The following is a 55,146-nucleotide window of genomic DNA, read 5'->3' as shown; positions in this document are numbered from 1 at the left end:
CAGGCCGGCGGACAGTTCGCGTTCAGGCAAGGTGGCCAGGGTGCCGGTGTCGGCAAACACGGCGCGCGGCTGGTAGAACGCGCCGATCATGTTTTTGCCGAGCGGGTGGTTGATGCCGGTCTTGCCGCCGACCGAGGAGTCGACCTGCGACAGCAAGGTGGTGGGCACCTGCACAAACGGCACGCCGCGCATGTAGCTCGATGCGGCGTAGCCGGTCAGGTCGCCGATGACGCCGCCGCCCAGCGCCACCAGCGTGACCTTGCGGTCGCACTTGTTGGCCAGCAGCGCGTCGAACACTTGCATCAGCGAGGCCCAGTTTTTGTGTTCTTCGCCGTCGGGCAGGATGATGTCGATGACCTGGCGGCCGGCCGCGCGCAGCGGCCCCGCAATGCGTTCGAGGTACAGCGGCGCGACGGTGGTGTTGCTGACGATGGCCACCTGGCGGCCTTCGATGTGGCGCGCCAGCAGGGCGGGATCGTCCAGCAGCCCGGAACCGATAGCGATCGGGTAGCTGCGCTCGCCCAGGTTGACGTTCAGGGTGGTGTTGGATGCTTCGTTCATCGCGCCTCGCAAATCGGGTTTGGTCCCGGACCGGTCGTTCGGCGCGCTGAGCGCGTCGAGCTGGGCCAGGATCGTGTGGACCATCGATTGTACGTTAGGGCGGCCGGTATCGATCACGAGGTCCGCAACCTCGCGATACAGCGGCTCGCGCTGCGCGGTCAGTTCTTCGAGTCGGCTGCGCGGGTCGGCAGTCTGCAGCAACGGGCGGTTCTTGTCGTGCGCGGTGCGCGCCATGATGCTGTTGACGTTGGCGCGCAGGTAGATGACCGTGCCGCGCGCCTTGAGCAAGGCGCGGGTTTCGGGATTGAGTACTGCGCCGCCGCCGGTTGCCAGCACGATGCCCTGGCGCGCTGTGAGGTCGCGGATGACGTCAGCCTCGCGCCGCCGGAAACTTGGCTCGCCCTCAATTTCGAAGATCCATGGAATCGATGCGCCAGTGCGCGCTTCGATCTCGTGGTCGGAGTCGATGAACTGCTTGCCAAGCTTGCGTGCAAGGATGCGGCCGATGGTGGTCTTGCCGGCCCCCATCAGGCCAATCAGGAAGATGTTGTTTTTAAGATCCAGCACGTGAGCGAGTAGTTGGTTCTAAATAGAAAACGGCCAGTGTACTACCTGGCCGTCTTTGTCCCGAAACAACTTATTACGGACAGGTCAGCGTCATTTTAAACGGATAGCTCGTAATCAGCTTGGCAACCGGGCTGGTAATCGACACACTGAAGGTCGCGACAGTACCAGCCACGCATGGCGTTGGCGCGTTACCGATGACCGTTACCTGGTGGAACGAGCCCTGGTTGCCGCTCACCGTCGTGCCGGTAATGTCATCAGCCGTTGCGTTGTGCGGGAACACGTTTTGTACCGTCGACGGAACGACATCGACCACGCTGGCATTGGTCAGGCTGGTGACTGCCACGGTTGTGCCAGCTGGCATTGGGTTGTTGTTGATGTCGTTGATCTGCAGCGTGAACACTTTGCCGTCGCCGGAGCGGGAGGAACCGAGGTCCGTCGCCGTGCTGGTCAGTGGGGCGGTGCGGCCGATCAGGTACACATTCGACGCCGCGCTGCCGCTAAGGAAGATGGCGGTACGCGCGAACACCGTGTTGGCGCCGTCGGTGGTGCTGGCGCAGACGCTGGCCAGGCCCGGACGGGTGCTGTCTGGCGTTACGCCATTGCACGGCGTGGACGGGCTTCCAGGGGTAGCGACGCGCGGGTTCTGGCTGCGGAAATCGACGAAGCAGCCACCGTTGACGAGGTTGCACGCGCCTTTGTCGGACGAGCCGACCGCGCCGATGTTGGTCTGGAAAGCGACCGGGGTGCCGTCGGCGACCGGATTACCAAACTGGTCGGCCAGGAGGACGTTGACGGTGGTCTTGATGTTATCGATGCTCCAGCCTTCGATGTTCGGCGAGCCGACGCTGAGCGAGAACGCGCGCTGCACCGGCAGGCCGGTGGTGACGACGATCGAATCGGACATCGTCGAGATGCCGTTGCCTAGCGACGCGGTGACGCGGAAGGTGGTGGCCTTGGTGCCCGAATTGACGGTGGTGATAACTTCGCCGTTCTGGTCGGTGGTGTCGCTCGCCTTGTTCAGCTTGACGTCGGTGGTATTGACCGAGAAGTTCACGAGCTGGCCCTGCAGCGGACGGTTGAAGATGTCGAAGACCTTGAACTTGAGCGTTGCCGTTTCGGTACGCAGGTTGCCGCCCTGGCCGGCGATCACGATCGACTGCTCGACCGGGAAGGCAGACGCGAACTGGACCGACGCAGCGGCCGGCGATGCGATCGGCAAGGTGGCCGTCACTGGACGGTCGGCGCCGTCGGCCGAAATCGAAATCGCGTCGGTGGTGCCGCAACCCAGGTCGCGGTAGACCGCCTGCGCGGTACCGTTGTTGGTGGTGGCGGTCGCCGCCAGTGTGGCCTTGCCGGCGTTGACGCAGGCCGAGCTGAAGTTCACGGTGAGCTGCTGCGCCGTGTAGCGCGCGCCGTTGGCCAGCACATCGACACTGATCGTGGTCGAGCCGTAGGCCGGAATGCTTGCCGGGGACAGCGTAATCGGACTCAAGGTGAGCGCGGTCGCGCCCACCGAGTAGTTACGTTCGCCAGTCACGGTTGCGCCGGCGACGGTGGTGGTAACCGAAACCTTGGCGGCGCCGCCCGCGCCCAGGCTGGCCGGGCGCATCGTCACCGTCGCCACGCCGTTCGCATCGGTCAGCGCGGTGCCTGCCGATGGCGAAAACAGCGCCAGCTTGTTGTCAGTGCTGAAGGTAACCAGCGCTTCCGGAATCACCCGGCCCGCGCTGTCGCGCAAGGTGGCCTTGGCGATCAGTGGCGTGCCTGCGGTCAGCGAATTGGTCGACTGGCCGCTGGCGTTGACGAAGCTGACCTCCAGCGACGGCGCCGCCGGTGCGGTTGTGCCGCCGCCGGTGCCCGGCGTGGCGCCGCTGCCGCCGCCGCTGACCGCGCCCGGATTGCCGCCGCCGCCGCCGCAGGCGGCCAGCGCCAGCGCCAGCGATGCGCACATGAGCAGTTTAAGTGGCGGGAGACCCGGGCTGGCGACGGCTTTATGCGGCATGTTAAGTCCTGATTTTTATTTGTTAATTGGTGCGGTTTACCGGCCAGTCACGCGGTCGGCGACGATTTTCGGGGTGATGAACACCAGCAGTTCGGTCTTGCTGGTGGTGCGTCCGGTGGTCTTGAACAGGTAGCCCAGCACCGGCACGTCGCCGAGCAGGGGCACCTTGCTTTCGGTGTTCGACTCGGTCTGCTGGTAAATGCCGCCGAGGACCACGGTGCCGCCGTTTTCGACCATGACCTTGGTCTTGACGTGCTGGGTGTTGATCGCAAAGCCGGCGCGGGTTTCTTCGCCCTTCGAATCCTTGTTCACGTCGACGTCCAGCACCACGTTGCCGTCCGGGGTAATTTGCGGCGTGACTTCCAGGCGCAGGTTGGCTTTCTTGAACATGATCGAGGTGGCGCCGCTGCTGGTGGCAACCTCGTACGGCAGTTCGATACCCTGTTCGATCACGGCCAGGATTTTGTCTTCGGTGACCACGCGCGGGCTCGAGATGATCTTGCCCTTGCCGTCGGCTTCCAGCGCCGACAGCTCCAGGTTCAGGAAGCGGTTGGCGGCCGACGAGAACAGGCTGAACGCCACCGTGGCTGGCGACTGGCCGCCGATGCCTGCCGCAGGCAGGTTGATGAACTGGGTGTTGTTATAAGCGTCGCCGGTGTCGGGGGTCTGGCCGGTGACCTGGCCTACGCCGACGATATTGCCGCCGATGGCGACGCGCTCGTTGCCCTTGACCTGGTAGCCAGGATCGCCGCCGCGGAAGCCGCGCATGTCGGCAAAGCCGAGCTTGGCGCCGAGGTTGCGCGAGAAGCCGTCGTTCGCTTCAACCAGGCGCGCTTCGATCACCACCTGGCGCGAGGCCACGTCGGTTTTCAAAATCAGCTTGCGGATGTCTTCGATCTTCGACGGAATGTCGGTGACGAACAGCTGGTTGGTGCGCGGATCAATGATCGCGCTGCCGCGCTTGGACAGCACGCGGTTCGGGCTGCTCTCGCCGCCCGCCGCCGCGCCGCCGTTGGCGTCGAGGCCGAACACGGTGCGGAAGGATTCAGCCTTCTGGTAATTGAGCTGGAAGATCTCGGAGCGCAGCGGCTCGAGGTCGGCGATCTGGGCGCGCTGCTCCAGTTCGAGCTTTTCCTTGGTCAGCAGTTCATCCTTCGGCGCGATCCACAGCACATTGCCGTTCTTGCGCATGTCCAGGCCCTTGGCCTGCAGGACCACGTCGAGCGCCTGGTCCCACGGCACTTCGCGCAGGCGCAGGGTCAGGTTGCCGGTGACCGAGTCGCTGGTGATGATGTTCAGGCCCGAGATGTCGGCAATCGCCTGCAGGGCGGCGCGCACTTCCACGTTCTGGAAGTTGAACGACAGCTTCTCGCCGCGGTAGCCCTGGGTGCCCTGGGTCAGGCGGTTCGGGTCTTCCTTGATCGGCTTGACGTCGACCACCAGCTGGGTCTCGCTCTGGTAGACGCTCTGTTCCCACAGGCCGTTCGCTTCAATCGTCATGCGCACGTTGTCGCCCTGCGGGGCAGTGGTGACCAGCTTGACCGGGGTGCCGAAATCGGTGACATCGAGGCGTCGGCGCAGCGTTTCAGGCAGGCCGGTCTTGAGGAAATCGACAATCACCTTGTTGCCGACCTGGCGCACATCGACGGCAACCTGGTTGTTCGGCAGGTCGACCACGACGCGGCCTTCGCCGTTGGCGCCGCGGCGGAAGTCGAGGTCGCGCAGCAGTGGGCGCGCGGCCGGCGCTGCGGCCACGGGGGCGGCAACCGCGACGCCGGTGCGGTCGACCGCCTGGGCCACGCCGCCGGTGCCCTCCACCGTCAGGATCACGGACTTGCCGTCGATCGCGGTGGCGTAGTTCAGCGGGCGCTTCAGGTTCAGCACCAGGCGGGTACGTTCGCCAGCCTGCACCACGTTGATGTTACGGACATCGCCCAGGTTCACGTCCTGGCTGCTCTTGCCGGTCGCGTTGGCGGTGGCGCCGAAGTCGAGGGCGATGCGGCTTGGGTTGGTGATCGAGAAGCCGATCGGCGCGCGCGTGGGCGTGTTCTTCATCGCGATGTTGACGATGACATTGGCGCCCTGCTGGTTGGCCGTGATCGACTCGATCGCATTTTCCTGCGCCAGCGCGGCGCTGCTGCCTGCAACGAGAGCGAGCCATGCGCCGATGCGTACTGCAATCCCCGTCAGCGAGGCGGCGCCATTCATTCGTAATGCGGTCATTTCGTGCTCTCCTTACTATCCTGCAGCTCCAACTTCGACATGCGCTCGACCCAATCGCCGGTGGCGTCCTGAACCACTTCTCTTATATTCACAGCCTGCTCCGTCACGCTGGTGATGACGCCGAAATTCTGGCCGATGCGCTGCCCGGCGCGAACCTGGTGCACCGCGCGGTCGATCTGCACCAGCGCGTGGTTGTCGCCGCCCTTTTGCAGCAGTCCGACCATCCGCATGGTATCGAGCGGGAAGGTCTCCAGCAGCTCGCGGCGGCGCTCGGTGTCGGGCTTGAGCGGGTTGGTTGAACCGGCGTCGGTGCGGGCCAGCTCGGCCAGCAGCTTGTTCTGGCTGAACGGGTCGACCGCATCGCCAGCCTGGTAGGCAAACGCGGTGAAGGTTTTCGGCTCAGCCAGCGGCTTGACCGTGACCTTGGTGTTCTTTTCGGTGTTCGCCATCCATTGCTGGACTTCGCGCACATCGCTGTCGCTGCAAGCTGCCAGCAGCACGGCCAGCGCCAGCACCGCGGCTTTGTTCAGGTGCGTCATTTTGCCGCTCCCTTCTTCTTGGCCTTCTTGTTCTTCTTTTCGTTCTTCTCGCGCTCGATCCTGGCGTCGCGCGCGGCGGCTGCTTCTTCTTCGTCGAGGTAGCGGAAGGTCTTGGCGACGGCGTCCAGCACCAGGCTGCCATCCTTTGCGGTCGACAGCGACATGTTGTTCAGCGTGACGATACGCGGCAGGTTGGCCATGTCGCCGGCGAACGAGCCGATGTCATGGTAATTACCGGTGATCTTGATGTCGATCGGGAGTTCGGCGTAGTAGTCGCGCACCACGACCTGGCCCGGCTTGAACAGCTCGAACTGCAGGCCGCGGCCGACGCCAGCCTGGTTAATGTCCGACAGCAGCGCCGCCATTTCGGCCTTGCTCGGCAGCTGCTTCTGCAGGCGCGACACGTACTGGTCGACCTGCAGCTTCTGGGCTTCCAGCGCTTCAAGGTTGATCGCCTGGGCGATTTTGGTGGTGTATTCGGCGCGCAGCTTGGCTTCCTTTGCGGCGCCGGCTTCCTGCTCGTCGAACTGCGAACTCCAGTAGGCAAAGTAGCCGAGCACGATCACCAGTGCCATCACGCCCACTGCCAGCAGCAGTCGCGGCGCCAGCGGCCACTGGCCGGGATGGCGTCCCTGCAGGCCCTGGAACTGGGAGCGCAGAGAGTGCGACAGGTCTTTCAGGTCGATATTCTTGTTCATGTCCGGTCTCCGCCAGCTGCCGCCGCCGTGGTGGCGCCAGCCTTGCGTTCGCCGGCCGCCGGTGCGCCTTGCGCCGCTTCGGCCGCCGCATCGATGTCGCGCGGGCGCTTGATGTTGACGCCCAGCGTGAACTCGACCACCTTGCGGCCGGTCTTGTTCTTGTCCAGGCTGACGGCGCGCACTTCGGTCAGGTCGGGTCGTTCCAGCCACTGCGAACTGCCGGCCAGGTTGCGCAGCAGTTCGGCCACGCGTTCCTGCGACTGGGCGTAACCCGAGACCGCCACGCGCTGGCCTTCCTGCTTGAACGACTTCAGGTACACGCCTTCCGGCGTCTGCCGCACCAGTTCATCGAGCAGGTAGACCGGCTGGTTGCGGTCGCCCTGCAGGTCCTCAACGGCCTGCTGGCGCGCCTTCAGCGCTTCGATTTCCTGTTTCAGGCCTGCGATCTTCTCGATCTTGATGTCCAGCTCCGCGTTGGCGCTGGCGATGACGCGGTTGCGCTCTTCCTGGATCGAGATGCGGCTGGCGTTGTAAGCGCCGACCATCAGCACCACGACAACGCCGAGGACGGCGCCAAGCGCCATCAGCGCGATGAACGCGGCCTGCTTCTGCTTACGTTTGGCTTCCCGGTGGGGGAGCAGGTTAATCTTGATCATGCTGCCGCCTTTCGCATGGCCAGGCCGCAGGCCACCAGGTAAGCCGGGGCTTCGGTGCGCAGCTGCGACTCGCGCACGCCGGACGCCAGCTGCATGCCTTTGAACGGCGACACCACGGCGCTGGAGATGCGGGTGCGGCTGGCGATGATGTCGAGCAGGCCTGGCATCAGCGCGCAGCCGCCGGCCAGGAACAGCTGGTCGATGCGGGTGTACGGCGTGGAGGTGTAAAAGAACTGGATCGCGCGCGTGACTTCCAGCGCGGCGTTTTCCAGGAATGGCGTCAGCAATTCAGCCTGGTAGTTCTCCGGCAGGTCGCCGGCGCGCTTGCGCGCTTCGGCTTCCTCGAACGACAAGCCATAAGCGCGCACGATGTCCTGGGTCAGCTGGTTGCCGCCGAAGGGCTGCTCGCGCTCGTAAATGGTGTCGCCGTCGAGCATGACCGAGATGTGGGTCACCTGGGCGCCCACCTGGAACAGCGCGACGATCTGGCCGACGCCCGCTTGCGGCATCATGGCCGTCACGCGGTCCAGCGCGGTACGGGCGGCGTAGGATTCGATATCCATCACGACGGCGGTCAGGCCGGCCGCTTCGGCAAGCGCCACGCGGTCCTCGACCTTTTCCTTGCGCGATGCGGCCAGCATCACTTCGATGTCGTCGGGCGAATTGGCGGCCGGGCCGATCACGTCGAAGTCGAGGCTGACCTCGTCGAGCGCGAACGGGATGTACTGGCTGGCTTCGGACTCGACCTGCACTTCCAGCTGGTCTTCCGACAGGCCGGCCGGCAGGATGATCTTTTTGGTGATGACGGACGCCGGCGGCATGCCGAGGGCGGCCAGCTTGATGCGGGTGCCGCTCTTTTTCCAGACCCGGCGCACCGCTTCCGACACCTGCTCGAGGTTTTCGATATTGCCGTCGACGACAGCGCCGCGCGGCAGGGGCTCGGAGGCATAACGCTCCAGCCGCAGCTCGCCTTTGCCAAGCTGTGACAGCTCAACCAGGCGGACGCTGGACGTACTGACGTCCAACCCGATCAAGGGGGGACTGGATTGCCCGAACAAGGAACCTAGATTAACCATTTACGAGCCCACTCCTCCCCATTCATCAAATTCAATTAATTTCTGAATAACTTGCTTCTCAGAAAGATAATATTATTTGCCTTTGCGGGGTTATTTGATATAAAACCGCTATTTAGGCGGCATACATAAGACAGTACATTAAATCGTAGCAACAACGCTGAGCCGGTGTAAAGGTATTTCTGCATTGGAACTTTATGGGTACGGGCGGATTCACCACACTCTGTGAACGCCGTGACATCTTAGTTGTCGGCACGTTCACACCCATCCTGAAGGCGGCTTTAGCGAATAGGGCTGGCGGCGACGGTGCTTTATAATGAAGCACATCAATATGTGAGAGATCCACCTGCATGACTTCCAAAACGGATACACCCGCCTCGTCGAAAAAAGGCGCAGGCAAGCGCAGCCCCAAAAGGATGCTGCTCATTGCGCTCGGAATCATTACGGGCACCGGCCTGGCCGCGCTGCTGATTGTCGTGTTCGCGCTGGCGATGGCCTACCCCAACCTGCCCGCGCTCGACACGCTGACCGACTACCGCCCAAAGATGCCGCTGCGGATCTTTTCCGCTGACAACGTCCTGATCGGCGAATTCGGCGAAGAGCGCCGCACCCTGGTCCATATCAAGGACATCCCGACCGTCATGAAGAAGGCGGTGCTGGCGATCGAGGACGACAATTTCTACGAGCACAGCGGGGTGTACTACAAGGGCATCCTGCGCGCGGCGTTGCACAATGCCAGCGGCGGCGCGCGCCAGGGCGCCTCGACCATTACCCAGCAGGTAGCGCGCAACTTCTTCCTGTCGTCGGAACAGACCCTCAAGCGCAAGGCCTATGAAATCCTGCTGGCCTGGAAGATCGAGAAAAGCCTGACCAAGGACCAGATCCTCGAGGTCTATATGAACCAGATCTACCTGGGCCAGCGCGCCTACGGCTTCTCGTCGGCCGCCCAGATCTATTTCGGCAAGGACCTGAAAGACATCAGCGTGGCCGAAGCGGCTATGCTGGCCGGCCTGCCGAAGGCGCCGTCGGCCTACAACCCGGTGGTCAACCCGAAGCGCGCGCGCACCCGCCAGCAGTACATCCTGCAGCGCATGCACGAGCTTGGCTACATCACCACGGCGCAATACCAGACCGCCAAGGACGAACAGCTGAAGATCAAGACCGACAGCAACGAGTTCGGCGTGCACGCCGAGTACGTGGCCGAAATGGCGCGCCAGCTGGTGTACGAACAGTTCAAGGAAGAGACCTACACGCGCGGCCTGAACGTGTTCACCACCATTACCAAGGCCGACCAGGACGCCGCCTACCTCGCGCTGCGCCGCGGCGTGATGGACTATGAGCGGCGCCAGGCCTACCGCGGACCGAAGTCGTACATCGACATCCCGAGCAAGAAGGAAGAAGCCGAAGAAGCGATCGAAACCGAGCTGGCCGAGCACCCGGACAGCGACGACATCATCGCCGCCATCGTGCTGCAGGCCTCGCCGCAGCAGGTAACCGCGGTGACCGCGTCGGGCGAAGAGATCAAGATCAGCGGCGCCGGGCTGGCGTTCGCCAAGGCCGGGCTGGCGGAAAAGGCGCCGGCGAACCGCCGCATCAAGCGCGGCGCGGTGATCCGCGTAACGCAAGGCGGCGGCACCACCTGGAGCATCACCCAGATGCCGGAAATCGAATCGGCCTTCATTGCCGCCGACACGCGCGACGGCGCGATCCGCGCGCTGGTGGGCGGCTTCGACTACAACCGCAACAAGTTCAACCACGTGACGCAGGCATGGCGCCAGCCGGGATCGGCATTCAAGCCCTTCATCTACTCGGCGTCGCTGGAACGCGGGCTGTCGCCATCGACCCTGATCAACGACGCGCCGATCTCGTTCGACGCGGGCCAGACCGGTGGCCAGGCATGGGAACCGAAGAACTACGACGCCAAGTATGAAGGCCCGATGAGCATGCGGCGCGGCCTGACCAAGTCGAAGAACATGGTCTCGATCCGCATCTTGCACCGCATCGGCGCCAAGTACGGCCAGGAATACACCACCCGCTTCGGCTTCGACGCCGAAAAGAACCCGCCGTACCTGACCCTGGCGCTGGGCGCGGGCGCCACCACGCCGCTGCAGCTGGCCGGCGCCTATGCCGTGTTTGCCAACGGCGGCTACCGGGTCAGCCCTTACCTGATCACCAAGGTCACCGACAGCAACGGCACGATTTTGTCGCAAGCCTCGCCTGACCCGGCCGGCGAAGAAGGCAACCGCGTGATCGACGCGCGCAATGCCTACCTGGTCGACAGCATGCTCAAGGACGTGGTCCGCTACGGCACCGCCACCAAGGCGCTGTCGCTCAAGCGCACCGACATCTCGGGCAAGACCGGCACCACCAACGACTCGATCGACGCCTGGTTCGCCGGCTACAACCCGAACGTGGTGGGAATTGCCTGGATTGGCTACGACCAGCCCAAAAACCTCGGCAACAAGGAAACCGGCGGCGGCCTGGCCCTGCCGATCTGGATCGGCTACATGAGCAAGGCGCTCAAAGGCGAGCCGATCGAAGAGCGCCCTGTGCCGGGCGGTCTGATCAACGTAAACGGCGAGTACTACTACGCCGAAAACCCGCCTGGCACCGGCGTCCAGAGCATTGACGTCGGCGTGCGCAGCACGCCAGCCGAAGAAGCGGTAAAAGACGCGGTCAAAAACGAGCTGTTCTAAAGAGCGCCAGCAACAAGACAGTTGCAAACAAATTCGGGGTCAGACCACCGGTTTTTTGGAATATTCCAAAAAACCGTGGTCTGACCCCGAATTGGGAAACTGTTTCAAAAAAACGGTGGTCTGACCCCGAATTGGGTAATTTTTTTAGGGCTTGAGGAGGACGGTGGTGCCGCCTTGTTCGCTGGCCAGCGTCGAGAGGGCAGCGAAGAGCTCGGAGCCGTCGCGGGTGTTGATCCACCGCCCGTCGGCGCGCTTGTAGTGGAAGCCGCCGGATTTGGCGGCAACCCACATTTCTTGCAGCGGGGCCTGGCTGTTGACGATGATCTTGCTGCCGTTGTCGATGAACTCGATTTCCAGCACGTTGCCGCTGCGCTTGCATTCGACGTCGATCACGTCTTCGTCGTTGAGCCGGTCCATCGCCGCTTCGATCGTGCCCAGGGTGCTGTCGGCCAGGTCCAGGAATTCGGTTTCGCTCATCATGCTACACTCCAAGGTCTTCTAATTAAACCGTGATTCTAATCGTGAAGCCTTCCATTGCGCTGAATATCGGCGCCGCCGTTGTGGTCTTTGGCGCGCTTGCCGGCTGCGGCCAGACCGGCCCGCTCTACATGCCGACCCCACCGGCCAAGCCCCAGCCAACGCCCGCCGTGCCGCCTGCGATGCCTCCCGTTTCTTCTTCCGTAGCCCAGTAACTCATCTCTTATGTCGCAATTTTCTTATCAAGACGGCGCCCTGTTCGCTGAAAGCACTCCTTTGTCCAGCATCGCCGAGCAGTTCGGCACGCCGACCTATGTTTATTCCAAGGCCGCGCTGCTGAAAAACTTTGCGTCGTATTTCGATGCGTGCAAAGGCCGCGATGCCCTTGTTTGCTATGCGATGAAGGCAAATTCCAACCTGGCTATCCTCGACCTGCTGGCGCGCGAAGGCGCAGGCTTCGATATCGTGTCGGGCGGCGAATTGCTGCGCGTGCTGGCCGCCGGCGGCGATCCGCGCAAGGTGATTTTCTCCGGTGTCGGCAAGACCGTTGACGAAATCCGCCTGGCGCTGTCGCACGATATTTTGTGCTTTAACGTCGAGTCGATTCCTGAGCTGCACCGCATTAATGAAGTCGCCGGCGAGATGGGCAAGACCGCGCCGGTATCGCTGCGCGTGAACCCGAACGTGGATGCGAAAACCCATCCGTATATCGCCACCGGCCTGAAAGCGAATAAATTCGGCGTGGCGTTCGATGACGCCCTCGATACCTACCGTACCGCAGCCGCATTGCCGCACCTGCAAGTGGTCGGCATCGATTGCCATATCGGCTCGCAGTTGCTGGACGACGCGCCGCTGCTGGAGGCGCTCGATAAGCTGATCGAATTAATCGATACGCTGGCCGGTGAGGGCATCGTGATTCATCACCTGGATATGGGTGGCGGTATCGGCATCAACTACGGCGAGGCTGGCGAGGCGGAGCCGGTGCCGGTTGGCGATTACCTGGGCCGCGTGTTTGCGCATATCGATGCATGGCGCGCGCGCAAGTATGACGGTAGGCCGATCAAGGTGGCGTTCGAGCCGGGCCGGTCGATTGTCGGCGATACCGGCGTGCTGCTGACCCGGGTCGAATTCCTGAAGCCGGGCGCGGAGAAGAATTTCTGCATCGTCGATGCGGCCATGAATGACCTGATGCGCCCTGCCCTTTACCACGCGTGGATGGATGTGCAGCCGGTGGCGCCGCACGCGGGCGAGAAGGTGACGTATGACGTCGTCGGGCCAGTGTGCGAGTCGGGCGACTGGCTGGCGCGTGATCGCGCGCTGGCGGTGAATCCGGGCGATTTGCTGGCAATTATGCAGGCGGGCGCTTATGGGCTGACCATGTCGTCCAATTACAATACCCGCGGCCGCGCGGCCGAGGTCATGGTCGATGGCGATAAAGTGCATCTGATTCGCCAGCGCGAGAATCCGGCCGATTTGTTTGCGCTGGAATCGGTGATTCGTTGATAGCGTCGTTCCCGTGCAAACGGGAACCCATGCTGAGCTGGCGATAGTCGAAAGGCCCGAGGAGCATCCCGGGCTATGGATTCCCGCCTTCGCGGGAATGACGGCCCGGAGCGGGGCTTTTCGCCCCGGCCCAGCTCCAATACACCCTCGCCCCCAGCAGCACCGCAACAATCACCCCGAAAATAAACGGTTCCGTGAAGTTGCTCTTTCCTGCCCTCATCCACCAGAAATGCAAGATCCCCAGCGGCGCGATCAGGTAGATCAGCCGGTGCAGCCATAGCCACCGCTTGCCCCCCAGCCGCTTGACCATCGCATTGGTGCTCGTCACCGCCAGCGGTATCAGCAGCACAAACGCGGTGAACCCGACCAGGATGAACGGCCGCTTCGCCACGTCGCGGAACATGCCTGCAATGTCGAAGAAATGGTCGAACCAGAAAAACGTCATGAAGTGCAAAAACGCGTAAAAAAACGCGTACAGCCCGAACATCCTGCGCAGCTTGATCAGCCAGTTCATTTTGCTGAGCCGGCGCAGCGGCGTCACCGCCAGCGTGATGCAGAGGAAGTACAGCGTCCAGTCGCCCGTCCCGCGCGTGATGAACTCCAGCGGTTCGACCAGCTGCCCGGTGGCCGTCAGCCACACCATGCGCGCCAGGGGCACCAGCGCCAGCAGGAAGATGGCGGCCTTGATGCCCTTGAGCTGCTTCGCACTCGGATTGAACGCCATCAGTAGTATTTCTTCAGATCCAGACCGGCGTACATCGAGGCGACGTCGTTATAGCCGTTGAACATCAGTGTCTTGCGCTTGGGCTTGAAGAAGCCGTCTTCACCAATACGGCGCTCGGTGGCCTGCGACCAGCGCGGGTGGTCGACGTTCGGATTGACGTTGGAGTAGAAGCCATACTCGGACGGCGCCGACACGTTCCACGCCGTCTTCGGCTGTTCACGCACGAAACGGATCTTGACGATGGACTTGGCCGACTTGAAACCATATTTCCAGGGCACCACAAGCCGCACGGGCGCGCCGTTCTGGTTGGGCAAGGTCTGCCCATACATGCCAAGCGTCAGCAAGGTCAGCGGGTGATTGGCTTCGTCGATACGCAGGCCTTCAACATACGGCCAGTCGAGCACGCGGCTGCCGATGCCGGGCATCTGCTTGCGGTCCGCCAGGGTCGTGAACTCGACGAACTTGGCGTTGCCATTCGGCTCGACCTTCTTGATCAGGTTCGACAGCGAGTAGCCGACCCAGGGAATCACCATCGACCAGCCTTCCACACAGCGCAGGCGGTAAATGCGTTCTTCCAGCGGCGCAAGCTTGAGCAGGCTGTCGATGTCGATGGTCATCGGCCGCTTGACCTCGCCTTCGATCGACACCGTCCATGGCCGCGTTTTCAGGGTGTGCGCGTACTCGGCCGGGTCCGACTTGTCGAGGCCGAATTCATAGAAGTTGTTGTAGCTCGACGCGTCCTTGAACGGGGTCGGCTTGTCGAGGATGGTGTAGGCGGGATTGGGCTTGCCGGCCAGCTTTTGCGCGGGAGTTTGCTGGGCGAACGCTTCGCGGTTCGCCATCTCCCACAGCGCGCTGCCGGCCACCGCGCCAACGGCCATCTGGGCGATGAAGCGGCGCCGCGATTCGTAGACTTCTTGCGGCGTAATTTCCGAACCGAACGGTACATCGGTTTGGTTCGGACTGCGTTTGATCAGCATGGCTTGCTCCGGCAAAATGGGGGTAACGTCTTAACATTACACCATTTTGCCGACGCTAGCCGGCGGCCCCGCGCGCCGTCTTTACAACGTTCCGTACGAGTGTAGACCTGAAAGAAACATGTTGACGCCGATGAAGGCGAAGGTGGTGACCAGGAGGCCTACCAGCGCCCACCAGGCCGCCACGCGCCCGCGCAGGCCGGTCATCAGGCGCATGTGCAGCCAGGCCGCGTAGTTCAGCCAGACGATCAGCGCCCAGGTTTCTTTCGGGTCCCACGACCAGTAGCCGCCCCACGCTTCAGCCGCCCACAGCGCGCCGAGGATGGTTGCCACGGTGAAGAAGGCAAAGCCGACCGAGATCGCCTTGTACATCACGTCGTCCAGCACTTCGAGCGCCGGCAGGCGGTCGGCAAGAATGCCGTGCGACTTGAGCAGGTAGGCCGAGCCAACCATCGCGGCCAGCGCAAACGTGCCATAGCCGATGAAGTTGGCCGGGACGTGGATCTTCATCCACCAGCTTTGCAGCGCAGGCACCAGCGGCTCGATGCCGGCGGCGTCGCGCGACACCGTGTACCACAGCAGGAAAGCGACGGCGGCAGCGATAATCAGCATCACGAAGGCGCCAAGCTGGCGCGTGGCGTAGTGCTGCTCGTAGTGCAGGTAGAACATGGCGGTGATCAGAGCGAACAGGATGAACACTTCGTACAGGTTCGATACCGGGATATGGCCGACGTCGGCGCCGATCAGGTAGGACTCGAACCAGCGCACCATCATGCCGGTCCAGCCGAGCACGACAGCAGCCCAGCACAGCTTGGAACCGACCGAGGTGCCGAAGTTGCTACGGCTAAGCAGGCCGACCCAGTAGAACACGGTCGAGAAGGCGAACAGCGTGCTCATCCACAGGATTGCGGACTGCGAGGACAGCATGTACTTGAGGAAGAATTTCTGGTTGGCGTTTTGCAGGTCGCCCGCGTACAGGCCGATGGCCGCCAGCGACAGCAGGAACACCAGCGGCATCAGCCAGCGCACCGCCTTGAATTGCCAGCCCAGCAGCGCGAAGGTCGGCGCGGACAGCAGCAGGATGGCTTTTTCATAGACGTCCATGTAGGCGCCGTAGCGAACCAGGCCAAATACCGCGCCAGCCAGCAAGGCCGCGGCGAAGAGCCAGTCGAACATGTCCAGGCGCTTGAAGAAGCCCGGCGTCTGGGTGTAGCTTGTTTGAGTTTGCGAAATTTCCATCATTTTCTCCAGGTACCGCCGCCATGGGTAGCGGCCTACAGCTTACGCCGATTGCGCCAGCTTCGCTTTCAGGTCGTTAAATTCGTGTTCGAAATCAAGTGTCTTGCGCTGGGTGCTCATCGCCATCAGCGCGTGCGCGCCGCCGGACTCGTCATCGCGCACCCAGACCCACAGGCGGCGTTCGCGGATGTAGAACATGGCAAAGATGCCCAGCACCAGGAACAGGCAGCCGGTGTAGACGACGGCCTTGCCCGGTGAACGGGTCACCTGCAGCACGGACGCTTTTACCTCGGTAAATTCGTCCAGCTGCAAAAATACCGGCGCGCCGTAGAAGAAGCTGTCCGACAGCGCATTGGTCGACATCTGCAGGAAGCGCGCGTGCTTTTCGTCCACGGTGACCGGCGCCAGGCCCTCCTTCTCGCGCGCTGCCTGCCACAGCTCCCACATGGTGCCATTGAGGATCTTCATGAAGATGCCTGCCGCCTTTTCCTGCTCGGCTGCCGGGATCTTTTCGAGGAATTTAGAGACCGCAAGGTAGCCGCCCTGCGAGCCGTTGCCGGCAAAGATGGCAAGGCTGCGCGCCGCGGAGTCTTCCAGCTGCCGGACCATGTCGCCAGCGTTCGCGCCAGCGGTGGCGGGCATGGCGCGGCGGGCGTAGCGCGCGGCGGCGACCTGGCGCAGTGCCGGGTCGGACAGGGCGGCGCGCAGGCGCATCCAATCGCGCACGCTGTACTCGTCGTCCGCAGGAATGCGCAGGTAGCTGAACGCTTCCGATGGCGTCGAACGCATGCCTGCCAGGTAGAACTGGGCGCCGTCCAGGGTGACCGGCTGCATGTAGTTCTGGTATTCGCGGGCCTGGCCTGTCTTGTCGCGCAACTTGTACGTCACGCTCGGACCGACGTTCTTCAGGTCCTTGTTTTCGTCCTTGGCGGCGGAGCCCAGCTGCTTGTCGAGGCCGGCTGCGAATTCTTCGTTGAAGGACTTGCCCTTGGTTACGGCGCGCACGTCCGGCGTCGTGCCGGTATTCTCGACGTTGAACGGACGGAAACCGGACCACTCGACCGAATATTCCTCGCCAGCGCGCTTGAGCTCGGATGAGGAGCCAACTTCGCCCGTCATCGGGAACGATTTGGCGTCAATGCCCTGCATCGGGAAGGCGGTCATCTTGAGCTTGGTGCCGCCATCTTCAAAGCTCGACTGGTACACGGCAACGCCCTTGTAGATCAGCGGTTCGTTGACCTTGATGGTGGCCGGGAAGGTCTTGCCCGTTTCGTGGTCGCGCACGATCACATCGCTGGCAAACAGCTTCGGCATGCCGGTCGAGTAGAAATCGATGTGGAACTTGGCCAGCTGGATGGTGAACGGCAGTTCCTGCACCAGTACGCCATTGGCCTGCGGGATCAAGGCGACATCGCTGGCCTGGCCTTCCGGAATCATGGTGTTGCCGCGGTAAGTCGGGTTGCCCAGGCCAAGGCGGTGCTTTTCAGGAATGGCCGAGATCAGGCCGCTCCCCGCGAAGGGCGTTTTACCGAGGAACCATTGCTGGAAGCGGATAGGCAGGTCGGAGTCGAGCATGCCGCCGACCAAAATGATGATGATGGCCGAGTGCGCGAAGATATAGCCGAAGCGGGTGCCGGCGCCTTTCTTGGCCGTGACCAGGGTGGCATTTGGCTTGTCGACGATTTTCGTGCCATAGCCGGCGTCGGCCAGGCGGGCTGCGCTTTGCTGCGCCAGCGCGGCGCGCGACAGCGGCGCTACCCATTCCGACTTGTGGTGGAAGTTGCGCAGCGATACCTCGCGTACGTTCTCGCGCCAGCTGCGCATATCCTTCAGCATCTTCGGCGTGCTGCGCACGATGCACAGCGCGGTCGACAACAGCAGGAAGGCGAGGATCAGCAGGAACCACCAGGCCGAATACACCGCGTACAGGCCCAGCTTGTCGAACACGGCGAACCAGAACGGGCCGAACTGGTTGACATAGTTCGTCATCGGCTCATTCTGCTTCATCACGGTGCCGACCATCGACGCGATCGAGATGACCGTCAACAGGCTGATGGCAAAACGCATCGACGAAATCAGCTCGACCGCTTCGGCAAGCCGGCGGCGATTCGTCTTCAGTTCAATTCCGGTGGTGCTCATTTTAAATCCAGTGCGCGGCTCGGCAAGCGGGCCGTGGAGAAAGTGCGGCACGTCATTCCCGCGAAGGCGGGAAGCCAATTTCGCCCCGAAAGCGCAGGCAAACCTGGGTTCCCGCCTTCGCGGGAACGACGAGCCCCGCGGGTATCAACAAAAAGGGCAGCTCGCTTGCGCGCCGCCGCCCTCTGAGGTTTTTTGCTCCAGCAAGGCGCGGCGACCACGCCGCGCTTGCAAATCATCAGGCATCGTAAGATGCCGCGAATTTTACTTCAAGCCGGCGATGTAATCGGCAACGGCCTTCATTTCCTGGTCCGACATGCGCTGAGCCAGCGTGGTCATCTGTGCGCTGTTGTTACGCGCGCCACCCTTGAATGCCTGCAACTGGGCGACGGTGTAGTCCTGGTGCTGGCCAGCAAGGCGTGGGTATTGGGCAGGAATGCCATTGCCGTTGGCGCCGTGGCAACTTGCGCAGGCAGCTACGCCGCGCTCAGCGATACCGCCGCGGTAGATCTTCTTGCCCAGTTCGACGGTGTCCTTGTTCTTGGCCGCGCCCTGCTTTGGCTTTTGCGTTGCGAGGTAGGCGGCAATGTCGCGCTTTTCCGCATCCGACAGCATCTTCGCGTAAGTCGTCATTACTGGCTGGTTACGCGCTGGGGTGGTGAAGTCGACCAGTTGCTTGTGGGTGTATGCCTCGAACTGTGCGGACAGTTTTGGATTGGCGGCGATGGTCGAATTGCCGGCAGCGCCGTGGCAAGATGCGCAAGCTGGCAGGCCGCGGGCAGCGTCGCCAGCATCGTACAGGGTTGCGCCTTTGGCGGCGTCAGCCTTGGCTGGAGCAGCAGGTGCAGCGGCCGATGCCAGGCCGGAGACAGCCAGGGTTGCAACCAACAAGGACTTCACAAACGCCGCGCCGGCGGCCGGGAAAAACGCACGATTCATTCACACACCCTGACTTGTAAAAATTGAGTTCTATTTGAAAATATGGCAGTGCAACCGCTTGTTGCAAGGCGTTGTACCTACCGCGCCGCAACAATACGCAACCCCTTATTGTACAATAGCTTTCTCGGGTCATCGCCCCCTTTTGTTGCATTTTCTGCCCATTCCATGTCCAAACTCTGGCAAGCCCGCTTCTTTACGACCGTCAATCAACTGCGCGACCTGCCCAATACGCAGGTGCCGGAAATCGCTTTCGCGGGACGTTCCAACGCGGGAAAATCGACCGCAATCAATATCCTGACCAACCAGAAGGGCCTCGCCTTCGCGTCCAAGACGCCGGGCCGCACCCAGCACATCAACTACTTCTCGATCGGCGGCGCGCACGTTGGCCAGCACCGCAAGGACCCGACCATCGTCGAGGAAATCGAAGGCTTGCTGGTGGACTTGCCGGGCTATGGCTATGCAGAAGTGTCCGGCTCGGCCAAGCTGCACTGGCAAAAGCTGCTCGGCGACTACGTCCAGCGCCGCGAGCAGCTGGCCGCGCTGATCCTGATCATGGATTCGCGCCGCCCGTTCACCGAACTCGACGTGCAGATGCTCGAATGGTTCGCCCCAACCGGCAAGCCGATCCACTGCATCCTGACCAAGGCTGACAAGCTCAACCGCAACGAGACCACCAACGCGCTGCGCAGCGCCCGCGCCATGCTCGACAGCTATGTCGACGAAGAAGGCGAAGGTTTCCCGTTCACCGTGCAAATGTTTTCCGCGCTCAAGCGCGTCGGGATTGAAGAAGCCAACGACAAGATCCTCGAACTGCTCGGCATTTCGGACACGGACGACAAGGCTGCGCCTTCGTCGCCGCAAGACGACGCCGCACCCTTTATCGAAGACGCTGACGAATAATTTTTATCACCTCCTTGGGAACCTGAGATGACGATACCAGCCAACTACCCGGCAATCCGCATGCGCCGCATGCGCCGTGACCCGTTCTCGCGCGCACTGATGCGCGAAAACACGATCACCGCATCGGACCTGATCTACCCGGTGTTCATCCTCGATGGCAGCAACCAGCGCCAGCAGGTTGGCTCGATGCCAGGCGTTGAGCGCATGTCGGTGGACTTGCTGCTGGAAGTGGCGGATGACTGCGTCAAGCTCGGCATTCCTGCGCTGGCGCTGTTCCCGGTCATCGACTCGTCGTTCAAGACGCCGGACGGCATTGAAGCGACCAACCCGGACGGCCTGGTGCCGCGCGCCGTGCGCGAGCTGAAGCGCCGCTTCCCTGAACTGGGCATCATCACCGACATCGCGCTCGACCCGTACACCAGCCATGGCCAGGATGGCCTGATCAACGACGATGGCTACGTATTGAACGACGAAACCATAGAAATGCTGATCCGCCAGGCCCTCACCCAGGCCGAGGCCGGCGTGGACGTGGTGGCGCCGTCGGACATGATGGACGGCCGCATCGGCGCGATCCGCCAGGGACTGGAAGAAAAAGGCTTCATCCACACCCGCATCATGGCGTATTCGGCCAAGTATGCGTCGGCCTTCTATGGCCCGTTCCGCGATGCGGTGGGTTCGGGCGCCAACCTGGGCAAGGCTGACAAGAACACCTACCAGATGGATCCAGCCAACACCGATGAAGCGCTGCGCGAAGTGGCGCTCGACATCGCAGAGGGCGCTGACATGGTGATGGTCAAGCCGGGCATGCCTTACCTCGACGTGGTGCGCCGCGTGAAGGACGAGTTCAAGGTGCCGACGTTCGCCTACCAGGTCAGCGGCGAGTACGCGATGCTGAAAGCCGCCGCGCAAAACGGCTGGCTGGATCACGACAAGGTAATGATGGAATCGATGATGGCGTTCAAGCGCGCAGGCGCTGATGGGGTGCTGACGTATTTTGCGCGCGATATTGCGCGCATCCTGAAGGCGCGCGCCTAAAGCAGTTCGTAGGGCGGTTACCATGCGTCAACGCGGCGCAGGCATGGCGGATGCGCTTTCGCTTATCCGCCCTACGGTTCAATGAGCGTTATCGCCCAGTCCTGTATTCCGGGAACATCTCCTTGAACAGGAATGCCTCCAGCTCCGCCGTATCCTGCACCCGCGCGCTCATCCGCACGACCCGTTGCAGGCGGTGTGAATCCCAGTCGAAGTCGCCGGTCTTTTCCTTGCGGATCAGCTCGATCATCTTCTTGACGATTGCCGTCTCGATATCCTTTTCCCCGCCTAGCTCCACCCGCACCTGCTGCAGCCAGCGGCGCTTGAAATTCGGATTCCAGCCACGGAACTTCAGTTCTGCGCTGGAGAAAGATTTGTCGGTCACGCTGAATACGCCACCGGTCTCGTTGCGGTCATCGCCCTTGCTGCGCCCATTAGCGGCAGCGATGTTGGCCAGCGCATTGCGGGTGCCGCGCGCCGCTTCGCTTTCCACTGCCGGCTCCTCGGACGGTGCGCCGCGCTCCTGGCGGCGTTTGGCGATATAAGCCGCCATATCCACTTCCTCGGGCGGCTCGAGCTTCTTGGGCGGCTCCTCGACGATCTTCACCGGTTTTTCGTCCGGCAAGGTAATCGTGTCGGGCAGGCGCTCGATCTTCGGTGGCGGCGCGGCCGACTTCTTGACGGCTTTGCTGGCCTGCTTGCGGGGCTGGCTCGGCTTTTCGGGTTTCGGCTGTTCCGTTACAGGATTGATGTACACCATCGCGCCGCCTCCGGCCGGAGGCGAAGCGGTTTTCTCGGATTCGGGCTTGAAGACGTAGATCGCCACCAGCAGCAAGTGCAGCAGCACCGTGGCGGCGAGGCCGGTCCGGTTGACGCGCGGGGTTCCGTAGCTCAGCGTGGCGGCCGGTAGCGGCTGGCCACAGTGCTCGCAGTACCCGGTGTTTTGCGACGAATAATGGGAATGATCACGCAAGATGAGTACGATTTTCCAGGTGCAGCTTCAGCGAAAAAGGGGTCGAGTGGCGCAGTCTATACGGTTTGACGAAATTGCGCACCGGCAGGACACCTTGCACAGCTTACAACACGGACCAGCGGGCGGCTGTTACCAGATGTATCAGCCGCCCTGCCCCTCTTAACTTAATGCGCGGCGTCGGCCGCCGCCAGCTGCTCGTCCGACAGCGGGCCCTTGCCGCTGTATTTGTCGAGGTAGAGGTAAATCACTGGCGTGATGTACAGCGTGATGACCTGCGAGAACAGCAGGCCGCCCACAACGGCCAGGCCGAGCGGCTGGCGAAGTTCGGCGCCGGCGCCCAGGCCCAGCGCGATCGGCAGCGCGCCGGTCATGGCGGCCAGGGTGGTCATCAAAATCGGGCGGAAGCGCATCAGGCAGGCTTCGCGGATCGCATGCTCGGGCGTCTTGCCTTCTACGCGCTGCGCGTGCAGGGCGAAGTCGATCATCATGATCGCGTTCTTTTTCACGATGCCGATCAGCATCAGGATGCCGATGATCGCAATCATCGTCAGGTCCATGCCGAAAATTTCCAGTGTCAGCAGCGCCCCGACCGCTGCCGACGGCAGGCCGGCAAGAATGGTCAGCGGGTGGATGTAGCTCTCGTAGAGCACGCCGAGCAGCACGTAGATGACGCCCAGCGCAGCAATGATCAGGATCAGCTGGCTCGATTGCGATTCCTCGAACACCGCCGCGTCGCCGCCGTAGCGGGTGATGACCGACGCCGGCAGCTTCATCTCGGCGGCCATGCGGTCGATCTGCGCGGTGGCGTCACCAAGCGGCATGTTGGGCGCGAGGTTGAACGACAGCGTGATCGCCTGCAGCTGGCCCTGGTGGTTGACCGAGGTCGGGCCGACCGTGCGTTCGACCGTCGCGATACTCGACAGCTGCACCAGCTGGCCGTTCTTGCTGCGTACCGATACCCGGGTCAGCGCGTCGTCGAACTGGCGGTCGGCGGGCGCCGCTTCCATGATGACGTTGTAGCTGGCGGCCGGCGAGTAGATGGTGGACACCTGGCGCTCGCCAAACGCGGCGTACAGCGCGGTGCGGACGTCCGCCATCTGGACGCCGAGGGTATTGGCCTTGTCGCGGTCGATCTTCAGGCTGGCCTGCAGGCCGCCGGCCTGCGAGTCGCTGGTGACGTCGAGGAAGCCGGGCGTGGCGCGCATCCGCTCGAGGAAGCGGTTCGACCACACGCCGAGGTCATCGGCGCGCACGCTCTGCAGCGTGTACTGGTAGCGGCTCTTGCTCTGGCGGCCGCCAAGCTGGAGGTTCTGGGTCGGGCTGAGGAAGACCGACACGCCCGGGATCGCGCGGGTGGCCTGGCGCAGGCCGCTGACCACTTCCGGCATCGCCTTGCGCTCGTCGCGCGGCTTGAGCACGATGAAGCCACGGCCGGTGTTGCCGCCGCCGGTGAACGAGGTGACGTCCTTGACCGCCGGGTGGGCGCGCACCGCGTTGACGACCTGCTCCTGCAGCAGCGCCATCTTGTCGGTGGAGGTGTCTTCGGCCGCTTCGACGCTCATGCGGATCTGGCCAAGGTCTTCTTCGGGGAAGAAGCCCTTCGGGATCGTGGTGTACATGACGACCGTCAGCGCGAAGGTGGCGACCGCAACCAGCAGGACCACCGTGCGGTGCGCCAGCGCCATGTCCAGGGTCTTTTCGTAGCCGCGCAGGACCTTCGCGAAACCGGCTTCGAAGTGGCGGCCGATCCAGCTTTTCTCGCCGCCGCCGTGCTTGTCGTGCGCAGGCAGCAGGCGGCTTGCCAGCATTGGCACCAGGGTCAGCGACACCACGGCCGACACCAGCACGGCGAGGCCCACCACGACTGCGAACTCGTGGAACAGCAGTCCGATCACGCCCGGCATGAAGAAGATCGGGATGAACACGGCCACCAGCGAAATCGAGATCGAGATAATCGTGAAGCCGACTTCGCGCGAGCCAACCAGCGCCGCTTCAAGCGGCCGCTTGCCCATCTCGATATGGCGCACGATATTTTCAAGCACGACAATCGCGTCGTCGACCACCAGGCCGACCGCCAGCGTGATGCCAAGCAGCGACACGTTATCGAGGCTGTAGCCGAACCAGTACAGCAGCGCCACCGCGCCAAGCAGGGAAATCGGCAGCGTGACGGCGGGGATGAATGTGGCCGATGCGCGGTGCAGGAACAGGAAGATCACCAGCACGACCAGCAGCACCGTGAAGGCGAGGGTCAGGTTAACGTCGTGGATCGCTTCGCGGATCGACACCGAGCGGTCGTTGACAAGGCTGATCTTGATCGACGCCGGCACCTGCGCCTGGAATCCAGGCAGCAGCTTGCGCACCGAGTCGACCACCTGCACGGTGTTGGCGTCCGGCTGGCGCTGCACCATCAGCACGATCGAACGTTCGCCGTTAAAGCTGCCGGCCGCCTTGATCGACTGGAAGCTGTCTTCGACGGTGGCGACATCCTTCAGGCGCACCGGTTCGCCGTTGCGCACGGCGACGATCACGTCCGAGAACTGGGCCGCGTTCATCAGCTGGGGGTTGCCCTGGATGGTCAGGGTCTGGTTGGGGCCATCGAGTACGCCGAGCGGCGCATTCGAGTTCGATGCGCGCAGCGCGGCGCCGAGTTCGTCGAACGTCAGGTCGCGTGCGTTCATCAGGTCGGCCTTGGCGCGCACCCGCACCGCAAAGCGTTTCTGGCCGTTGACCGTTACCTGCGCCACGCCCGGCAAGGTCGACAGGCTGGGCGCGATCAGGTTTTCCGCGTAGTCGTTCAGGTCCGACAGGCTCATCGACGGCGAGGTCATCGCCATGAACAAAATAGGCGCGTCCGCGGGGTTGACCTTGCGGTACGAAGGCAGGTCCGTCATCTCTTGCGGCAGCTGGCGCTGCGCGCGCAGCAGCGCGGCCTGCACGTCCACGGCGGCGGCGTTGACGTCGATGCTGGGGTCGAATTCGAGGGTGATGTTGCTGTCGCCCTGGGTGCTGGTCGAGGTGATCAGCTTGATGCCGGCGATCGTCGAGAACTGCTTCTCGAGCGGCAGCGCCACCGAGGACGCCATCGTTTCGGGGCTGGCGCCCGACAGGTTGGCGGAGACGTTGATGACCGGGGTGTTATAGCTCGGCAGCGCGGCGACCGGGATGCTGATGTAGGCGAGGACGCCAACCAGTACCAGCGCCATCGACAGCAGCACCACCATCACCGGGCGGCGGATGCACAGTTCTGAGATGTTCATGGGGCCACTGCCTTGCGTGCCACTGCATTGCCGGCGTCAGGCCTGGCGCCGGCGAGGCGCACCTTGCCGCCGGGGCGCAGGTTCTGCTTGCCCTCGGTGATGACCTTTTCGCTGCCGGTCAGCCCGGTAACGACGGCGTTGTCGCCGAAGGTATGGACGCGCTGGACCGGCGCTTCCTTGGCGGTCTGGCCTTCGCCGACCACGTAGACGAAGGTGCCGCGCGTGTTGATGATGATGGCCGCCTGCGGGATCACGGTGGCGTCCTTCAGCGTGCGCAGGGTGACGCGGGTGGACACATACTGGCCCGGCCACAGGCTGGTGTCGCGGTTGTCGAACTGCGCCTTGACCTTGATGGTGCCGGCCGCCGCGTCGACGGTGTTGTCGATGAAGTTCAGCTTGCCGACAACCGGCTTGCCGCCGGAAGGCTGCGCCTCCACCGCCACCTGGCCGGCGCGCTGCGCAGTCAAGAGGTCGGACAGCGCCGATTCAGGCAGCGTGAATGCGACGTTGACGGGGTCGAGCTGGGTAATCGTGGTCAGCGAGGTGGCCGGCTGGACCAGGCTGCCCGGGTAGACCGAGATGGCGCCGACGCGGCCCGACATCGGCGCGCGGATGGTGCCATAGCTGGCCGTGACGCGCTCGCCCTGCAGGGCGGCCTGGTTGGACGCCACCAGCGCGCGCTGGGCTTCCACCTGGCTGCGCAGCGTGTCGATCGCGCTCTGCGCGAGGAATTTTTGTTCGACCAGTTCCTGGTTGCGCTTGTACTGTCGTTCCAGGTCGGCCAGGGTGGCGCGGTCGCGCGCGATCTGGGCCTGGGCCTTGCTGACGTTCGCCTGTTCGTTGCGGTCGTCGAGCGAGAACATCAACTCGCCGGATTTGACGAACTGGCCTTCCTTGATATGCACCTTGCGGATCGTGCTGGTCGTCTGCGGACGCAGGTCGACGCTGTTGATCGGGGTGACGGTGCCGTTGGCCTGCAGGGTCACCGGCACGTCCTGGCGCAGCGGCGCCACCACGTTGACGGTCGCCGGCGGCTGCTCCCCCGGTCCGCGCCCGCCGCCCTTCCCGCCCGGCTTCTCGGCCTTGCCGGCGTTCAGGTACCAGGCTGCCGCGCCTACAATGGCGACAATGCCGACGACGAGTACGATGTTCTTCTGCTTCATTGGCTTTTCCTGGCCGCTCGCGGCGGCTCTTGATCAATTTTCAAAATGGGTGGGGGCTACGGCAGGTCACTTTCCGCGGTAGGCCTCGGGCAGCACCAGCGTCACTTCCAGTCCGCCGTCGTAGTGGTTGGCGAGGGTGACGCTGCCGCCGTGCTGTTCTGCGATGTTGCGTGCGATCGGCAAGCCCAGCCCGGTGCCGCCGGACTCGCGCGAGCGCGAGCTTTCAACGCGGTAGAAAGGTTCAAACACGCGCGGCTGTTCGGCATGCGCGATGCCAGGGCCGCGGTCGCGGATGCGGATGCGCGCCGCGCCGGCGGTGCGCTCGACGGCCAGCTCGGCCTGGTGGCCGTACTTGACGGCGTTGTCGATCAGGTTGGCGAGGCAGCGGCGCAGCGCCAGCGGCCGGCCCATCACCGCCATGCTGGCGCGGCCGTTCAGGGTGACCTTCTGGCTGGCGTCGGTGGCGTCGGAGCAGACGCTGTCGAGCAGCGAGTCAAGGTCGAGCGCCTGCATTTCTTCGGTGTTGTCGGTGCTGCGCGCCAGGTCCAGCCCTTCGCGGACCATCTCCTGCATGGCCGACAGGTCGCCGATCAGGCGTTCCTGCAGTTCGTGGTCGCTGACTTTTTCGAGGCGCAGGCGCATGCGGGTGAGCGGCGTTTGCAGGTCATGCGTGATCGCCGCCAGCATCTGGGTGCGCTGCGCGATGTACTGGCGGATGCGCGCCTGCATCGCATTGAACGCGGCGCTGGCCTGGCGGATTTCGCTGGCGCCGGACAGCTCGAGCGGCGGGTGGTTGATGTCGTTGCCGAGGTCCTTGGCGGCCTGCGCCAGCTGCTTGAGCGGGCGCGTGGTCATGCGCGCGACGAGGTAGGCGAGGAAGGCGATACTGATCAGGAACAGCGCGATGATCAGGGTGTAGTCGGTGGCGCCGGCCAGCACGGAGCCCGGCGGCGGCAGGATCTGCAGGCGCAGCAGCTCGCCGTCGCGCAGGCGCACGTCGATGCTTTCGCAAGCGCCCTTCCATACCGCTTCGCGCGGGCCGAAGAGGCTCGACTGCGTGCGCGGAATGTCGCACTCCCTGGGCCGCAGCGCGATCGTCGAGAACTCGTAGCCCTTGCCCATGCGCTTGGACAGCGCTGCCGTGAAGGGGGAATCGACGGGTGCGACCGGCAGGTCGTGGGTGATCTCTTCAAGCCGGATGCCGGGGCGGTTGGCCACGCCAAGGTAGGCCATGCGCGCCGATGCGGGGACGATCTCGGCGGCGGTGATCAGCTGTTCGGCGCGGTCGAGCGCGTGGGTGGTGCGGAATTCTTCGATGACGCGCTGGCGTTCGTTCTCGGCCAGCAGCTGGGTGGTCACGGCCGAAACCACGATACCGAGCAGCAGCGTGAGGAACACCCTGCCTGTCATCGATCCGAAGAATGCCTTCACGCGGAGGGCTCCACGGTGACCTGGCCGGCCAGCACATAGCCGCCGTTGCGCACCGTCTTGATGATCTGCGGCAGGCGCGCGTCCTCGCCGAGCTTCTGGCGCAGGCGGCTGATCTGGATGTCGATCGAGCGGTCGAACGGGTCGGCGTCGCGGCCCTGGGTCAGGTTCAGCAATTGGTCGCGGTTGAGCACGCGGTTCGGGTGTTCAAGGAACACGCGCAGCAGGCGGAATTCGGCGCCCGACAGCATGATGACAAGGCCGTCGGGGTTGATCAGGTGGCGCGCGGTAAGGTCGAGCGTCCAGCCGGCAAAGCACATGCGCTGGGCGTTTTCGGACTGGGCGTTCGACGGCATCGCATGGCTGCGGCGCAGCACGCTGCGAATGCGCGCCAGCAGTTCGCGCGGCTCGAACGGTTTTGGAAGGTAATCGTCGGCGCCCATCTCGAGCCCGAGGATACGGTCGAGCGGCTCGCTGCGCGCGGTGAGCATGATGACCGGCAGCGTGGAGGTGGCGCGCAGCTTGCGGCACAGGGTCAGGCCATCATCGCCCGGCATGTTCAGGTCAAGCACGATCAGCTCGGGACGTGCTTCGTCAAGGGCCTTCCACATGCCCGTTCCGTCGGCGGCGACGAGCGCGCGGTAGCCGTTCGATTCGAGGTAATCGGCCAGCAGCGTGCGGATGTCGCGGTCGTCGTCGACGATCAAAATGGTGGTGGGAGTATCCATAATCGCAATTATCCTGACTTACGGCGAGCCTGCACAAGCTATTTGTATCGCCATGTATATTGACAGGGAGTCGAAACATATTGATACAAACTCTTCGGCAGCGGACATGCCGTCGTTACACCTGAGGATCAAGATGGGTCCCGTAGTCCAACAACTCCACCAAGGGAAAAACGACATGAACGCACTACGCAAAAATATCCTCATCGGCCTCACCGTCCTTGGCATGGGTAGCGCCGTGCTGCCGCTGCACGCTGCCGAAGATGGCCGCCAGGGCCATACGATGACGCAGGAACAGCGCGACGCGAAACGCGCGGAGCACCGCGCCAAGCGCGCCGAGCACTTCGCGAAGCGCCAGGCCAAGGTGCACGACGCACTGAAGCTGACCGCGGCGCAGGAACCGGCATGGGCGGCTTACCAGGCGGCGATCAAGCCGCAGCCGCGCACTGCCGCGCGAGGCGAGCGCGCCAACTGGAAGGCGATGCCGGCGCCGCAGCGCATGGAAAAGCGGATCGAGATGTCCAAGCAGCGCATTGCCCGCATGGAAGCGCGCCTGGCCGCCACGAAAACCTTGTACGCAGCGCTGTCGCCTGAACAGCAGAAGCTGTTCGACGAAAACAGCCGGCACGGCGGCCACCGCATGAAACATCGCGGCATGCACAAGGGTCATGGCGAGCACATGCACCCGAAGGCAAGCTGATCGCTTGTGTTGTGAGAAACAAAAGGAGCGCTTCGGCGCTCCTTTTTTCTATCGGTAGCGGGCGTCAGTTCAGGCGGCTTAGCGAAGTGAGGAACTTGTCCGGCGCCTGGTAGCCGATCACGCGGCTGTCGGCGATCTCCTGGCCCGTGTTGTCGAACAGGATGATAGCGGGCGGCCCGAACAGCGTGAAGCGCTTCAGCATCGCCCTGTCGGCCTCATCGTTCGCGGTGACGTCAACCTGCAGCAACAGCGTGTTATTGAGCTTGGCCTGGACCCGTTCGTCGACGAAGGTCAGCTTCTCCATCTCAATGCACGAGACGCACCAATCGGCGTAGAAATCGAGCATGACGGTCTTGCCATTGGCGTTGGCCAGCGCGGCATCGAGCTGTTCCACGGTCTTGATGCGGGTAAAAGTCAAACCATGCTTCGGAGCACCAACGCCAAGGTGGGCCAGCGGCGCCAGCGCATCGCGCCCGCCGGTCGCCACGCCAACCAGCTGGATGGCGCCAAGGATAGCGAAGGCCGCGCCCAGCGCCATCGCGGCGAAATGGCGATGCGCACGAAGCAGGTAGAAGCCGTAGCCGAGGAACAGCGCGGTCCAGCCGATCATCTGGGCGGCGGGCGGAATGACAGGCGACACCAGCCATAAGGCCATCGCCAGCATCAAGACGCCGAAGAACTTTTTGACAGCCTCCATCCAGCTACCGGCGCGCGGGAGCAGCGATCCGGCCGAGACGCCGACCAGCAGCAAGGGAATGCTCATGCCGACCGCCATCGCGAACAGCGCAGCGCCGCCGACCAGCACGTCGCGGGTCTGGCTGATGTACACCAGCGCGCCGGCGAGCGGTGCGGCCACGCACGGGCCAACGATCAGCGCCGAGATCGCACCCATGGCGAATACGCCGGCGAGCTTGCCGGACGACTGGCGGCCCGATGCGCCGGCGAGGCGGGTCTGCAGGCCGGCAGGCAGCTGCAGGTTATAGAAACCGAACATCGACAGCGCCATGACGACCATCAGCAAAGCGACCGCACCCAGCACCCACGGATTTTGCAGCGTGGCGGCAAGGCCCTCGCCGATCAGGCCAGCGGCGACGCCGAGCGCCGTGTAGACGATGGCCATGCCGAGCGAGTAAGCCACCGACAGGACAAAGCCGCGCGAGCGCTTCACCTGCGCGCCTTCGCCGACGATGATGGATGACAGGATGGGCACCATCGGCAACACGCACGGCGTGAACGCGAGGCCGAGGCCGAGCAGCAAAAAGGCGGGAAGTATCACCAGCAGCTTGCCGCCGCCGAGCACGGAGGCGATGCCGGACAGCTCGGACCCGGGCGCGTCGCCGGTTGCCGGGGTTGCTGGCCCTGCGGGCGAGACCGGATCGGCGGCGCCGGGTAAGCTCATGGCAGGGCCACTGCCGCCGCCGACCAGGCGGGCGGTGGCTTCCTGCGGCGAATAGCACAGTCCGGCGTCAGCGCAGCCCTGGCTGACTGCCTTCAGGGTAAACATCCCGTCGGCCTGGACCGGGATGGTGATCGTGACGACCTTGCGGTAGGTTTCCACGTCCTTCTGGAAGGTTTCGTCGTACTTCACTTTACCGGCCGGCAACTGCGGCGTCCCAAGCGTGGCGCCGGTGGCGGAAAACGCGAAGGGTTCGCGGTACATATAGTACTTGTCGGCGATTTCGTAGGTCACGGCGATGGTTTGCGGATCCGCCATGCGCGCTGAAAACTTGAAGGCGACATTCGGATCGAGGAACTCCTCCTCCGCGCGGGCGGTGGCGGCGGCGAACAGCAGCGAGAACGCCAGCAGCACCAGGGCGAAGGCCTGGACAGCGAACGGGCGCAGGGACGGCAAACGGGGCATGACTTCCTTTTATTCTGTAATTCGAAGCGCGCAAGGGCGCAGCAGAATAGTACACCGGAGGAATGGTTCTTTGCTTAGGAGGGCCTTATTACGCCCCGTCCAACTTCGGGGTCAGACCCCGATTTGGGAAATGTTCCCCTAACTTCGGGGTCAGACCCCGATTTGGGAAATGTTCCTCTGACTTCGGGGTCAGACCCCAATTTGGGAAATGTTCCAATAAGCTTGGGGTCTGACCCGGGACCTGACCCCAAAGTGGGAAATGTTGGGGCGAAAAAAAAGCCAGGCTGGGCCTGGCTTTCTCTTTTTACCGGCTGATTACTCAGCGGTTGGTGCTTCTTCAGCATCGCTAACTTCTGGACGGTCCAGCAGTTCGACGTATGCCATCGGTGCATTGTCGCCAACGCGGAAACCCATTTTCAGGATACGCAGGTAGCCGCCGTTGCGGTTTGCGTAGCGTGGGCCCAGTTCGTTGAACAGCTTCAGAACCATTTCGCGGTCGCGCAGGCGGGAGAATGCCAGACGCTTGTTCGCCAGGGTGTCGGTCTTGCCCAGGGTCAGGATTGGCTCGATAACGCGGCGCAGTTCCTTGGCCTTTGGTACGGTGGTTTTGATGGCTTCATGACGCAGCAGGGATACGGTCATGTTGCGCAGCATTGCCAGGCGGTGGGACGAAGTACGATTCAGCTTGCGAAGGCCGTGACGGTGACGCATGGTAGTTCCTTTCGGTTGTTTAAATTCCAGCTCTTCGATCGTCAAAGACGCGGGCCGGTTAAATATGGAAAATCAAAAAAGTCCGGAACGTATCCCGGTTTTACTGCGGTCTTACTATCCAAAAAGGATCTGGTTTCGCCAGTCCTTTTTGGCTATTCCCACACGAAAGTAGGGGTCCACTTTCGTGTGATTTATTTCTCCAGCCCTGCAGGCGGCCAGTTTTCCAGCTTCATGCCAAGGGTCAGGCCGCGCGATGCCAGCACTTCCTTGATCTCGTTCAGGGACTTGCGGCCCAGGTTCGGCGTCTTGAGCAGTTCGTTTTCCGAACGCTGGATCAGGTCGCCGATGTAGTAAATGTTTTCTGCTTTCAGGCAGTTGGCCGAACGGACGGTCAGTTCCAGGTCGTCGACCGGACGCAGCAGGATCGGATCGACCAGCGGTGCGCGCGATGGCGCTTCGGCAGCAGCTTCGGTACCTTCCAGCGCAGCGAACACGTTGAGCTGGTCAACGAGTACACGGGCCGACTGGCGGATCGCTTCTTCCGGCGTGATGACGCCGTTGGTTTCGATGTTGATGATCAGCTTGTCGAGGTCGGTACGCTGTTCGACACGCGCCGATTCGACTGCGTACGATACGCGGCGTACTGGCGAGAACGATGCGTCCAGGATGATGCGGCCGATGGTCTTGTTGGTGTCTTCCGACAGGCGGCGCACGTTACCAGGAACGTAGCCACGGCCCTTCTCGACCTTGATCTGCATGTCCAGCTTGCCACCAGCGGTCAGGTGGGCAATCACGTGGTCCGGGTTGATCAGTTCGACGTCATGCGGCAGGTCGATGTCCGATGCCAGGATCGCGCCTTCGCCTTCCTTCTTCAGGGTCAGGGTGACGGAATCGCGGTTGTGCACTTTGAACACAACGCCCTTCAGGTTCAGCAGCAGGTCGACAACGTCTTCCTGTACGCCGTCCAGCGACGAGTATTCATGGACTACACCAGCGATGGTCACTTCGGTTGGCGCGTAGCCGATCATCGACGACAGCAGGACGCGGCGCAGTGCGTTGCCCAGGGTGTGGCCGTAGCCACGCTCGAACGGCTCCATCACGACTTTGGCGTGACCGGCACCGAGTGCTTCGACATCGATAATACGTGGCTTCAACAAACTGTTTTGCATGAAATGTCCTTTTCAATACCCTCGGCTCATTACACCGATAAGGCTGATGGCATTAGTGAAAAAGCCCACTCGTATGAGCAGGCCGGAAATCTGGAATTCTTCGTCGTTCCCGCGTACGCGGGAACCCCTACTGAGGTAGATATGCTGCATTCGCGTACCCTGCCACTTCAGTATGGATCCCCGCTTTCGCGGGAACGACTTAGCCGCGGGATGACCGCGGCTAAGTCGATTAACGCGAGTACAGTTCGACGATCAGTGCTTCGTTGACGTCGTTGGCGATTTCGTTACGCTCTGGGAACGAACGGAAGGTGCCTTCCATCTTCTTGCTGTCAACCGATACCCAGCTTGGCATGCCGCCCTGTTCAGCCAGCGACAGCGCTTCAACGATACGAACCTGCTTCTTGGCCTTTTCGCGCACAGCGATGACGTCGCCGGTCTTGACCGCGTACGACGCGATGTTGACAACGTTACCGTTCACGGTGAATGCCTTGTGGCTGACCAGCTGGCGCGCTTCGGCGCGGGTCGAGCCAAAGCCCATGCGGTATGCAACGTTGTCGAGACGCGATTCCAGCAGCTTCAGCAGGGTCTCGCCGGTGTTGCCCTTGCGGCGGTTCGCTTCTGCGAAGTAGCGGCGGAACTGGCGCTCGAGGATGCCGTACATGCGCTTGACCTTCTGCTTTTCACGCAGCTGGTTGCCGTAGTCCGAGGTGCGGGCACCCGACTTGACACCGTGCTGGCCTGGCTTGACGTCCAGCTTGCACTTCGAATCGAGGGAGCGGCGTGCGCTCTTGAGGAACAGGTCCGTGCCTTCGCGGCGGGACAGTTTTGCTTTTGGTCCGATATAACGTGCCACAATACTTCCTTTTCTAATAATGACGCCCCGACGCACTTGCGTGCGACAGGCGCTAGTCCGATTCCCAATCGGGTCGGACGTGGCTTAAACCCGCGTGCATACGCACGGCAGGCGACAATAGCCGGGCAGTATATCCTATTCGGACACTGCACCGGCGATCTTTTTCAACGAACAGCCGTATTGCGCGGCCTTCAAACAACATGCTGGCGAGGTTGCCCTCGCCGGCCGTCATTTAGATACGACGACGCTTCGGTGGACGGCAGCCGTTGTGCGGCACTGGCGTCACGTCCTGGATCTCGGTGATCTTGATACCCAGGTTGTTCAAAGCGCGAACCGCGGATTCGCGACCTGGGCCTGGGCCCTTGATACGCACTTCCAGGTTCTTCACGCCGCACTCGACAGCGACCTTGCCTGCTGCTTCGGCCGCAACCTGCGCTGCGAACGGGGTCGATTTACGCGAACCCTTGAAGCCAGCACCGCCGGACGTCGCCCACGACAGGGCATTGCCCTGGCGATCGGTGATCGTGATGATGGTGTTGTTGAACGAAGCGTGCACGTGTGCAATACCTTCGGCGACGTTCTTTTTAACTTTTTTGCGTACGCGCGCTGCTGCGGCGCTGCTTTGTTGCTTAGCCATGGTCGTTTCCTAGATTATTTCTTGAGCGATTGTGCGGCCTTGCGCGGACCCTTGCGAGTACGAGCATTGGTGCGGGTACGCTGACCGCGCACTGGCAGGCCCTTGCGGTGACGCATGCCGCGGTAGCAACCCAGGTCCATCAAACGCTTGATGTTCATGGAGAGCTCACGGCGCAGATCGCCTTCAACTACGAACGTGCCAACTGCATCACGCAGCTTTTCCAGTTCGGAGTCGTCCAGGTCCTTGACCTTCTTGTTGGTCGGTACACCGGTCTCGGCGCAGATTTTCTGCGAGCGAGGACGGCCGATGCCGTAGATGGCGGTGAGGCCGATTACGGTGTGCTGATGGTTTGGGATGTTAACCCCTGCAATACGTGCCATTCGTTATTCCTCAATAAATAACGTTAAATTAACCTTGACGCTGCTTGTGACGCGGCTCTACGCAGATTACGCGTACCACGCCTTTGCGCTTGATCACTTTGCAGTTGCGGCAGATCCGCTTGACTGATGCGAGAACTTTCATTTTTGCACTCTCTTTTTTCGGATTGGTTCAGTTACTTAAATTGTTTTACTTGGTCCGGAACACGATCCGGGCCCGGGACAAGTCGTACGGGGTCAGTTCCACCGTTACCTTGTCGCCGGGGAGAATGCGGATATAGTTCATCCGCATTTTACCGGAGATGTGTCCGAGCACCACGTGCCCGTTTTCCAGCTTCACTCGAAACGTTGCATTCGGGAGATTCTCAAGAATCTCGCCCTGCATTTGGATGACGTCGTCTTTTGCCATTCGGTCTGTGCACTCCTGGTTCGCGTAACCTTGCGGTTAGCGCGTCGGGATTCCGCCCTTGAAATTTGCCTTGCGCAGCAGCGATTCATATTGCTGCGACATGACGTAGTTCTGTACTTGCGCCATGAAGTCCATGGTGACAACCACAATAATCAACAGGGAAGTACCGCCAAAGTAGAATGGCACTTTCCATTGGGCTTGCATAAATTCCGGCAACAAGCAGACTGCCGTAATGTAGACGGCACCAGCCAGGGTCAGGCGCATCAGGATCTTGTCGATGTAGCGTGCGGTCTGGTCACCAGGACGAATCCCCGGGACAAACGCGCCGCTCTTCTTCAAGTTGTCTGCTGTTTCCTTGCTGTTGAATACCAGCGCGGTATAGAAGAAACAGAAGAACACGATGGCCACCGCATACAGCAACGCATGGATCGGTTCGCCAGGCGACAGCGATGCCGCCAGATCCTTCAGGAAGCCGATCACAGGCGAGCTCGAATCCTTGCCGCGCGTGAACCAGTCCACGATCGTCGCCGGGAACAGGATGATCGACGATGCAAAGATCGGCGGGATCACGCCTGCCATGTTCAGCTTCAGAGGCAGGTGGCTGGTTTGGCCGCCGTACACTTTGTTGCCGACCTGGCGCTTCGCATAGTTGACCAGGATCTTGCGCTGGCCACGTTCAACGAACACGACGAGATAAGTAACCGCTGCTACCAGGATCACGATGAAGATCGCTGCCAGGCTGCTGATCGAACCGCTCGAGACCAGGGAGAACAAGCCACCCAGTGCCGACGGCAGACCGGCTGCAATACCGGCAAAGATGATGATCGAGATACCGTTGCCCAGGCCGCGCTCGGTGATCTGCTCACCAAGCCACATCAGGAACATGGTACCCGTCAACAGGGTAACCACGGTCACGAAGCGGAATGCCATGCCAGGATCGATGACCAGTCCGGCCTGCGACTCAAGCGCGACGGCAATGCCGAAGGCCTGGAACAGCGCCAGCGCTACCGTGAAGTAGCGGGTGTACTGGGTGATCTTGCGGCGTCCTGCTTCGCCCTCTTTCTTCAGTGCTTCCAGCTGGGGCGACACGATGGACGCCAGCTGCATGATGATCGAGGCCGAAATGTACGGCATGATGCCGAGTGCAAATACCGTGAAACGTTCCAGCGCGCCACCCGAGAACATGTTGAACATGCCCAGGATGCCGCCTTCGTTCTGCTTGAACAGCGACGCCAGTTGTACCGGATCGATGCCCGGTACAGGGACGTGGGCACCGATGCGATATACGACCAATGCGCCAAGCAAAAACCAGAGCCGGCCCCAAGGGAAACCGGACGCTGCACTTTTACCGAGTTGTGAATTAGTCGCCACTTTATGCTCCGATCAAGCTGTTAGGCCGCAACTTAAGCTACCGAGCCGCCGGCTGCTTCGATTGCCGCTTTGGCGCCTGCAGTTGCTTTCAGGCCTTTGAGGTTCACCGCTTTGGTGACTTCGCCGGACAGAATCACGCGCACATCGCGCGCCAGCACTGGCAGGATGCCTGCTTGCTTCAGAACCAGAATGTCGACGTCGCCAACAGGCAGGTTGTTCAGGTCGGACAGGCGCACTTCAGCTTTGAAGGTTGCGTTGAGCGACTTGAAGCCACGCTTAGGCAGACGGCGCTGCAGAGGCATCTGACCGCCTTCGAAGCCGACCTTGTGGAAACCGCCCGAACGCGACTTCTGACCCTTGTGGCCACGACCGGAGGTCTTGCCCAGGCCGGAGCCGATACCGCGGCCGACGCGGCGCTTGTAGTGCTTGGCGCCGTCAGCTGGTTGAATCGTATTCAATTCCATTGTTTTCTCCGTTCTCGTCAGCGCAATGCGCTTAAGAGACAACTTTCACGAGGTAGGACACTTTGTTGATCATGCCGCGCACGGATGGGGTGTCCTGCAACTCGGAAACCGAGTTAACACGACGCAGGCCCAGGCCGCGTACGGTGGCACGGTGGTCTTGCTTCGTGCCGATCAAGCCCTTGACCAATTGTACTTTGATGGTGTTTGCCATTGTCTTCACCTTAGCCCAGGATGTCTTCGACCGACTTGCCACGCTTGGCGGCGATGTCGGAAGCAGTGCTCATCTTCGACAGGCCATCCAGCGTCGCGCGGACGAGGTTGTAAGGATTCGACGAACCGGTGGACTTCGCGACCACGTCGGTTACGCCCATCACTTCGAAGATAGCGCGCATTGCACCGCCGGCGATCACGCCAGTACCTGGCTTGGCTGGCGACATCATGACTTTCGACGCGCCGTGGCGGCCGGTCACGGTGTGGTGCAGGGTGCCGTTCTTGAGAGGTACCTTGATCAGGTTGCGGCGGGCTTCTTCCATTGCCTTCTGCACACCAACCGGTACTTCCTTCGACTTGCCCTTGCCCATGCCGATGCGGCCATCGCCGTCACCAACTACGGTCAGCGCGGCGAAGCCCATGATACGACCACCCTTGACCACTTTGGTCACGCGGTTGATCGCGATCATTTTTTCGCGCATGCCATCATCCGGCTTGTCGCTTTGCATTTTTGCTTGCATTTTTGCCATGACGATTCTTCCTTAGAACTTCAGACCGGCTTCACGCGCGGCTTCCGCCAGCGCCTTGACACGGCCGTGGTAACGGAAACCCGAGCGATCGAACGCAACTTCGGTGATTCCTGCTTTCAGTGCCTTCTCTGCAACGCGCTTGCCAACCAGGGCGGCAGCGGCGGCATTGCCACCCTTGCCGGTCTGGCCTGCCAGCTCGGCGCGCACTTCTGCTTCGAGGGTCGAAGCGGAAACGAGCACTTTTGCGTCCGGCGAGATCAGGTTCGCATAGATGTGCAGGTTGGTGCGGTGTACCGACAGGCGGTTCACGCCAAGCTGCGCGATCTTGATGCGGGTCTGGCGTCCACGACGCAGACGTGATTCTTTCTTGTCCATGGTCAGCCCTATTATTTCTTCTTGGTTTCTTTAAGCTTAACCACTTCGTCCACATAGCGGACGCCCTTGCCTTTGTAAGGCTCAGGGGAGCGGTAAGCACGCACTTCAGCGGCAACCTGGCCAACCTTTTGACGATCGATACCCTTGATGATGATTTCGGTCGGGGTTGGGGTCGTTGCGGTGACGCCTTCCGGCATCGCGTGAGCGACTGGATGCGAGAAACCGAGCGACAGGTTCAGCTTGTCACCAGCAGCCTGGGCTTTGTAGCCCACGCCGACCAGCGACAGCTTCTTCTCGAAGCCCTTGGTCACGCCGGTCACCATATTGTTGACCAGGGCACGCAGGGTGCCGGACATCGCATTCGATTCACGGCTGTCATCGACGACGTCGAACGACAGGGTGCCATTGTTGTTTTCTACTTTTACCAGGCCATTCAGGCTCTGGGTCAGGGTGCCCAGCGGGCCCTTGACCGTGATCGCTGCTGCAGTGATCGCCACTTCGGCGCCAGCTGGGACAGCGATTGGCATCTTAGCTACTCGAGACATCGTCTACTCCTTAAGCCACGTAGCAAATCACTTCGCCGCCGACACCGGTGGCGCGCGCTTTGCGGTCCGTCATGACGCCTTGCGGGGTCGACACGATCGCCACGCCCAAGCCATTCATGACGCTCGGGATTTCATCCTTGCCCTTGTAGACGCGCAGCCCTGGACGGGAAACACGCTCCAAGCGCTCGATGACCGGACGGCCTACGTAATACTTCAAACCGATTTTCAGTTCCGCTTTGCCACCTTCTTCGGTGACGGCGAAATCTTCAATGTAACCCTCGTCCTTGAGGACGTTGGCGATGGCAATTTTCACTTTCGACGATGGCATGGCCACGGTCGTCTTCTGAACAGTTTGCGCATTGCGAATGCGGGTCAGCATATCGGCGATAGGATCGCTCATACTCATTGCATATTCTCCTATTACCAGCTTGCTTTAGTCATACCCGGAATCTCGCCACGCATAGCGAATTCACGGAGCTTGATACGGGCCAGACCGAATTTACGGAACGTGCCACGTGGACGGCCGGTCACTGCGCAGCGGTTACGCTGGCGGGTCGGGGCCGAGTTGCGCGGCAGTGCCTGCAACTTCAGACGAGCTTCATAACGCTCCTCTTCCGACTTGGACTGGTCATCGATGATGGCCTTCAGAGCGGCACGCTTTGCGGCGAATTTCTCCACCAGGTCTGCACGCTTCTGTTCACGGTTAATCAGTGCGAGTTTTGCCATGATCTATTAGTTCCTGAACGGGAATTTAAAGGCGGCGAGCAGAGCTTTCGCTTCGTCGTCGGTCTTCGCGGTCGTGGTGATCGAAATGTTCAAACCACGCAGTGCGTCGATCTTGTCGTACTCGATCTCAGGGAAGATGATCTGTTCCTTGACACCGATGTTGTAGTTGCCACGACCGTCGAACGATTTGCCATTGACACCACGGAAGTCGCGCACGCGCGGCAGCGCCACGGTGATGAGACGATCCAGGAACTCGTACATGCGAGCGCCGCGCAGGGTGACCATGGTACCGATCGGGTAGCCTTCACGGATCTTGAAGCCCGCGATCGCCTTGCGTGCCTTGGTGGTCACTGGCTTCTGGCCGGCGATCTTGGTCAGGTCGCCAACAGCGTGCTCGAGAACCTTCTTGTCGGCGATCGCTTCACCCACACCCATGTTCAGGGTGATCTTGGTCAGGCGTGGCACTTCCATTGCCGATTTGTAGCCGTACTTGGCTACCAGGTCAGCAACAACCTTGTCTTTATAGATTTCTTGGAGACGGGCCATGATTAAACCTTCACTACTTCGCCGGAAGACTTATAAACGCGGACTTTTTTGCCGTCTACGTCTTTGAAGCCTACGCGGTCTGCCTTGCCAGTCGCTGCATTGAACAAGGCAACGTTGGACACGTGAATCGGCATAGTCTTATCGACGATACCACCAGTTACGCCGGTCATTGGGTTAGGCTTGGTCGCTTTTTTAGCGACGTTGACGCCTTCAACCACGACATGCTCAGCATCGATACGCTGCTGAACAACACCGCGCTTGCCCTTGTCTTTGCCGGTCAGAACGATGACTTCGTCGTTTTTACGAATCTTATCCATTACGACTCCTTACAGAACTTCAGGTGCCAGGGACACGATCTTCATGAACTTCTCAGTACGCAGTTCGCGCGTGACTGGTCCAAAAATACGGGTACCGATCGGTTCGAGCTTGGCGTTGAGCAGGACAGCAGCGTTGCCGTCGAACTTCACCAGCGAACCGTCTTGGCGGCGCACACCTTTAGCGGTACGCACAACCACGGCGTTATAAATTTCACCTTTTTTGACACGGCCGCGTGGCGCAGCAACCTTGACGGTTACCTTGATCACATCGCCAATGCCAGCATAACGGCGCTTGGAACCGCCCAATACCTTGATGCACATAACTTCTTTTGCACCAGTATTGTCGGCCACTTCGAGCCGGCTTTCAGTTTGAATCATAGTATTCTCTTTCCCAACTTAAGCCGAAGAAACCCCACAGCGTGGGCCTGCGGTCAGTCTTGGTCCCGCCAACATTGCCCTGCTGGGCGCCGCTGATTGGGTGATGGACTTTCCAGTAACGTTTCGGTTCAGGCCGCTTACACCGGGGTGACTAAAAATGCGGCAATACATGAACGAAGCCCGCTAGTATCGCAGAATACTGGCGGGCCCGCAAGAACATTCTTTAAGTTGCGCAGATGCGTCAGCACCTGCCCAACCTTCCTACAACATTTACAGTACCTGGGCGACTTGCAGAACGCGGGTAACAGTCCATGCCTTGGTCTTGCTGATCGGACGGCCTTCCTGGATTTCAACCGTGTCACCGGTCTTGGCCTGGTTGGCTTCGTCATGCGCGTGATACTTGTTCGAACGCATGATGATCTTGCCGTACAGCGGGTGCTTGACGTGACGCTCGATCATGACGGTAACCGTCTTGTCCATCTTGTCGGAAACAACCTTACCGACCAGCGTACGCTTGAGCGCTACTTTAGTGGTTTCAGTCATTTGGCTTCCTTCGAGTTCATTACCGTCTTTACACGCGCGATGTCGCGGCGCACCTTCTTGAGCTGTGCGGTGTTGCTCAGCTGTTGCGTAGCGATTTGCATGCGCATGCCGAACTGTGCCTTCAACAACTCATTCAGCTCTTTTTGCAGAGCTTCCTGGTCTTTGCCGCGGAGTTCTGTTGCTTTCATCTACAACTCCTTTTATTGGCCGACCTGGCGTACGACGAAAGTCGTGGCCAGTGGCAGTTTGGCGGCAGCCAGGCGGAATGCTTCACGCGCCAGTTCTTCTGCGACGCCGTCCATTTCGTACAGTACCTTGCCTGGCTGGATTTCAGCGACGTAGTACTCCGGGTTACCTTTACCGTTACCCATACGGACTTCGGCCGGCTTGTTCGAAATCGGCTTGTCCGGGAAGATACGGATCCAGATACGGCCGCCACGCTTGATGTGACGGGTCATTGCGCGACGAGCGGCTTCGATCTGGCGTGCCGTGATACGACCACGGGCAACCGCTTTCAGGCCGAACTCACCGAACGACACAGCGGTGCCGCGGGTGTGCGAAATGCCGGTGTTACGGCCTTTCTGCTCTTTACGATACTTTCTGCGTGCTGGTTGCAGCATGATTATTCTCCTGCTTTCTCAGCTGGTGCAGCGGCCGGCGCTACCTTGACGGCAGGACGGGCACGCACGCCAGGCGCAGCTGGGGTTTTGGCACCGGCTGGACGTGGGCGGCCAGCTGGCTTGCCATCGTCACGGCGCGGACCGCGGGTCTTCTTCTCGTCAGCCGGGGTCTCGATGACCGGGGCTTCGCCGGTGACCGAACGGTCGCCTTTGTAGACCCAGACCTTGACGCCGATGATGCCGTAGGTGGTCGACGCTTCGCTGGTACCGTAGTCGATATCGGCGCGCAGGGTGTGCAGGGGCACACGGCCTTCACGGTACCATTCGGTACGTGCGATTTCGATACCGTTCAGGCGGCCCGACGACATGATCTTGATGCCGAGGGCGCCCAGGCGCATCGCGTTCTGCATCGCGCGCTTCATTGCGCGGCGGAACATAATACGCTTTTCCAGCTGCTGCGAGATCGAATCGGCGATCAGCTGCGAGTCGATTTCCGGCTTGCGGATCTCTTCGATGTTCACGTGCACAGGCACGCCCATGATCTTGGTCAGCGACGACTTCAGTACTTCGATGTCTTCGCCTTTTTTACCAATGACCACGCCTGGGCGCGAGCTGTAGATCGTGAAGCGTGCGTTCTTTGCAGGACGCTCGATGACGATGCGGCCAACCGAAGCGTTCTTCAGTTTCTTTTTCAGGAACGCGCGTGCCTTCAGGTCTTCGTTCAGCATCGAGGCAAAGTTACCATTGCCTGCGTACCAGCGCGAAGCCCAGTTACGGGTTACTGACAGGCGGAAGCCTGTTGGATGAATCTTCTGTCCCATCGTGACCCCTTAGTTACCGACAGTCACGTAGATGTGACAGGATTGTTTCGAGATACGATCGCCCCGGCCTTTAGCGCGTGCAGTGAAGCGCTTCAGGATCGGGCCCTTTTCTACGTAGATCTGAACGACCTTCAGCTCGTCGATGTCAGCGCCATCATTGTGCTCGGCGTTCGCGATGGCGGACTCGAGTACCTTCTTGATGATCGTTGCACCTTTTTTCGGGCTGAATTGCAGGATGTTGAGTGCTGCGTCAACTTTCTTGCCACGGATCAGATCAGCAACCAGACGGCCCTTTTGGTCCGACAGGCGCACACCTTTGAGGATAGCTTTGGTTTCCATTATTTCTTCGCCTTCTTGTCAGCGGCATGGCCCTTGAACGTACGGGTCAGTGCGAATTCGCCAAGCTTGTGGCCGACCATGTTTTCGGACACATAAACAGGCACGTGCAGCTTGCCGTTATGGACCGCGATCGTCAGGCCGATGAAGTCAGGCGAGATCGTCGAGCGGCGCGACCAGGTTTTGACTGGCTTTTTGTCTTTGTTCGCTTGCGCGGCTTCGACTTTTTTCACCAGGTGGGCATCGATAAACGGCCCTTTTTTCAATGAACGTGTCATTTCTTATCCCTTATTTCTTGCCGCGGCGCGAAACGATCATCGAAGAAGTGCGCTTGTTCGAACGCGTCTTCTTACCCTTCGTCTGCTGGCCCCAAGGCGACACTGGATGACGACCAGCTGCGGTTTTACCTTCACCACCACCGTGCGGGTGATCGACCGGGTTCATGACCACACCGCGAACGGTAGGACGAACACCGCGCCAGCGCATCGCACCAGCTTTACCGATCTTGCGCAGGCTGTGCTCGGCGTTACCCACTTCGCCTACCGTTGCACGGCATTCGATGTGGACGCGGCGAACTTCGCCCGAGCGCAGGCGGACCTGGGCGTAGGTGCCTTCACGTGCCATTAGCACGACGCCGGCGCCGGCGGTACGGGCCATCTGGGCACCCTTACCTGGCAGCATTTCGACGCAATGCATCACGGTACCAACCGGGATGTTACGGATTGGCAGGCAGTTGCCCGACTTGATAGGCGCTTCCGAGCCGTTCATCACTGCGTCGCCAACGGCCATGCCCTTGGTCGCGATGATGTACTGGCGCTCACCGTCTGCGTAGCACAGCAGGGCGATGTTCGCGGTACGGTTCGGATCGTATTCAATACGCTCGACCTTTGCCGGAATACCATCCTTCTGACGCTTGAAGTCGATCAGGCGATAGTGCTGCTTGTGACCGCCGCCGATGTGGCGGGTGGTGATGTGACCGTTGTTGTTACGGCCAGCGGTCTTCGATTTCTTTTCAACCAGGGCAGCGAACGGACGGCCTTTGTACAGGTCCGGGTTCACCACCTTTACCATGCCGCGACGGCCTGGCGAGGTTGGCTTCATCTTTACGAGTGCCATTATTTAGCCTCCTCGACAAAATTGATTTCCTGGCCAGGCTTCAGGCACACGAAAGCACGCTTGGTATGGTTGCGGCGGCCATTGAAACGGCCCGAACGCTTTTGCTTACCTTCGCGATTAACTGTCTGCACCGACAGGACTTCAACCTTGAACAACAGTTCAACGGCTGCCTTGATCTCAGGCTTGGTCGCATCCGGCAGTACGCGGAACACGATCTGCTCGTTCTTTTCCGCGACCATGGTGGCCTTCTCGGAAATGACCGGAGCCTGGAGCACCTTCATCAGGCGCTCTTCGCTGAATTTCATTACGCCGCTCATGCGAACATCTCCTCAAGCTTGGCCAGCGCTGCTTTGGTGACCAGAACTTTTTTGTAGAACACCAGCGACATCGGGTCAGCGTGACGTGGCTCGACAACCAGCACGTTCGGCAGGTTGCGCGATGCCAGCAGCAGGTTTTCCTCGAGCGTGTCGGTGATCACCAGAACCGATTCCAGGCCCATCGACTGCAGTTTTTGCGACAGCAGCTTGGTCTTTGGAGCTTCGATGCTCAGGTTTTCGATGACGCTCAGGCGACCTTCACGGGCCAGCTGGGACAGGATCGAGCAGATACCTGCGCGATACATCTTCTTGTTGACTTTGTGGCTGAAGTTCTCGTCAGGCGAGTTCGGGAAGATACGGCCACCACCGCGCCACAGAGGCGACGACGACATACCAGCACGGGCGCGGCCGGTGCCTTTCTGGCGCCAAGGCTTCTTGGTCGTGTGGTGAACTTCTTCACGATCCTTCTGCTTGCGGTTACCGCTACGTGCGTTAGCAGCGTAAGCAACCACGATCTGGTGGATCAGGGCTTCATTGTATTCACGGCCGAAAACGGTGTCGGCTGCGGCCACGTTGGAGCCTTCTTTGCCTTGCTCATTCAGAAGCTTGAGTTCCATCGTTTAAGCTCCCTTCTGTGCTTTAACTTTGACAGCAGGCGAAACGACTACCTGGCCATTTTTCGCACCTGGTACGGCGCCTTTGACCAGCAGCAGCTGGCGGTCGGCATCGATACGGGCGATTTCGAGGTTCTGGGTGGTAACAGTAACGTCACCCATGTGGCCGGTCATGCGCTTGCCTGGGAAAACGCGACCTGGATCCTGCGCCATACCGATCGAACCCGGAACGTTGTGCGAACGCGAGTTACCGTGGGTTTGACGGCCGGATGCGAAGTTGTGACGCTTGATGGTACCGGCGTAGCCCTTACCGATCGAGGTGCCTTGCACGTCGATTTTCTGGCCAACTTCGAACAGGGAAGCTGCGACGACGTCGCCAGTCTTCATTTCAGCGGCTTTAGCGGCATCAACGCGGAATTCCTTCAGCATCGTACCGGCTTCAACGCCAGCTTTAGCATGGTGACCTGCAACAGCCTTGTTCACGCGGGAAGCGCGACGTTGACCGAATGCAACCTGAACAGCGGAGTAACCGTCCGTTTCAGGAGTTTTGATTTGCGCAACACGGTTGTTCGACACGTCGAGCACGGTAACTGGGATCGAGTCCCCGTCATCCGTGAAGATGCGCATCATGCCAACCTTGCGACCGAGAAGGCCTAGGCTCATTTTTTCTCCATTCCCACCTGCGATTGGGCGGGGCTGATGTTTAACTACCAAGTAAAAGCATGGATTCGAAAAAGATGAATCCATACCGAAGCCGGCTAGTATAACGCGAAGAAGGGGTTGACGCAACGAGAATGTTTGGGGTATGTCGGGTTTTGGCGAACGCGTTCTGCCTCCCTGCCTGCCCGCAAATCGGGCAACCGCAGAGATCCAAGGTTGCCCCGGGCCGCCATGGATGTTAGACTGCTACTGCTTCATGAGGGTTAAGCGCCGTTCCATCGTAACACTCAAGCACCATCCATCCAGGCGTGCCATTTGTATGGCCGCAGTTGCCCTCCCCGCCGGTAAATCCGCAGCGCGCCTTCGCGCGCAGCCGCGCTTTTGCCATTCCAGGTACGAACCGGTCGCCATGACCGCGTTGTTGCATCGTACCCCGACCCGGCCCGCTTGCGCCCATCGCAGCGGGCGCATCGACAAGAAAGAATGCCATGACCGCACTCATGCCCGCCCGCCCGCCCCACCTCTCCGGCGCCTCCAATCTCCTGCTCGCCACTGACCTCGACGGCACCCTGCTGGCCGGCACCAGCGAAGCCAGGCGCCGCGTGCGCGAGCTGTTCAGCGGCGCCCTGCCCGGCGCCAGGCTGGTCTTCATCACCGGGCGCGGGCTCGAGTCCATCATTCCGCTGCTGAGCGACCCGACCATCCCCGCGCCCGACTACATCATCGCCGACGTCGGCGCCACCATCGTCCACGGCGACCTGCGCCCGGTCGGCCCGCTGCACCACGAGCAGGCCGCCAACTGGCCCGGCAGCCAGGCCGTGCTGCGCGCGCTGTCCGGCTTCCCGCAGCTGCAGCGCCAGACCGTGCCGCAGGAGCGGCGCTGCTCGTTCTTCCTGGCCGAAGGCGGCATCAGCGACGCGCTGCGCGCGGCGGTCGAGGCGCTCGACTGCGACCTGCTGTTCTCGGCCGGCCGCTACCTCGACGTGCTGCCGCGCGGCGTCAGCAAGGGCAGCGCGCTGCGCCGCCTGGTCGCCGCCGAAGGGCTGGGCGAGGCCAAGGTGGTGGTGGCCGGCGACACCCTGAACGACCTGTCGATGTTCGAAGCCGGCTATCCCGGCATCGTGGTGGGCGGCGCCGAGCCGGCGCTGGTCGAATGCGTGCGCAAGCTGCCCGGCGTATTCATGGCGCGCGCCGAAGGCTGCGGCGGCATCCTCGAAGGGCTGGCCCACCACGGCACCCTGGTCGAGCCGAGCGACGCGGCCCAGCAGCAGTCGGACCGCCGCGGCGATGCCGACCTGGTGATGGTCTACCACCGGCTGCCCTTCGACGAGGTGGTCGAAGACGGCGTGATGACGCAGCGGCGCCCGAAAAGCCCGAACGGCATCATCCCGACCCTGCTGTCGTTCTTCGGCGGCGGCCAGACCGGGTCATGGGTGGCCTGGTCGCAGCAGGACTCGCGCGAGCCGGACGACTTCGAAAGCCATGTCACGGTCGACGCCGAACGCTACCCGCGCCTGAAGGCCGCGCGCATCCCCTTGACTGCCGAAGATGTCGACCTGTTCTACAAGAAGTTCTCGAAAGAGGCGTTCTGGCCGATCATTTTCTCCTTCCCCGACAAGGCCGAGTTCCACCAGGCCCACTGGGAGTGCTTCCTCGAAGTAAACCGCCTGTTCGCCGAGCAGACCGCGCGCGAGGCGGCCGAAGGCGCGGTGGCCTGGATCCACGACTACAACCTGTGGATGGTGCCGGCCTTCCTGCGCGCGCTGCGCCCGGACCTGAAAATCGCCTTCTTCCACCACACCGCCTTCCCGTCCAGCGACGTGTTCAACATCCTGCCGTGGCGGCGCGACATCATCGGCAGCCTGCTGCAATGCGATTACGTGGGCTTCCACATCCCACGCTATGTCGAGAACTTCGTCGACGCGGTGCGCTCGTTCGCGCCGGTCGAGCTGCTCGGCACGGTGCCATGCGCGCCGCGCTACCTGACCTACGGCTGCGCGCTCGGCGTCGACACGATGACTTCGGCGATCGAAGTGGGCGGGCGCACGGTGGCGCTGGGGGCGCACCCGGTCGGCACCGACGTCGGCCTGATCGGGCGCCTGGCCGGCAGCCAGCCGGTGCAGGACAACATCGGCGCGATCGACGCCTACCTGAACGGCGTGACCGGGATCGTCTCGATCGAACGGCTCGACTATGTCAAGGGATCGCTGGAAAAACTGCAGGCCTTCGAGCGCCTGCTGGAACAGCACCCGGAAATGCTCGGCAAGGTCACCCTGCTCAACATCATCACGCCGGCCGCACCCGGCATGGAAATCTACGAAAGCCTGCGCGTCGAAGTCGACCGCGTGGTCGGACGCATCAACGGCCGCTTCTCGACCCTGAACTGGGTACCGGTGCGCTACTTCTACCGTTCGCTGCCGTTCGAGGAAGTGGTGGCCCACTATGCGGCCTGCGGCGTGGCCTGGATCACGCCGCTGCGCGACGGCCTCAACCTGGTGGCCAAGGAATACATCGCCACCCGCAAGGCGGTCGGCAAGCCAGGGGTCTTGATCATGTCGGAGTTCGCCGGCGCCGCGGTCGAGCTGCACGGCGCGCTGCTGACCAACCCGTACGACGCCAACGCCATGACCGCAACGCTGTACCAGGCGCTGACGATGGGCCATGACGAAGCGGTCTACCGCACCGGGCGCCTGGCCGCCATCGTCAGCGAGCACGACATCAAGCGCTGGGGCGACGACTTCCTCGGCGCGGTGGCGCGCCACACGGCGGCCGAAGCGGTGGTCAAGGAAGCGGCATGACCTCACTGGTGGTGGCCGGCCTGGCCTACCTCGAAGTGTATGTGCCGCCCCACGATGCGGCGCCGCCGGGCCAGGAGCGCTTTGTCGACGGCATCGCGCTTGGGCTGGGCGGCGCCCTGAACACCGCCAGCGTGGCCGCGGGGCTAGGCCTGCCCGTCACCTTGTGCGCGCCGGCCGGCAACGGCATCGCCGACCTTGCGCTGGCGGCGCAGGCTGCGCGCCTGGGCGTCACGCTGGCGCCGCTGCCGGCGCGCGACGACCCGGCGATCTCGCTGGTGTTCGCCGACGCGCACGATCGCAGTTTTGTCAGCTCGGCCGACTTTGCGGCGCTGGAACAGGCCGGACAGCTGCCGGCGGCGGGGTGGATCTTCGTGCCCGGGCTGGAAGAAGCGGCCAGGCTGGCGGCGCCACTGGCGCGCGCGCGCCGCGACGGAGCGAAGGTGGCGGTCAGCGCCAGCTGGAACGAAGACCGGCTGGCGCAGCTTGCAGCGCTGCGCGGCGCGCCGTGGGACCTGCTGGTACTGAACGAAAAGGAAGCGATGGCTGCTTGCGGCGACATCGCCGCCGCACCGCAGCTGCTGGCCGGCGCGGCCGGCGCGGTGATCGTCACGCTGGGGCCCCGCGGCGCCAGTGGCACGCTGGACGGCAGCAGTGTCAGCGTGCCGGCCGTGCCCGCCGCCGTGGTCGACACCACCGGCGCCGGCGACGCCTTCTGCGGCGGCCTGCTGGCTGGCCTGGTGCGCGGCCTGGCGCCGGCCGCGGCGCTGCAGCTGGCGGCGCGCGCCGCCGCCATCATCCTCGAACAACGCGGGGGCATGCTGGCCGCCCCCGACCGCATGGCCGCACTGGCCAGGGAGATCGCATGACCATATTGACCGTACTGGGTGGCGGCAGCGCCTACACCCCCGGCCTGCTCAAGGCCCTGATCGCGCACGCCGCCGAACTGCGGCTCGACACGGTGCGCCTGTACGACACCGACGCCACCCGGCTGGCCATCGTGGGACGCCTGGGCAAGGCAATGGCGCGCGCGGCCGGCGCCTTCCGCGTCGAGACCGCCGCCACGCTGGAGGACGCGGTGCGCGGCGCGGCGATGGTACTCAATTCGACCCGCCCGGGTGGCCTGGCGGCGCGCCGCATCGACGAAACCCTGCCGCTGGAATTCGCTATTCCCGGCCAGGAGACGGTCGGCCCCGGCGGCTTTTTCTACGCCCTGCGTTCGGTGCCGGAGGCGCTGCGCGTGGCCGACGCCATGGACAAGCTGGCGCCCGGCGCGGTGCTGCTCAACTACACCAATCCCAGCAACATCGTGACCCAGGCGCTGGCCGACCAGGGCGCGGTGCAGGTGATCGGCATGTGCGACCAGTCGGACGAGGACCTCGAATCGCTGGGCCACGCGCTGGGCCGCGCGGGCCATCCTTGGTTTCGCTGCAACGGCCTGAATCACGCCACCTGGTTCAGCGACATCCGCATCGGCGGCGAACCGCTGGGACCATTGCCGGCCGCGCTGGCGGCGCCGGCCAGCTACGACGAAGAACACCAGCTGCGCTTTGCCTACTCGCTGGAGCTGGCGCGCGCCCATCCGGGCTACTGGCCCAACTCCTACCTGCCCTACTACCTGTACCCGGCCGCGTTTGTCGAACAGGCGCGCCGCGTGGGCCCGCGCAGCGACGTGGTGGCCGCGTCGCTGCCGCGCTACTACGACCACTTCGAAGAACAGGCGCTGCTGGACGAGCCGCAGCTGCGCATCTACCGCGGCTCGGCCGGTTTCGGCGACATGGCGGTCAACGTCATCCGCGCGCTGCTGTCGGACACGCCGCGCGAGCTGGTGCTGAACCTGCCCAACCGCGGATCGACCGCGGCCTTCGACAGCGACTGCGTGGTCGAGACGCGTGCGCGGGTTAGCCGCCACTGCATCGAGCGCATTCCCGCGCCGCCGCTGCCGGCCAGTTTCGAGTCCCTGGCCGCGGCGCTGGAACGCTACCAGCGCCTGGCCGCGCAGGCGGCGGCCGGCGGCAGCGAGGCGCAGCGCATCGCGGCGCTGGCGGCCAACCCGCTGGTCGGCGATGCCGCGCTGGCCGCGCGCATGCTGGCGCGCGCGCGCCAGGCCTACGGCGAGCTGGTCGGGTGGGAATCATGATGAACCGCGCCCTGCTCGACGGGCTCGATTTCGACGCCTACGAACGGGTGGTGATCCTGTCGCCGCACCTCGACGACGCCGCGCTCAGCTGCGGCGGCCTGCTGCACGCGCTGCAAGGTGTCTCGACCCTGGTGGTGACGCTGTGCAGCGGCAACCCGCCGGCGCTGGTGGGCGCCGACGGCAGCATCAAGGCGCCATCACGGCGCGGCCACGTCAGCCCGCGCATCCGGCGCCGCGAAGACATCGCGGCGATGCGCTCGATCCGCGCCGAATTCGTGCACCTGAGTTTTCCCGACGCGATCTACCGGCGCAGCCAGGCCGGCAAGCTGATCTACCGTAACGAGCGCGAACGCTGGGTCGCGCCGCGCGCCGACGACACGATCTATATCGAAGAACTGCACCAGTTGCTGCGCCGCATCTGCCTCGACCTGGGCAGCATTTTGCTGGTCAGCCCGATGGGCATTGGCGACCACGTCGACCACCAGATCACCGCGCGCGTCGCGTTGCGCCTGGCCGCTGCCGGGGCCAGCCTGCTGTTCTACGAGGACTTCCCGTACGTGGCCGACCCGGCCAGCGGGCGCGGCGATGCCGACGGGCCGGCCCAGGCGCTGGCGCGCTTGCGGCTGGCGCCGGCCGAGCGCTTCATCGTGCCGGTCGACGTCGAAGGCAAGATGCGCCTGCTCGGCCATTACGCCTCGCAGGTGCCGGTACTGTTTGGCAGCGACGACGGCATGCGCGAGGACATCGTCAGCCACCAGCACGACGGCCGCCCGTGCGAGTTCTACTGGCGCGCCCGCGTGCCTGATGAATCCAACAAGACAAAAGGATAAGCAAATGAATTACACATTCCTCGGCAACACGACCCTTGCATGGTTGACGGCTGCCGGCGTCGCGCTGGCCGTCATGATCGCGCTGTACGGCGCCAAGGGGCTGCTGGTGCGGCGGCTCGGCGCCATCGCCGAGCGCACCAATACGCGCTACGACGACATCGTGGTGGCGGCGCTGGCGTCGACCCGCATGCCGATCATGCTGGTCATCGGCCTGTACGCTGGCTCGACCATGCTGGAACTGGGCGACAAGGCGGCATTGTTCCTGAGCCGCGTTGCCATGGGCGCGGCGCTGGTGCAAGCGGCAATCTGGGCCGACAGCGCGGTGCGCGCCTGGCTGGCCCAGTACCGCGCCAGCCCGCAGGTCGATCCGGGCCGCGCCACCTCCACTGCAGCACTGGGATTCATCGTGCGGGTGGTGGTCTGGGCCGTGTTCCTGCTGATGATCCTGGATAACCTGGGCTTTAACATCACCACCCTCGTCGCCAGCCTCGGCATCGGCGGCATCGCGGTGGCGCTGGCGGTGCAGAACATCCTGGGCGACCTGTTCGCCTCGCTGTCCATCGTGCTCGACAAGCCTTTCGTGATCGGCGACTTCATCGTGGTGGGCGACGCCCTTGGCACGGTTGAATATGTCGGCCTCAAGACGACGCGGGTGCGCAGCCTGTCTGGCGAGCAAATCATCTTCTCGAATGGCGACCTGCTCAACAGCCGGATCCGCAACCTGCGGCGCATGCAAACCCGCCGCGTCGTCTTTTCGCTCGGCGTGACGTATGGCACCAGCGAGGAGCTTCTGCGCACCCTGCCAGGCGAGATCGCCCAGATCATCAAGGCGCAGGAAGGCGTCACCTTCGACCGCGCCCATTTCAAGGCCTTCGGCGCATCGTCGCTCGATATCGAGGTGGTGTATATCGTCAACAGTTCGGACTACGCGGTGTACATGGACGTGCAGCAGGAAATCTACCTGCAGATCTACCGCCGCTTCGGCGAACTGGGGGCTGAGTTTGCCTTCCCGACCCAGACCCTGCATGTGGTGGCGAGCGGCCAGGAAACCGCGGACGCGGAGGCCACGGCAGCAATCGTGCGGCCGGCGGAGCCATTGCGCGCGCGCCTGGCAGGATCGGCCAGCAACTGAGCGGGCGGGAAGACGAGGGTGGGTACAACGATGCCAGGCTTGCGCCTGAAGGGAAACTGGTGGGCGGTGCAGAATTCGAATCTGCGACCCCTTGGATGTCGACCAAGTATTCTAACCAGCTGAACTAACCGCCCGGGGAGGCGAATTATAGCCGCCTCCTTGCGTAACAGGCAAGGGCGAACTCAGCCGTGTGCGCGCTTGCGCCGTGGGTTAGTATTGGCAGGTTATCTACTTTGCCGGAACGACCATGCAACATGACGCCCTGCTCGCCTATTTTCACTTCGCCGCCATGATCGGGATGGGGGCCACGCTGGCCGCCGGGTTTGCGGCGCTCGCGCACCGCGATGCTGCAACCGACCTGCGACGGCTCAAGCGTCTCGACGGCATGTACGGCCTGTTTGCCCTGCTGACGTTGGCGAGCGGCGTCGCGCGCCTGCTGTTTGGCGCGAAAGGCAGCGCGTTCTATTTGAGCAATCCCGTCTTCCACACCAAGATCAGCCTGTTTGTACTTGCCGGGCTGCTGTCGATCTACCCGACCGTTCAGTATTTCAAGTGGGCAGATGCGGTGAATGCCGACTCCCGCTTCCGTCCGCCTGCCGACCATGTCGCCCGAGTGCGCAAGCTGATCGTCATTCAGTTGGTTTTGCTGGCGGCGATTCCGTTCGCTGCGAGTTTGATGGCGCGAGGTATTGGAGCGGGTTAAATATCTTCGGGTCGGAGCCCGGTGTGCTTAGCCATCCGAGACAAGGCGGCCGGCCCTAGCTCTTCACCGTCGTGGTATGCAAACACATAGTCGGCCCAGTCGGCGCGCGCAAGCGTGCGGTGCGAGCCGCTCAGGCGCTTGAGTGTCCTTCCAATTCGTATGAGTGCCGCAAATACGCGGCGGGCCTTGCAGGAAGGCCAGCGGCTCATGCGGCCGCTGGCAACGAAATGCCGATGCTCGCGGGCCCAGCCTCTCCGTTCTCCAGCCTTTCGGCGAGGACGCGGAGCGCTAGAACCTGTGCTCTGACCGTCGCCTCGTCCGCCGTGGCACCATACACGATTACCCCTGGCAGCTCGGGAACCTCGGCCAGCCACCGGCCGTCGATCTCGCGTTCGCATTCTACGGTTAGCTTCATGGACGCCGCCCCTTTTTTTCGTTGACCGCTGGATTGCGGTCTGTGATCCGGTGGTTAGGATCAGCAACCGCGACATGGAGCAATGCCGCGCTCATGCCTCATGCACAGGACGGGGGCGGTCCGGGCGAACTCGTAACCAGGTCCAGGCGACAAGCAGTCCAAACGCCGTGTAGACGGTCGCGAACACCCACGGCGCAGCTTCGAAAAATATGAGCCGGCTGAGCCAGTAGGCGATGAAGTCATCCGTGTATGTCACCTGCCCCGCACGGATGCGCAGCGACTGCTCGAGCGTGGTCAGGCCGCATTCCATGCCGAACCAGGTCGTGACGACCACATAGCCGATCGCGGCGAGGTGGAGGACGCGGAAGCGCAGGTTGCGCACCCAACTCCAGTTGAAGTGGGCGCCCGCGAGGATGAGCGCCAATCCGCCGACGATGAACAGCACCACGCCGACGTGGATGATCAGGACGGCGTCGGCCAGGGCGCGGTAGACGTTCGGGGACTGGAATAATTGGGACATTGCCGATCCAATTTAAAGCGTATCGGATCTCATTATAGGAACAAGGCGCGCAATGCCGGCGCTAGCGCGATGCACGCGGAGGCGGGCTGCGCCCTTGTCCGCCATACAGTACGTGGATGCTCTTGCGCGTAGGGCGGATAAGCGCAGCGCATCCGCCGTTTTGACAGCCGAAAAAGGCTCCGGAAAAGCATCGGGGCCGGGTTCATCCGCTGCAAAGCGGACTCCCCCGGCCCCGATTCAGCCAGCGGGGTCAACCCCGCCGGCATCAACTGGAAAAAATTATTGCAGTTTGATTTCTACGTCTACACCTGCTGGCAGGTCCAGCTTCATCAGCGCGTCAACGGTCTTGTCCGTTGGGTCGACGATGTCCATCAGACGCTGGTGCGTACGGATTTCGAACTGGTCGCGCGAGGTCTTGTTGACGTGCGGCGAACGCAGGACGTCAAAACGCTGGATGCGGGTTGGCAGTGGGACTGGACCCTTGACAACGGCGCCGGTGCGCTTCGCGGTGTCAACGATTTCCAGTGCGGACTGGTCGATCAGCTTGTAATCGAACGCTTTCAGGCGAATACGGATTTTCTGGTTTGGTGCGGACATGTTATTTCCTTAAAGAGCGAACCGCGCTGATTGCACGGCAATATATGGGAGCGACATTCTACTACGAAAACACAGGGAGGAGCTGGTGACAGCGCCTCCCTGTTGCAATCTTGAGCCAGGGGAGGAAACCCTCCCCTGCCGGGGCAATTACTTGCCTTCGCTCAGGATCTTGGCAACAACGCCTGCACCAACGGTACGGCCGCCTTCGCGGATTGCGAAACGCAGGCCTTCTTCCATCGCGATCGGGTTGATCAGCTTGACGGTGATCGACACGTTATCGCCTGGCATAACCATTTCCTTGTCCGCTGGCAGCTCGATCG

62 protein-coding genes and 1 tRNA gene (1 of these 63 only partly in view) are annotated in these 55,146 nt (G+C 62.3%); 12 read left to right on the top strand and 51 right to left on the bottom strand.

The genetic code is table 11. From position 1 onward, the window contains the following. From aroKB to LMJ30_RS00305, 7 genes are all read right to left on the bottom strand, one after another. On the bottom strand, positions 1-1,128 hold the 5' portion of the coding sequence (gene aroKB / locus LMJ30_RS00335; protein WP_371872955.1) for a bifunctional shikimate kinase/3-dehydroquinate synthase AroKB. Its footprint begins 537 nt before the window's first position; only the first 1,128 of its 1,665 coding nucleotides appear in the window; it begins with the start codon at positions 1,126-1,128; its stop codon lies off the left edge, out of view. A 73-nt stretch (positions 1,129-1,201) separates the two neighbouring features. After that, complete coding sequence (locus tag LMJ30_RS00330) at positions 1,202-3,130, bottom strand: Ig-like domain-containing protein (protein ID WP_229430343.1); 1,929 nt, start codon at positions 3,128-3,130, stop codon at positions 1,202-1,204. A 36-nt stretch (positions 3,131-3,166) separates the two neighbouring features. Continuing rightward, entirely contained in the window at positions 3,167-5,338 is a 2,172-nt protein-coding gene (locus LMJ30_RS00325; protein ID WP_371872959.1) for a type IV pilus secretin PilQ, read from the bottom strand. An 11-nt stretch (positions 5,339-5,349) separates the two neighbouring features. After that, positions 5,350-5,892 (bottom strand): pilus assembly protein PilP, encoded by a 543-nt coding sequence (locus tag LMJ30_RS00320; protein ID WP_229430341.1) that lies wholly within the window; start codon positions 5,890-5,892, stop codon positions 5,350-5,352. Further along, a complete protein-coding gene (locus tag LMJ30_RS00315; RefSeq protein WP_229430340.1) occupies positions 5,889-6,590 on the bottom strand; it encodes a type IV pilus inner membrane component PilO in 702 nt (233 codons plus the stop codon). The genes LMJ30_RS00320 and LMJ30_RS00315 overlap by 4 nt, the downstream gene beginning before the upstream one ends. Beyond that, entirely contained in the window at positions 6,587-7,246 is a 660-nt protein-coding gene (locus LMJ30_RS00310; protein ID WP_229430339.1) for a PilN domain-containing protein, read from the bottom strand. The genes LMJ30_RS00315 and LMJ30_RS00310 overlap by 4 nt, the downstream gene beginning before the upstream one ends. Then, positions 7,243-8,322, bottom strand: coding sequence for a pilus assembly protein PilM (locus LMJ30_RS00305; RefSeq protein ID WP_229430338.1), 1,080 nt, complete (start codon positions 8,320-8,322; stop codon positions 7,243-7,245). Before LMJ30_RS00305 ends, LMJ30_RS00310 begins: the two co-directional genes overlap by 4 nt. A gap of 347 nt (positions 8,323-8,669) precedes the next feature. Here LMJ30_RS00305 and LMJ30_RS00300 point away from each other — a divergent pair, with 347 nt between their 5' ends. After that, the gene (locus tag LMJ30_RS00300; protein ID WP_371872954.1) at positions 8,670-11,015 is read left to right on the top strand and encodes a penicillin-binding protein 1A; all 2,346 of its coding nucleotides are present in this window, start codon (positions 8,670-8,672) and stop codon (positions 11,013-11,015) included. A 144-nt stretch (positions 11,016-11,159) separates the two neighbouring features. Here the strand turns inward: LMJ30_RS00300 and cyaY are convergent, their stop codons facing one another. Beyond that, complete coding sequence (gene cyaY, locus LMJ30_RS00295; RefSeq protein WP_229430534.1) at positions 11,160-11,492, bottom strand: iron donor protein CyaY; 333 nt, start codon at positions 11,490-11,492, stop codon at positions 11,160-11,162. A 44-nt stretch (positions 11,493-11,536) separates the two neighbouring features. Between cyaY and lptM the strand changes: the two genes are divergently transcribed. Both lptM and lysA read left to right on the top strand, forming a co-directional pair. Continuing rightward, on the top strand, positions 11,537-11,707 hold the full coding sequence (lptM, locus tag LMJ30_RS00290) for an LPS translocon maturation chaperone LptM (RefSeq protein WP_229430337.1): 171 nt from the start codon (positions 11,537-11,539) through the stop codon (positions 11,705-11,707). A 10-nt stretch (positions 11,708-11,717) separates the two neighbouring features. Further along, complete coding sequence (lysA, locus tag LMJ30_RS00285; protein WP_229430336.1) at positions 11,718-12,995, top strand: diaminopimelate decarboxylase; 1,278 nt, start codon at positions 11,718-11,720, stop codon at positions 12,993-12,995. Between the two features lie 73 nt (positions 12,996-13,068). Here lysA and msrQ read toward each other — a convergent pair whose 3' ends face one another. The 5 genes from msrQ to LMJ30_RS00260 all read right to left on the bottom strand — a co-directional run bounded on the left by msrQ (position 13,069) and on the right by LMJ30_RS00260 (position 19,010). Beyond that, positions 13,069-13,719: a protein-methionine-sulfoxide reductase heme-binding subunit MsrQ gene (gene msrQ / locus LMJ30_RS00280; RefSeq protein ID WP_229430335.1), complete on the bottom strand. Its 651-nt coding sequence runs from the start codon at positions 13,717-13,719 to the stop codon at positions 13,069-13,071. Next, positions 13,719-14,699: a protein-methionine-sulfoxide reductase catalytic subunit MsrP gene (gene msrP, locus LMJ30_RS00275; protein ID WP_229430334.1), complete on the bottom strand. Its 981-nt coding sequence runs from the start codon at positions 14,697-14,699 to the stop codon at positions 13,719-13,721. The genes msrQ and msrP overlap by 1 nt, the downstream gene beginning before the upstream one ends. 81 nt (positions 14,700-14,780) lie before the next feature. Continuing rightward, positions 14,781-15,935, bottom strand: coding sequence for a c-type cytochrome biogenesis protein CcsB (gene ccsB, locus LMJ30_RS00270; RefSeq protein ID WP_229430333.1), 1,155 nt, complete (start codon positions 15,933-15,935; stop codon positions 14,781-14,783). 42 nt (positions 15,936-15,977) lie between these two features. Next, on the bottom strand, positions 15,978-18,074 hold the full coding sequence (locus tag LMJ30_RS00265; RefSeq protein ID WP_229430332.1) for a cytochrome c biogenesis protein ResB: 2,097 nt from the start codon (positions 18,072-18,074) through the stop codon (positions 15,978-15,980). A gap of 261 nt (positions 18,075-18,335) precedes the next feature. After that, positions 18,336-19,010, bottom strand: coding sequence for a c-type cytochrome (locus LMJ30_RS00260; protein ID WP_229430331.1), 675 nt, complete (start codon positions 19,008-19,010; stop codon positions 18,336-18,338). A gap of 165 nt (positions 19,011-19,175) precedes the next feature. Here LMJ30_RS00260 and yihA point away from each other — a divergent pair, with 165 nt between their 5' ends. Next, positions 19,176-19,910, top strand: a complete 735-nt coding sequence (gene yihA, locus LMJ30_RS00255; protein ID WP_229430330.1) for a ribosome biogenesis GTP-binding protein YihA/YsxC — start codon at positions 19,176-19,178, stop codon at positions 19,908-19,910. 27 nt (positions 19,911-19,937) lie between these two features. Further along, positions 19,938-20,945: a porphobilinogen synthase gene (gene hemB / locus LMJ30_RS00250; RefSeq protein WP_229430329.1), complete on the top strand. Its 1,008-nt coding sequence runs from the start codon at positions 19,938-19,940 to the stop codon at positions 20,943-20,945. An 88-nt stretch (positions 20,946-21,033) separates the two neighbouring features. Here hemB and LMJ30_RS00245 read toward each other — a convergent pair whose 3' ends face one another. From LMJ30_RS00245 to LMJ30_RS00225, 5 genes are all read right to left on the bottom strand, one after another. Continuing rightward, the gene (locus LMJ30_RS00245; RefSeq protein ID WP_229430328.1) at positions 21,034-21,915 is read right to left on the bottom strand and encodes a cell envelope integrity TolA family protein; all 882 of its coding nucleotides are present in this window, start codon (positions 21,913-21,915) and stop codon (positions 21,034-21,036) included. A 164-nt stretch (positions 21,916-22,079) separates the two neighbouring features. Continuing rightward, entirely contained in the window at positions 22,080-25,172 is a 3,093-nt protein-coding gene (locus tag LMJ30_RS00240; RefSeq protein WP_229430327.1) for an efflux RND transporter permease subunit, read from the bottom strand. After that, positions 25,169-26,335 (bottom strand): efflux RND transporter periplasmic adaptor subunit, encoded by a 1,167-nt coding sequence (locus LMJ30_RS00235; protein ID WP_229430326.1) that lies wholly within the window; start codon positions 26,333-26,335, stop codon positions 25,169-25,171. The genes LMJ30_RS00240 and LMJ30_RS00235 overlap by 4 nt, the downstream gene beginning before the upstream one ends. A 66-nt stretch (positions 26,336-26,401) precedes the next feature. Next, the gene (locus tag LMJ30_RS00230) at positions 26,402-27,766 is read right to left on the bottom strand and encodes an ATP-binding protein (protein ID WP_229430325.1); all 1,365 of its coding nucleotides are present in this window, start codon (positions 27,764-27,766) and stop codon (positions 26,402-26,404) included. Beyond that, the gene (locus LMJ30_RS00225; RefSeq protein ID WP_229430324.1) at positions 27,763-28,491 is read right to left on the bottom strand and encodes a response regulator; all 729 of its coding nucleotides are present in this window, start codon (positions 28,489-28,491) and stop codon (positions 27,763-27,765) included. The genes LMJ30_RS00230 and LMJ30_RS00225 overlap by 4 nt, the downstream gene beginning before the upstream one ends. Positions 28,492-28,666: 175 nt before the next feature. Between LMJ30_RS00225 and LMJ30_RS00220 the strand changes: the two genes are divergently transcribed. Further along, on the top strand, positions 28,667-29,188 hold the full coding sequence (locus tag LMJ30_RS00220; protein ID WP_229430323.1) for a Spy/CpxP family protein refolding chaperone: 522 nt from the start codon (positions 28,667-28,669) through the stop codon (positions 29,186-29,188). 64 nt (positions 29,189-29,252) lie between these two features. Here the strand turns inward: LMJ30_RS00220 and dsbD are convergent, their stop codons facing one another. The 29 genes from dsbD to rplC form a co-directional block, all read right to left on the bottom strand. Continuing rightward, positions 29,253-31,049 (bottom strand): protein-disulfide reductase DsbD, encoded by a 1,797-nt coding sequence (gene dsbD, locus LMJ30_RS00215; RefSeq protein ID WP_229430322.1) that lies wholly within the window; start codon positions 31,047-31,049, stop codon positions 29,253-29,255. A gap of 315 nt (positions 31,050-31,364) precedes the next feature. Then, on the bottom strand, positions 31,365-31,760 hold the full coding sequence (gene rplQ / locus LMJ30_RS00210; RefSeq protein ID WP_229430533.1) for a 50S ribosomal protein L17: 396 nt from the start codon (positions 31,758-31,760) through the stop codon (positions 31,365-31,367). A gap of 191 nt (positions 31,761-31,951) precedes the next feature. After that, entirely contained in the window at positions 31,952-32,929 is a 978-nt protein-coding gene (locus tag LMJ30_RS00205) for a DNA-directed RNA polymerase subunit alpha (protein WP_131429186.1), read from the bottom strand. A gap of 229 nt (positions 32,930-33,158) precedes the next feature. Continuing rightward, entirely contained in the window at positions 33,159-33,782 is a 624-nt protein-coding gene (rpsD, locus tag LMJ30_RS00200) for a 30S ribosomal protein S4 (RefSeq protein ID WP_229430321.1), read from the bottom strand. Positions 33,783-34,014: 232 nt separating this feature from the next. Next, positions 34,015-34,419, bottom strand: coding sequence for a 30S ribosomal protein S11 (gene rpsK / locus LMJ30_RS00195; RefSeq protein WP_008444339.1), 405 nt, complete (start codon positions 34,417-34,419; stop codon positions 34,015-34,017). Between the two features lie 14 nt (positions 34,420-34,433). Beyond that, on the bottom strand, positions 34,434-34,799 hold the full coding sequence (gene rpsM, locus LMJ30_RS00190; RefSeq protein ID WP_131429184.1) for a 30S ribosomal protein S13: 366 nt from the start codon (positions 34,797-34,799) through the stop codon (positions 34,434-34,436). A 28-nt stretch (positions 34,800-34,827) separates the two neighbouring features. After that, the gene (rpmJ, locus tag LMJ30_RS00185) at positions 34,828-34,941 is read right to left on the bottom strand and encodes a 50S ribosomal protein L36 (protein ID WP_119811791.1); all 114 of its coding nucleotides are present in this window, start codon (positions 34,939-34,941) and stop codon (positions 34,828-34,830) included. A gap of 45 nt (positions 34,942-34,986) precedes the next feature. Further along, entirely contained in the window at positions 34,987-35,205 is a 219-nt protein-coding gene (infA, locus tag LMJ30_RS00180) for a translation initiation factor IF-1 (protein ID WP_005663428.1), read from the bottom strand. Positions 35,206-35,241: 36 nt separating this feature from the next. Then, positions 35,242-36,576 carry a preprotein translocase subunit SecY gene (gene secY, locus LMJ30_RS00175; protein ID WP_229430320.1) on the bottom strand — a complete coding sequence of 445 codons (1,335 nt, stop codon included), beginning with the start codon at positions 36,574-36,576 and terminating at the stop codon, positions 35,242-35,244. Between the two features lie 32 nt (positions 36,577-36,608). Beyond that, positions 36,609-37,040: a 50S ribosomal protein L15 gene (gene rplO / locus LMJ30_RS00170; RefSeq protein WP_229430319.1), complete on the bottom strand. Its 432-nt coding sequence runs from the start codon at positions 37,038-37,040 to the stop codon at positions 36,609-36,611. Between the two features lie 31 nt (positions 37,041-37,071). Then, positions 37,072-37,251, bottom strand: coding sequence for a 50S ribosomal protein L30 (gene rpmD, locus LMJ30_RS00165; protein ID WP_206085891.1), 180 nt, complete (start codon positions 37,249-37,251; stop codon positions 37,072-37,074). Between the two features lie 10 nt (positions 37,252-37,261). Next, the gene (gene rpsE / locus LMJ30_RS00160; RefSeq protein ID WP_229430318.1) at positions 37,262-37,780 is read right to left on the bottom strand and encodes a 30S ribosomal protein S5; all 519 of its coding nucleotides are present in this window, start codon (positions 37,778-37,780) and stop codon (positions 37,262-37,264) included. A 12-nt stretch (positions 37,781-37,792) separates the two neighbouring features. Continuing rightward, a complete protein-coding gene (rplR, locus tag LMJ30_RS00155) occupies positions 37,793-38,155 on the bottom strand; it encodes a 50S ribosomal protein L18 (RefSeq protein ID WP_229430317.1) in 363 nt (120 codons plus the stop codon). Between the two features lie 11 nt (positions 38,156-38,166). After that, positions 38,167-38,700: a 50S ribosomal protein L6 gene (gene rplF / locus LMJ30_RS00150; RefSeq protein ID WP_229430316.1), complete on the bottom strand. Its 534-nt coding sequence runs from the start codon at positions 38,698-38,700 to the stop codon at positions 38,167-38,169. A 10-nt stretch (positions 38,701-38,710) separates the two neighbouring features. Next, complete coding sequence (gene rpsH, locus LMJ30_RS00145; protein WP_229430315.1) at positions 38,711-39,106, bottom strand: 30S ribosomal protein S8; 396 nt, start codon at positions 39,104-39,106, stop codon at positions 38,711-38,713. A 14-nt stretch (positions 39,107-39,120) separates the two neighbouring features. Next, entirely contained in the window at positions 39,121-39,426 is a 306-nt protein-coding gene (gene rpsN, locus LMJ30_RS00140) for a 30S ribosomal protein S14 (RefSeq protein WP_119811783.1), read from the bottom strand. Positions 39,427-39,432: 6 nt separating this feature from the next. Continuing rightward, complete coding sequence (gene rplE, locus LMJ30_RS00135; RefSeq protein WP_229430314.1) at positions 39,433-39,972, bottom strand: 50S ribosomal protein L5; 540 nt, start codon at positions 39,970-39,972, stop codon at positions 39,433-39,435. A 2-nt stretch (positions 39,973-39,974) separates the two neighbouring features. After that, entirely contained in the window at positions 39,975-40,289 is a 315-nt protein-coding gene (gene rplX / locus LMJ30_RS00130; protein ID WP_229430313.1) for a 50S ribosomal protein L24, read from the bottom strand. A 9-nt stretch (positions 40,290-40,298) separates the two neighbouring features. Then, the gene (rplN, locus tag LMJ30_RS00125; protein WP_008444317.1) at positions 40,299-40,667 is read right to left on the bottom strand and encodes a 50S ribosomal protein L14; all 369 of its coding nucleotides are present in this window, start codon (positions 40,665-40,667) and stop codon (positions 40,299-40,301) included. 270 nt (positions 40,668-40,937) lie between these two features. After that, positions 40,938-41,210: a 30S ribosomal protein S17 gene (gene rpsQ / locus LMJ30_RS00120; RefSeq protein WP_229430312.1), complete on the bottom strand. Its 273-nt coding sequence runs from the start codon at positions 41,208-41,210 to the stop codon at positions 40,938-40,940. Next, entirely contained in the window at positions 41,207-41,398 is a 192-nt protein-coding gene (gene rpmC / locus LMJ30_RS00115) for a 50S ribosomal protein L29 (protein WP_229430311.1), read from the bottom strand. Before rpmC ends, rpsQ begins: the two co-directional genes overlap by 4 nt. Positions 41,399-41,410: 12 nt before the next feature. Next, positions 41,411-41,830, bottom strand: coding sequence for a 50S ribosomal protein L16 (gene rplP / locus LMJ30_RS00110; protein ID WP_131429171.1), 420 nt, complete (start codon positions 41,828-41,830; stop codon positions 41,411-41,413). A gap of 2 nt (positions 41,831-41,832) precedes the next feature. After that, positions 41,833-42,651: a 30S ribosomal protein S3 gene (rpsC, locus tag LMJ30_RS00105; protein ID WP_229430310.1), complete on the bottom strand. Its 819-nt coding sequence runs from the start codon at positions 42,649-42,651 to the stop codon at positions 41,833-41,835. Positions 42,652-42,660: 9 nt separating this feature from the next. Then, positions 42,661-42,993 (bottom strand): 50S ribosomal protein L22, encoded by a 333-nt coding sequence (rplV, locus tag LMJ30_RS00100; protein ID WP_181002795.1) that lies wholly within the window; start codon positions 42,991-42,993, stop codon positions 42,661-42,663. Beyond that, complete coding sequence (gene rpsS / locus LMJ30_RS00095) at positions 42,990-43,265, bottom strand: 30S ribosomal protein S19 (protein WP_119811777.1); 276 nt, start codon at positions 43,263-43,265, stop codon at positions 42,990-42,992. The genes rplV and rpsS overlap by 4 nt, the downstream gene beginning before the upstream one ends. 10 nt (positions 43,266-43,275) lie before the next feature. Further along, complete coding sequence (gene rplB, locus LMJ30_RS00090; RefSeq protein WP_229430309.1) at positions 43,276-44,103, bottom strand: 50S ribosomal protein L2; 828 nt, start codon at positions 44,101-44,103, stop codon at positions 43,276-43,278. Then, the gene (gene rplW, locus LMJ30_RS00085) at positions 44,103-44,420 is read right to left on the bottom strand and encodes a 50S ribosomal protein L23 (protein WP_131429168.1); all 318 of its coding nucleotides are present in this window, start codon (positions 44,418-44,420) and stop codon (positions 44,103-44,105) included. The genes rplB and rplW overlap by 1 nt, the downstream gene beginning before the upstream one ends. Beyond that, positions 44,417-45,037 carry a 50S ribosomal protein L4 gene (rplD, locus tag LMJ30_RS00080; RefSeq protein WP_131429167.1) on the bottom strand — a complete coding sequence of 207 codons (621 nt, stop codon included), beginning with the start codon at positions 45,035-45,037 and terminating at the stop codon, positions 44,417-44,419. The genes rplW and rplD overlap by 4 nt, the downstream gene beginning before the upstream one ends. 3 nt (positions 45,038-45,040) lie before the next feature. After that, a complete protein-coding gene (gene rplC, locus LMJ30_RS00075; protein WP_229430308.1) occupies positions 45,041-45,697 on the bottom strand; it encodes a 50S ribosomal protein L3 in 657 nt (218 codons plus the stop codon). A 485-nt stretch (positions 45,698-46,182) separates the two neighbouring features. On the opposite strand from rplC, the gene ggpS reads away from it, so the two are divergent. From ggpS to LMJ30_RS00050, 5 genes are read left to right on the top strand one after another with little or no spacing between them, the layout of a single operon-like run. After that, positions 46,183-48,492 (top strand): glucosylglycerol-phosphate synthase, encoded by a 2,310-nt coding sequence (gene ggpS / locus LMJ30_RS00070; protein ID WP_229430307.1) that lies wholly within the window; start codon positions 46,183-46,185, stop codon positions 48,490-48,492. Then, complete coding sequence (locus LMJ30_RS00065; RefSeq protein ID WP_229430306.1) at positions 48,489-49,358, top strand: carbohydrate kinase family protein; 870 nt, start codon at positions 48,489-48,491, stop codon at positions 49,356-49,358. The genes ggpS and LMJ30_RS00065 overlap by 4 nt, the downstream gene beginning before the upstream one ends. Then, a complete protein-coding gene (locus LMJ30_RS00060) occupies positions 49,355-50,629 on the top strand; it encodes a family 4 glycosyl hydrolase (RefSeq protein WP_229430305.1) in 1,275 nt (424 codons plus the stop codon). Before LMJ30_RS00065 ends, LMJ30_RS00060 begins: the two co-directional genes overlap by 4 nt. After that, a complete protein-coding gene (locus LMJ30_RS00055; RefSeq protein WP_229430304.1) occupies positions 50,626-51,459 on the top strand; it encodes a PIG-L deacetylase family protein in 834 nt (277 codons plus the stop codon). Before LMJ30_RS00060 ends, LMJ30_RS00055 begins: the two co-directional genes overlap by 4 nt. A gap of 4 nt (positions 51,460-51,463) precedes the next feature. Then, positions 51,464-52,591, top strand: a complete 1,128-nt coding sequence (locus LMJ30_RS00050; RefSeq protein WP_229430303.1) for a mechanosensitive ion channel family protein — start codon at positions 51,464-51,466, stop codon at positions 52,589-52,591. A gap of 57 nt (positions 52,592-52,648) precedes the next feature. On the opposite strand, the gene LMJ30_RS00045 is transcribed toward LMJ30_RS00050, so the two are convergent. After that, positions 52,649-52,725: transfer RNA gene (locus LMJ30_RS00045), tRNA-Val, on the bottom strand. A gap of 113 nt (positions 52,726-52,838) precedes the next feature. Here LMJ30_RS00045 and LMJ30_RS00040 point away from each other — a divergent pair. Further along, positions 52,839-53,294: a DUF2214 family protein gene (locus tag LMJ30_RS00040; RefSeq protein ID WP_229430302.1), complete on the top strand. Its 456-nt coding sequence runs from the start codon at positions 52,839-52,841 to the stop codon at positions 53,292-53,294. A gap of 506 nt (positions 53,295-53,800) precedes the next feature. On the opposite strand, the gene LMJ30_RS00035 is transcribed toward LMJ30_RS00040, so the two are convergent. The 3 genes from LMJ30_RS00035 to LMJ30_RS00025 form a co-directional block, all read right to left on the bottom strand. Continuing rightward, positions 53,801-54,229, bottom strand: a complete 429-nt coding sequence (locus tag LMJ30_RS00035; RefSeq protein WP_229430301.1) for a DUF2784 domain-containing protein — start codon at positions 54,227-54,229, stop codon at positions 53,801-53,803. A gap of 279 nt (positions 54,230-54,508) precedes the next feature. Continuing rightward, positions 54,509-54,826 (bottom strand): 30S ribosomal protein S10, encoded by a 318-nt coding sequence (gene rpsJ, locus LMJ30_RS00030; RefSeq protein WP_005663509.1) that lies wholly within the window; start codon positions 54,824-54,826, stop codon positions 54,509-54,511. Between the two features lie 147 nt (positions 54,827-54,973). Beyond that, the coding region (locus LMJ30_RS00025) for an EF-Tu C-terminal domain-related protein (RefSeq protein ID WP_458329385.1) at positions 54,974-55,146 on the bottom strand (173 nt) is incomplete at its 5' end.

This window comes from Massilia agrisoli (genome assembly GCF_020831365.1).
Taxonomy (GTDB): domain Bacteria; phylum Pseudomonadota; class Gammaproteobacteria; order Burkholderiales; family Burkholderiaceae_D; genus Telluria_A; species Telluria_A agrisoli.
This window is presented reverse-complemented; position numbering and strand designations above follow the sequence as displayed.

Bases quoted from the DNA above. Each gene is read 5' to 3' on its own strand.
- LMJ30_RS00310 (WP_229430339.1), bottom strand. From the start codon at position 7,246: ATGATCAAGATTAACCTGCTCCCCCACCGGGAAGCCAAACGTAAGCAG.
- LMJ30_RS00050 (WP_229430303.1), top strand. From the start codon at position 51,464: ATGAATTACACATTCCTCGGCAACACGACCCTTGCATGGTTGACGGCT.
- rpsS (WP_119811777.1), bottom strand. From the start codon at position 43,265: ATGACACGTTCATTGAAAAAAGGGCCGTTTATCGATGCCCACCTGGTG.
- rpsN (WP_119811783.1), bottom strand. From the start codon at position 39,426: ATGGCAAAACTCGCACTGATTAACCGTGAACAGAAGCGTGCAGACCTG.
- rpsC (WP_229430310.1), bottom strand. From the start codon at position 42,651: ATGGGACAGAAGATTCATCCAACAGGCTTCCGCCTGTCAGTAACCCGT.
- LMJ30_RS00315 (WP_229430340.1), bottom strand. From the start codon at position 6,590: ATGAACAAGAATATCGACCTGAAAGACCTGTCGCACTCTCTGCGCTCC.
- LMJ30_RS00060 (WP_229430305.1), top strand. From the start codon at position 49,355: ATGACCATATTGACCGTACTGGGTGGCGGCAGCGCCTACACCCCCGGC.
- rplP (WP_131429171.1), bottom strand. From the start codon at position 41,830: ATGCTGCAACCAGCACGCAGAAAGTATCGTAAAGAGCAGAAAGGCCGT.
- rplW (WP_131429168.1), bottom strand. From the start codon at position 44,420: ATGAGCGGCGTAATGAAATTCAGCGAAGAGCGCCTGATGAAGGTGCTC.
- rplE (WP_229430314.1), bottom strand. From the start codon at position 39,972: ATGGCCCGTCTCCAAGAAATCTATAAAGACAAGGTTGTTGCTGACCTG.
- rpmC (WP_229430311.1), bottom strand. From the start codon at position 41,398: ATGAAAGCAACAGAACTCCGCGGCAAAGACCAGGAAGCTCTGCAAAAA.
- rpsJ (WP_005663509.1), bottom strand. From the start codon at position 54,826: ATGTCCGCACCAAACCAGAAAATCCGTATTCGCCTGAAAGCGTTCGAT.
- infA (WP_005663428.1), bottom strand. From the start codon at position 35,205: ATGGCAAAAGACGACGTCATCCAAATGCAGGGCGAGATTCTTGAGAAT.
- rpsH (WP_229430315.1), bottom strand. From the start codon at position 39,106: ATGAGTATGAGCGATCCTATCGCCGATATGCTGACCCGCATTCGCAAT.
- rplR (WP_229430317.1), bottom strand. From the start codon at position 38,155: ATGGACAAGAAAGAATCACGTCTGCGTCGTGGACGCCAGACCCGCATC.
- rplO (WP_229430319.1), bottom strand. From the start codon at position 37,040: ATGGAATTGAATACGATTCAACCAGCTGACGGCGCCAAGCACTACAAG.
- rplD (WP_131429167.1), bottom strand. From the start codon at position 45,037: ATGGAACTCAAGCTTCTGAATGAGCAAGGCAAAGAAGGCTCCAACGTG.
- LMJ30_RS00235 (WP_229430326.1), bottom strand. From the start codon at position 26,335: ATGAAGCAGAAGAACATCGTACTCGTCGTCGGCATTGTCGCCATTGTA.
- cyaY (WP_229430534.1), bottom strand. From the start codon at position 11,492: ATGAGCGAAACCGAATTCCTGGACCTGGCCGACAGCACCCTGGGCACG.
- LMJ30_RS00260 (WP_229430331.1), bottom strand. From the start codon at position 19,010: ATGAATCGTGCGTTTTTCCCGGCCGCCGGCGCGGCGTTTGTGAAGTCC.
- LMJ30_RS00265 (WP_229430332.1), bottom strand. From the start codon at position 18,074: ATGAGCACCACCGGAATTGAACTGAAGACGAATCGCCGCCGGCTTGCC.
- LMJ30_RS00040 (WP_229430302.1), top strand. From the start codon at position 52,839: ATGCAACATGACGCCCTGCTCGCCTATTTTCACTTCGCCGCCATGATC.
- LMJ30_RS00055 (WP_229430304.1), top strand. From the start codon at position 50,626: ATGATGAACCGCGCCCTGCTCGACGGGCTCGATTTCGACGCCTACGAA.
- msrP (WP_229430334.1), bottom strand. From the start codon at position 14,699: ATGCTGATCAAACGCAGTCCGAACCAAACCGATGTACCGTTCGGTTCG.
- rpmD (WP_206085891.1), bottom strand. From the start codon at position 37,251: ATGGCAAACACCATCAAAGTACAATTGGTCAAGGGCTTGATCGGCACG.
- rpmJ (WP_119811791.1), bottom strand. From the start codon at position 34,941: ATGAAAGTTCTCGCATCAGTCAAGCGGATCTGCCGCAACTGCAAAGTG.
- LMJ30_RS00240 (WP_229430327.1), bottom strand. From the start codon at position 25,172: ATGAACATCTCAGAACTGTGCATCCGCCGCCCGGTGATGGTGGTGCTG.
- LMJ30_RS00305 (WP_229430338.1), bottom strand. From the start codon at position 8,322: ATGGTTAATCTAGGTTCCTTGTTCGGGCAATCCAGTCCCCCCTTGATC.
- rpsM (WP_131429184.1), bottom strand. From the start codon at position 34,799: ATGGCACGTATTGCAGGGGTTAACATCCCAAACCATCAGCACACCGTA.
- LMJ30_RS00330 (WP_229430343.1), bottom strand. From the start codon at position 3,130: ATGCCGCATAAAGCCGTCGCCAGCCCGGGTCTCCCGCCACTTAAACTG.
- rplQ (WP_229430533.1), bottom strand. From the start codon at position 31,760: ATGCGTCACCGTCACGGCCTTCGCAAGCTGAATCGTACTTCGTCCCAC.
- rplN (WP_008444317.1), bottom strand. From the start codon at position 40,667: ATGATTCAAACTGAAAGCCGGCTCGAAGTGGCCGACAATACTGGTGCA.
- ggpS (WP_229430307.1), top strand. From the start codon at position 46,183: ATGACCGCACTCATGCCCGCCCGCCCGCCCCACCTCTCCGGCGCCTCC.
- msrQ (WP_229430335.1), bottom strand. From the start codon at position 13,719: ATGGCGTTCAATCCGAGTGCGAAGCAGCTCAAGGGCATCAAGGCCGCC.
- rpsK (WP_008444339.1), bottom strand. From the start codon at position 34,419: ATGGCTAAGCAACAAAGCAGCGCCGCAGCAGCGCGCGTACGCAAAAAA.
- LMJ30_RS00300 (WP_371872954.1), top strand. From the start codon at position 8,670: ATGACTTCCAAAACGGATACACCCGCCTCGTCGAAAAAAGGCGCAGGC.
- LMJ30_RS00205 (WP_131429186.1), bottom strand. From the start codon at position 32,929: ATGCAAAACAGTTTGTTGAAGCCACGTATTATCGATGTCGAAGCACTC.
- dsbD (WP_229430322.1), bottom strand. From the start codon at position 31,049: ATGCCCCGTTTGCCGTCCCTGCGCCCGTTCGCTGTCCAGGCCTTCGCC.
- rplF (WP_229430316.1), bottom strand. From the start codon at position 38,700: ATGTCTCGAGTAGCTAAGATGCCAATCGCTGTCCCAGCTGGCGCCGAA.
- rpsQ (WP_229430312.1), bottom strand. From the start codon at position 41,210: ATGACTGAAACCACTAAAGTAGCGCTCAAGCGTACGCTGGTCGGTAAG.
- lysA (WP_229430336.1), top strand. From the start codon at position 11,718: ATGTCGCAATTTTCTTATCAAGACGGCGCCCTGTTCGCTGAAAGCACT.
- hemB (WP_229430329.1), top strand. From the start codon at position 19,938: ATGACGATACCAGCCAACTACCCGGCAATCCGCATGCGCCGCATGCGC.
- yihA (WP_229430330.1), top strand. From the start codon at position 19,176: ATGTCCAAACTCTGGCAAGCCCGCTTCTTTACGACCGTCAATCAACTG.
- rplX (WP_229430313.1), bottom strand. From the start codon at position 40,289: ATGGATAAGATTCGTAAAAACGACGAAGTCATCGTTCTGACCGGCAAA.
- rplC (WP_229430308.1), bottom strand. From the start codon at position 45,697: ATGAGCCTAGGCCTTCTCGGTCGCAAGGTTGGCATGATGCGCATCTTC.
- rplB (WP_229430309.1), bottom strand. From the start codon at position 44,103: ATGGCACTCGTAAAGATGAAGCCAACCTCGCCAGGCCGTCGCGGCATG.
- LMJ30_RS00320 (WP_229430341.1), bottom strand. From the start codon at position 5,892: ATGACGCACCTGAACAAAGCCGCGGTGCTGGCGCTGGCCGTGCTGCTG.
- LMJ30_RS00225 (WP_229430324.1), bottom strand. From the start codon at position 28,491: ATGGATACTCCCACCACCATTTTGATCGTCGACGACGACCGCGACATC.
- rpsE (WP_229430318.1), bottom strand. From the start codon at position 37,780: ATGGCAAAAATGCAAGCAAAAATGCAAAGCGACAAGCCGGATGATGGC.
- ccsB (WP_229430333.1), bottom strand. From the start codon at position 15,935: ATGGAAATTTCGCAAACTCAAACAAGCTACACCCAGACGCCGGGCTTC.
- LMJ30_RS00035 (WP_229430301.1), bottom strand. From the start codon at position 54,229: ATGTCCCAATTATTCCAGTCCCCGAACGTCTACCGCGCCCTGGCCGAC.
- LMJ30_RS00065 (WP_229430306.1), top strand. From the start codon at position 48,489: ATGACCTCACTGGTGGTGGCCGGCCTGGCCTACCTCGAAGTGTATGTG.
- LMJ30_RS00220 (WP_229430323.1), top strand. From the start codon at position 28,667: ATGAACGCACTACGCAAAAATATCCTCATCGGCCTCACCGTCCTTGGC.
- LMJ30_RS00325 (WP_371872959.1), bottom strand. From the start codon at position 5,338: ATGAATGGCGCCGCCTCGCTGACGGGGATTGCAGTACGCATCGGCGCA.